Raw genomic sequence first — 57,671 nt, 5'->3', positions numbered from 1 at the left:
TTTTATAGCTGTATCTAAATTAGATATAGGGAACCCCAAATATACTGAAATATATTCATAAAAGGAAATATTCCATTGCTTTCCAGTAACAATGCCCATAAATAGAAAAACAAGAATCGCAACAATCAAAATGATTACCATTCTACGAACAAGTCTGGGATTAATTCTTTTAGTTTGTCTTCTTTTTCTATACAGGAAAATATATAACGTTATTAAAGCTATTATTACAAAAATTCCACCTCTAGAGCCCTGGCAAAAAGTAGAACATAAACTGGTTACAAAACACGAATAAAATAACAAACTGTTTTTTTTCTTGTCGATTATATTCTTTACAATAATGTATCCACAGACATATGCCTCCGCTTCTAATATTGCGCTCAACAATGTAGATATCGTGCCAACTCTCAAACCGATATTTCCAAACTTACTTACCTCTGCAAAAACACTCAATGCCCCTAGTATGCTTCCATTGTAATATGCATATTTTATGGTTAAGGAATACACTTCTCTAAGAATATAAATACACCCTAACAAATTAAAACCAAGCATTATGACCATATATCTTTTAGGTACAAAAATATTTTTTTCCCTTCTGGATGTATTGTTACCATAGGAACGTATTACTAACTTAATCCTCAAATTATATGTGAGCATTGCTCCCAAAAAAAATGCAAATACTCCTACACATATTACTGCAACCGTTTCCACTTCAATATTAATTCCGATAGAATAGACATTCGTCAACAAGTTTAAGGAAGCAATAATAAATACGATTGCAAGCACAACTGAAGGATTCAAAATATCTTTAAATACTAGATAAATTAAAAAAAACTCCATTATTAGGACAAAAACTAAAATGTAAATCATCAATCCCATATTTCAGTTCCTTCTAAAGGTTATTCTGTGATAGATTCTTCTCATTAACAGTTTCAACAATTCCCCTTTTTTTGCTTCAGTATTAACTACACAAACATTTCGTGTAGTTAAATGGTTCTTATTAATCCACACATTGAGCAGCCTTTCTGACAAAAATCCATATAATCGTTTTTGATAATCATTCAGCAAATTAATGTTAACATCTTTTTCTAATTGAAACAATATGTCAAAAAGCCATTCACAATATCTGTCAAATATATCTTTTTTGCAAAACATCATATTAAAAAGAACACTTCTATTATCAGAAAAAAATTCATTAAATGCATTTATGTACTCTGGATATTTTTGGCATATAATATCTTGTAATTTTTCAAAAATTTCAGGAGTACAACATTGGGTCAAAATTTCTTCTTTTGCGTTTTGTTTGAAATATTCAACATATGGTAAGACAATGTCAACTTTTTTAGCAATATCAAGTAAATACCTATATGAATATACGTCAGAAAAACTATTACTAAGATTTCTTTTTCCAAAATACCTTCTGTAATGAACCAACCCTTTATAATCATCGTCAGTATTCTTCCATATCCAATATAATCCTGTCAGTTCACAGAAATTGGGATTTTTATAAGAAATATTATCTCCTGTATTGTCCCTAATATAACCTAAGTCTTGCTTGCCTTCAGCACCAACCTGAAGTATCACATATCCATCTAAATTAGGATGATCAAATGTTTTATGCGCCGCTATATATATCACTTTACATTGCTCCTTTTCACTTATACATATTCAAGAAAGAATTAACTGTATCTTGGATACTAAATTTGTTTACTTTCAAATCAGTATAAGTATCTACTCTATTATACTTAGAATATTTTCTAATATACTCAACCCACCTATTTATATTGTTTTCTTCAATTGGTAAATACTCTACAGGACGAATCACCTTTGCTTCTCTCGTAATCTGATCAGAAAGCAATACCGGCAAACCAGCAGCTTGTGCTTCAACTCCTACTATCGGCAGTCCTTCAAAATGAGAAGGCAAGAGAAAAATATCCATCGCTTGAAAAAGCTCATTTACTTTTCCACTTGTCCCATAGAAAATAACATCGCCTTTCAGGCCATTTTTATTTACTAAATGTCGAACTTTCTCTTCGTCCGGGCCTTCTCCAACTAAAATCAATTTTGCATTTATGTTCAACTCACGAACACGTTTCATAACCTTAATCAAGTATGGATGATTTTTTTGATAAGCAAATCTTCCTACATGTCCCAAAAGCAATTCATTGTCAATTCCCAACTCTCTTCTGATTTTGGATCTTACCGCCGGATTATATCTAAATAAATCTAGATCAACTCCATTATTTATTATATCTATTTCATTCTTTCCGACATTAGAGAACATCCACTCAGCTGCCAAACTGGAACATGCCACAAATCTTGTTCCAAGATATTTTAAAAATCCCTTAGTTATTTTATGTAATATTCTCTTCAGGTCACGGTGATTTCCATCGACACCAGCTGCATGAGAATGTAAAATTATCTTCTTTGTACCAGCTCTCTTAGCTGCTAAACCCGGAGCTACCATTTTGTAAGCAACATCTGCATGAATATGAACATACTCATATTGTTCCCGATCCAAAAGATTTTTTAAATTCTTGTAGCATTCAATCTGTTTTCTCCATCGACTTCCTTCAAAGCCAATAAAAATCACATCTGACCCATATTTCTTCAGTTCGTCGATATTCGATGAGTTTTCGAATTTCTCAATTGCTCCAATATCAATTTTTATATTTCCTTTATTGTTAATAATCACATTCCTTACTAAAGAAAAAACACCTCCAGAATGCAAATCGTCAACATTAACCTCTAAAACTTTTTTTGTCATTTGTTTAGTATCCTCACAAAACGATTTTTTCTTCCAATTAAGTATGAATGTATCCCTGCTTTTCGTGCTCCAATGAAATCTGCTTTAATACTGTCTCCAATATGGAGTATCTTACGTGAATCCAGCTTTTTCTCTTCAATCACAATAGAAAACAATTTGCCAGATATCTTATTCACACCGTACTCGTTAGAAATATATATTTGTGAGTACCCCTTTATTTTGCATTTATCCAGCATACTTTTAATCACCGTCTGAGGCAGATACATATCAGAAATCAGTAAAATATCCTTTCTGTACTTGCTAGCATAATTAAGTACGTCAATCATATCTTTCTTTGGATAACATACTTCCATCTCTGTAGCAATTTCAGTGTCTTTTAACCTTTTTAGGAAAGGATTATATGTTTTGTCAAAGCACATATAAATTTCATCTAATGTAACTTCATGTGTTTCCTTAATACTTCGTGCCTTCTTCTCCGCATTTTTTCTATCATTCTTGAACATTTCTGCTTTATCATTACCAAGTATCTTTTGTCCTGTGATAAGGAAAACATCTGAAGGGTTATCTACGCTGCGCTCAATCAAAGTATCAAATATATCAAATGTAATAGTATTATTCTTTTTTATTAAATACTTCAATAAATATTTCATCATTTTCTCAACAAACAATATATTTTAAAGTATGGTAACGGTAACTTAAACACAGATTTCATAAATCCGGTTTTCCAAACACTATTACTTAAAGCATGAATTAACTCCTTAGGCTTATATCTAAACAATGACTTTTGCGAAATAAAATAAGCTTTTGTTCCGTCTGTGTTATAAAAGAACGAAAATAATTCTATCCCCCTCAAAGGAGGGTTCTTACCAAATTCCACCAAGGGCATTGCCCATTGCTTATCATCAATATAATTACCTATTTGGAGCATATTTTCTTTAACAAACACCAAGGCTCCCTCTTGCCACTTGCCAATGCAATCAATAAACTTTTGTTGATCCTCATATTCATATTTTGCAAGTACAGGAATAATTTTGTCTTCGTGTTCAACATATCCATATGTGGAACCTTCACAACTTTGAAACAGTTTCTCATATCCACCAAAGAAACATAGTAGGCTTTTTCGCAGATATAAATTAGTTTCATCATATATGTAGCCGGCTACAGTCCCCTTTATGGGAACATTCGGACAAATTCCGACATAAAACCCTTTTAACACTGTCTTTAAATTGTGTGCTTCAATGAATTGCTCCAAAAAATACTGCATGCTTCCATGCCAGCCAATATCAACAATTGCACATGTTCCATTCATCCCAATCTGCTCTATATATTTTAATAGAAGTTTATCCTGCTCTATGGAATTTATGTTTATATCATCTTTTAAAAAATCGTAGAGTTTAATTAACTCTTCGCTTGTTGCAAGTTTGTCGTATTCATAGTCCTGGAATAAATTCAATCCATATTTATTAGCAATTTCATTTCTTTGACATTCATCAAAGCCATAGTATTCCAAAAGCTTTCCTAGTGTTATGAATCTTTCCCATGTAAGATACTTAAGGCTATCTTTATATGAAGAGAATGTATGTAACAATGCCTGTCTAATACTTTTCCTGGAAAAATAAACATATTCACTATTTGACTTACTGTCAAATAAGTTATACGCCTTCTTCATCATATAGCCATCTCTGGAAAAGAAAAATATCTTATCACATCCGCTGTGATTAATCTCTTTATATAACCAATTAGTATAGCCATACAGAAATGGTCCAAAATACTCTAAGCCGAACATAAAGTACTTATCATTATTCTTATGTTTTGCAACAATTTCTACTATGGACTTCTTGATTTCGGAATTTACTTTATACATTAATTATCAAAAACTCCCTTCATACTATATTTCTAATTTACCCTTTACATCAAAAGCATCAATATAGCATATTTTTTTCAAATTCAGAAATCCAACATCTTTAATTAAAAACTTCCTTCATACTTTTGATTCAAAAACTTAGCCTTAAGGAAAGCTGTACCTTTCTTCCACCAATTGATTTTTTCCATATGTACACATGGAATTTCTTTGACTTCATTTTTTTTGATAATTCCACTAGTAATTTTTTGATCAAGCCATACATTAAAAATAATCTCTGAAATACGACCGTAAAACCTTCCTTGAAATGCACTAAGCTCTGTCATATCGATTCGCTTACCAAGTTCAAAAAGAATGTCAAACAGCCATGAACAATACTCGTCCATCAAGTTCTTCTCCATAATCATCATGTTAAACATGTAACCATATGTATGCTTGATTACTTTATCATACCTCTTCACATAAGCTGGATATTTCTCTACAATAATATTTCTTGTTTCATCTAACTGATTTGAGTAGTGTGTGTGTTTGTAATGACTGTAAAGAGACTCAATATAATACCTTCTTTTGTTTGGAACAAATACCTTGATTTTTCCCAAGTATGGCATTAATTCCTTATAAGTCAACACATCTTCAAAGTCAGCTTTATTCTTCAATGAAAAATGTCTTCTGTAATGTACAAGACCAATATAGTCTTCATTCAAGTTTTTCCACGCCCAATACAATCCAGTCAACTCACAAAATGATGAATTTAAAGCAGAAATATTATCTCCAGAATTGTCTTTTACATATCCCAAATCAAGAGGATTACCTGTATCATCTTTCTTTCCCTCTGCTCCAACGTGAAGTGGTATGTACATTGAGTCAGATGGCATTTGATATTTTTTATGAGTTGCAATAATAATCTTTGCCGTATAGTCCTTCATTACTTAAGCTCACTTTCCGCTATATGAAGAGCAGATGCGATAACAGCATCCATATCATAGTATTTATACTCTCCGAGACGACCACCAAAGATAATGTTTTTCTCTTTGTCTGCCAGTGCTCTATACTTTTTATAGAGCACACCATTCTTTTCATCGTTTACTGGATAGTAAGGTTCATCTCCAGGATTCCATTCGGAGCTATATTCACGGGAGATAATCGTCTTTGGCAAATCATTTCCGTATTCATCTTTACCGAATTCAAACCATTTATGTTCAATGATTCTAGTCCAAGGAGTCTCACAGTCTGTATAATTCACAGCTGCGTTACCTTGGAAGTTTGGTTTGTCAAGAATCTCATTTTCAAAGCGAACAGAGCGATACTCAAGATTTCCAAGAGAATAGTTGAAGTACGCATCAATGGCACCTGTGTAAACAACTTTTGTTGCCATGGCATCATATTCATGCTTTTTCTCCAGATAATCCTCGTTCAGTCTTACTTCGATGCCCTCTAGGATATTCTCAATCATCTTGGTATATCCACCAACCGGAATACCTTGATAAAGAGCATTGAAATAGTTGTTATCAAAAGTAAGACGAACCGGGAGTCGTTTAATGATAAAGGAAGGTAAATCTTTACAGTCACGTCCCCACTGCTTCTCAGTGTAGCCCTTAATCAACTTCTCATAGATATCTCTTCCTACCAACGAGATGGCCTGTTCTTCCAGATTATGTGGTTCACCCTTAATCTCTTTTCTCTGCTCTTCAATCTTTGCGGCAGCTTCTTCCGGTGTAACAACTCCCCACATTTTGTTAAAGGTATACATGTTGAAAGGCAGAGAGTAGAGTTCTCCTTTATAATTTGCAACCGGGGAATTGGTGAATCGGTTGAAGGTAGCGTATTGGGTAATGTAATCCCAAACCTTTTGGTTATTGGTATGGAAGATATGTGCTCCATATTTATGAACATTAATACCTTCCACTTTTTCTGTATATATATTCCCACCTACGTTATCTCGCTTGTCGATAACCAGGCATTTATATCCTTTATCTGTTGCCTCTCTGGCAAAAATGGATCCATATAAACCAGATCCTACTATTAAATAATCGTAATTTTCCATATCTTCAGTCCTCGTTTTCTTCTCTACTTCAATATCCATCAACCTCATTCCCCGCACAAAATCCTGTGTAGTGGATTTGTTGATAGGTATTGTGCTTGAGTGCTTTTTCCCCACTCTTTTATTTCTCATACCCCTTCGGGTTTTTACTCTGCCAATTCCATGTATCTCTGCACATATCTTCAAGGCTCTTTTCAGCTTTCCAGCCTAACAGCTTCCAGGCCTTATCAGCATTTGCATAAGATTCCGGTAAGTCACCAGGTCTTCTGTCACCATAGACATGTTTAATCTTGACACCTGTACTCTTCTCAAAACTCTCAACAATTTCTGTTACAGAGTATGGAGTACCAGTTCCCAGATTGATGATCTCAACACCCTTATGAGCTAATGCATATTCCACTGCTTTGACATGACCTTTTGCCAGATCAACAACATGGATATAATCTCTACGACATGTACCATCAGGTGTTGGATAATCATTTCCAAATATAGTTAACTGTTCTCTTCTGCCAACAGCTACCTGAGCTACATATGGCATCAGGTTATTTGGAATGCCCTGAGGATCTTCTCCAATCATTCCACTTTCATGAGCACCAATCGGATTAAAGTAGCGAAGCAGAACAAGAGAAAGGTTCTTATTTGCCACAGTAGCATCAGTGAGAATCTGCTCCATCATAGATTTGGTCCAACCATATGGATTGGTGCAGCTACCTTTCTTCATGTCCTCGTTATAAGGAACTGGATTTTCTTCACCGTACACAGTTGCGCTACTGCTGAAAATGATATTTTCCACTCCGGCTTCTTCCATGCACTCGAGAAGTGTTAGCGTTGTATCAATGTTATTTCTGTAGTAAAGAATAGGCTTTGCTACTGACTCACCAACAGCTTTCAATCCTGCAAAATGAATCACACAATCTATCTTGTTTTCATTAAAAATCGTTCTGATTATGGAGTGGTCTTTAACATCGCCTTCATAGAGCTTTACAGTCTTTCCTGTAATCTGCTCAACTCTTTTTATGCTTTCAGGACAGGAGTTGTAGAAGTTATCAACCACAACAACTTCATGCCCATTATATAAAAGTTCAACTGCAGTGTGAGAACCTATATACCCAGCTCCTCCAGCAAGTAAAACTGTCGCCATCTTTTTTCCTCTTTTCTTCCTCTACTTCAAAACCCATCAATCTCACATCCTACTATCCTTTAATACTTCTCCAGCTCCCTTCGGAGTGGTTTTATAGATTAGATGTTTGGTGGGTGATAGGTATTGTGCTTGAGTGGTTTTTTCTTATCAAAACTCTTCTGGATATAATCCTTCTTTAACCAATCTCTCAATACTCTCCCTAACAGCCGGACCATCTTCCTTATAGGTCATGCCGTACCAGGTATCATTGCTCTTAAGCACCTTCACATCTATTGCCTTCTTCTCAAGCAATTCTCCAATATAAGTTGGAATCAGGAATTCACCCTGACCGCCATTCTCAAAGAACTCTACAAAGCCTTTCTCAAGCAAATCCATGAACTCTGGTCTCAACCCCCACATATTCATGGAAACTAAACTTTCCATATCCAGTTCTGTGTCCTTGCCGATCCCCTTTGTTTCAACAACTTCCTTGAGCCAGCCATCTTCCTCAATACAGATGCCTCTGGTAACAGTACCGTTATCGGATAATGTATTCTTAAGAACGAATCCTGCCATGCAGCAGTCTCCACCGTTCTTCAAAAATTCAGCCAGCTTCACAAATCCTTCTTTTCCGTAGTAATCGTCAGCATTGATAACCACAAACGGTGAATTAATCGCCTTTCTAGCCGCCAATATTGCCTGTCCAGTGCCCCAAGGCTTAGTTCTATTTATTGTTTTTTCTTTGTACTTCTCAGGCACATCTTCTATTTCCTGAAATGCATATTCTATCTGAATTCCTTTGTTCTTCATTCTCTGACCAATAACTGCATCGAAATCCGCAAGGAGATCTTTTCTAATTACAAACACAACCTTGTTGAATCCGGCTTCCATCGCATCATAGATGGAATAATCCATAATGATATGTCCTCTAGCATCTACAGGCTCTAACTGTTTTATGCCGCCACCAAAGCGACTACCAATCCCGGCTGCCATAATTAACAATGTTAAATCCATTTCTTTCATATCCTCTCTGCCCATCTCTGGGCATTCTTCTTTTCTCTACTTTTCTTCTTTTCTCCCACATTTTTTAGATGTGGTTTTGTTTTCTTCTTTTCTTCTTCTCTTCCTCTACCCCATTCACCCAGTGTCCTATACCCTTATCTTTTCTCCCCTTTTAAACTTCCTATTTAAACCTATTCTTTCAGGGAGGGGTTTAGTGAAAATGGTTAGAAATAGTACATATAAGGTAGGGTGGAAAGAATGGTAAACCAACCAGTAATGTATGGCGAGCATACAAATATACAGTGTATAGCTGTCTTTAATGGTGCAGCGAGTGCTAAACCCTGCAGTATTGTGAGAATATCAAATCTACCAGACAAGTCTTCGCCAATGAAATGTAATCATTCCAACTGTCCTCGCTACCATAATGGGTATTTGCAAAACCATCTCTTCTATTGTTGTTAAAATCAGTTTTGGTATCCATTTCAAAAGGCTCCTCATATTTTTCTCTGTATCTATGTATGCTGCAAATATCGTCAGTCCGATTTGCACCAAAGCATATCCGACAAACGCCACCGAAAAAAAAGGAAACATATTCTTGTCTATCAGCAAAACCGTATAAATCACCCAAAATATCGGTCCAAGTAATTCAACCATAAGCTGATAGCACATTGTTACGAGTCCCAATAGTCCATAGCGTGGGTTGGCAATCAAATTATGGTGCTTGATGAGACAATCCATCAAGCCTCTTTGCCACCTGTCCCTTTGATGCAGTAATCTTTTGATGCTATGTGGCACTCCGGTATAACAGACAGCAGTTGGTTCATAAACAATCTGTTTCTTTGATTGCTGAAAGCCTTGCTTTTGCAATCGCAGAACTAGCTCCATATCTTCCCCAACAGTATCGATATCGTATCCATTCATTCCCAGAAGAGTGCTTTTGCGAAAGACCCCAAACGCCCCTGAAATCAGACACTGTGCGTTTAACCTGGCAAATATCCGCCTGGAAAGCTGAAATGCCTTCATATATTCACAGAACTGAATTGCTTCTAGCTGAGAAGAATCTTCTCTTTTGACGAGTAAGCGTCCACCGACAGCAACCACTTCATCATTACGGAAATGCTTTACCGCCTCAGAAAGAGCGTCTTCCTGTAAGACACAATCAGCATCAAGCACACAAATCAAATCATTTCTTGCATGCCTTATTCCTTCATTCAAGGCGTTTCCCTTTCCCTTTTTTCGGATATAAATCTCTCGCAGCAAAAAAACCGAATCCTGATAAAAGACATCTTTTTCAGCCACGTCTGTGCCCTGCGGAAGGTCTTGGATACCATTTCTGAGAATCAAAATCTCGCAATTCGGGCATTCCTGTCGCATAACAGATTCTATTGTTTCGTTTATGATTCTGAGTCCGGTTAAAGGAATCAGAATACTTACCGAAAAGCAGATTTATTTATCATCCTTATCTCCTCTGCTATAGTTTAACGACATTCCGGATCAAACAGTGGATAGGTTCTCCCCGTCCGCTATCATCATTTTCTCACACCGATCCATCCTTTCTAATCACCACCATTACCGTTTTCAGCAATATCTTCAAATCCAACCCAATATCCCAATTCTCAATATATTCTTTGTCTAACTTCACCACTTCCTCAAAATCCGTAATATCACTTCTTCCACTAACCTGCCACATTCCCGTAATCCCCGGCTTTATCGCCAACCGTGCCCTGTGATGTAATTCATAGAGATTCGTTTCTGATATTAACGGTGGCCTGGTTCCCACAATGGACATATCACCTTTCAGTACATTGAAGAACTGAGGAAATTCATCAATACTTGTACGCCTTATAAAATCACCAACCCCCGTCTTCCGAGTCCCATCCGGCAAAACTTTATTTCCAATAACCCGAGGATCGAAATCCAACTTAAACATTTTTCCATCCCCTAATTTGTTATCCTTCATCAACTCTGCTTTTCGTTCTTCTGCATCCATGTACATACTGCGGAATTTATACATCTTAAACTTCTTTCCGTTCTTTCCCACACGTTCCTGGGAAAAGAAGATTGGTCCCGGGGAGGCAATATAAATAGCCGGTGCTACAAAAATAAACAGGATGGCGGTAAAAATGCATCCTACCAGTCCTCCTGCTATATCCATCAATCTTTTTAAGCAAAGCTGGCGGGCTGACGCATAATTGATGCTTGTAGTCAGTACTGTATAATTGCCGATTTTTTCCACAAACTGCCGTTTTCCTGATTCACTATTAATCTTTGCCAGATTCAGGTGCACGGTCACACCAGTTTCCGAAAACTGTTCCAGCAATTTGTCCGGATAAGAAATTTCTTCTGGTGTAACCACCAATACCTCATCGATCCATTCCCGGCATACATATTCCGCAGCATTTTCTGCATTTGCTACAACCTGAATTCCTGCAATCTTCTGACCAGTCAAGTCACAATCAAGCAGAACTACTCCGGAGATCACATATCTGGAGTAATTCTGCTCCTGAACATTATGGATTACTTTTACAGCCATCTTCTCAGTGGTTACAATAAGCAGAGAATGGTTTCCGACTTCCTTTCTCCTGCTCTGCAAAAATCTTTTCCACAGGATTCTGATAATATAAGCCAACAGAGTATACAACACAAATGTCAGAATCATGACCAGTCTGGAATACATCTGCCCCTGCTGTATAAGGAACAGATAAAGAACAGACACAGCTCCCATCACAATGCTCTGGTAAGCAGTGATCAGAAACTCCCTGTAATATCCTCTCTTCAGCACATTTCTCAGAGTGCCAAGCAGAAAAAGGACTGCAAGGTCTGCCACTTCTATATAAATTGACATATTCCGATAAATCATGGTCTGATAGGGATTAAACCCATATCCACTTAATCCGTAAGCCAACACAAAAGCCAGCTGCAGACAAATCATATCCAACAGGATAAAATCCCAATGCTTCAGCCATCCATCCGTATCTTTTCTATACACGTTTTCATATTCTCCTTCTTGTTACGTTTTCTCCCTCTTTATGATTGTGTCTGGCACAGTCATTTAACTTTTAGAGATAATTTCCAGACCTACATAAAATGTCTGTGTACCCTTCCCTGCCGGGACTTCCAGCCTGACCAGTCTCTTGTGTCGGTCAATTTTCCTGATCAGGGCTTCCTTGCCTGCAGGGATCCCTGAGTAACATAGGTCTGCCCCTCACGGATATGCCCTTTTGACAGTGACATATGCTTTTCCTCTCCACTTACACGGTGTGATTCTGACAAATTCAAGAATACCCCGGCATTCCTGCTGCTATATGACTAGAATCCTGCGCCAAATCTCACTTATGTTAGACCTGATTACACTATAAAAGGCACCCCCGCAGGATTACATTTCCTGCAGGCATGCCTCTGTGTTTTTCTCTTTATTTTTTTCGATAATCTCCAGCCCTACCTTCATATCCACCGTCCTCCCGAACATATCCAGTGACAGCACCGCAATTCGCTTGTGTCTGTCAATTTTCCGGATGGCTCCTTCCATTCCCTGGAGGGGGCCGCTTATGATATGTACCTGGTCACCTTGGATGATTCCCTGGGAGAGCCGTACCAGCTGTTCTTTGTCTCCGCCCATGCGGATAAGCAGCTCCACTTCCTGGTCTGTAAGTGGGACGATGGTCTCTCCTGTGCCGATGATTCGGGTCATGCCTATGACATGTTTCAGGTTTTCCATGAGGGGTTCCAGATTTTCGGCAATTAAAAAGACATATCCGGGAAAGAGGATTCTTTCCTGAATATGCCATTGGCCTTGAAATCGTTTTTTCTGTTGATAGTAGGGGATAAAACAGCGCTCTAGAATGCGTCTGTCTATAGTCCGCTGACATTGGCAGCGGATATTTTCTTCGGTGCCTGTGCGCACCTGCATCACATACCACATAAACAGTTTTCCTCCATTTTGGGTATGCTTCGCCATTTCGTCTGCCAAAGGGCAAGCGAATCTTTTGTTCAAGATATGTCCATCCATACCTTTAAACGCGGCAAAGCGACGATTTAAAGAACATAGATTTCAGGATATGGACAGGAAGCTTTTCAGAACGATTCCTGTCACTTCATGTTGTATTATAATCATATTTGTATGATAATGCAACCTTTTGTGGAAAATTTGTGAACTTTTGCAGAATTCTGTATCATTATTGCCTGTGTTCACGTTCACTATTACTCCACAGTCACACTCTTAGCCAGGTTTCTCGGCTTGTCTACATCCAGGCCTTTGGCTACGCTGACGTAGTAGCCCAGGAGCTGTAAGGGAATCACTGCCAGTGAGGTGGCGAAGTGTTCGTCTGTCTTGGGGATGTATACGGTGAAGTCTGCGGTGTCTTCGATATTATAGTGGCCGAAGGTGGTCAGTCCCATAAGGTAGGCACCGCGGCTCTTGCATTCTACCATGTTGGAGATGGTTTTTTCATACAGGTGGTTCTGGGTCAGGATACCGATCACCAGGGTTCCCTCCTCAATGAGGGAGATGGTTCCGTGCTTCAGCTCTCCTGCTGCATAGGCCTCTGTATGTACATAGCTGACTTCCTTCATTTTCAGACTGCCCTCCATACTGATGGCATAGTCAATACCTCTGCCGATGAAAAAGGCATCCTTTGCATTGGCCTGTTTGGCTGCAAACCACTGGATCCGCTCTCTGTCATCCTCCAGGATCTTGCTGATCTTGTCCGGGATGGTCTGCAATTCTGTGATCAGTTCCTGATATTTTTCCTCGTCAAGCTCTCCTCTTACTTTACCGAACTGGATAGCCAGTGCATAGGCAGCGATCAGCTGGGTGCTGTAGGCCTTGGTGGTGGCTACGGAGATTTCCGGGCCTGCCAGAGTGTAGAATACGTTGTCTGCCTCTCTGGCGATGGAGGAACCTACTACATTGACAATTCCCAGGGTGCGCAGACCGTGTTTTTTGGATTCACGGAGTGCTGCCAGGCTGTCTGCAGTTTCTCCGGACTGGCTGACAATGATCACCAGACCGTTAGGATCCAGGATGGGATTTCTGTAGCGGAATTCAGATGCCAGATCCACACGTACCGGGATTCTGGCCAGGTCCTCGATCACATACTGAGCTGCCATTCCCACATGATAGGCAGAACCACAGGCTACAATATAAATCTGGCTGATCTTCTGGATGTCCTCTTCTGTAAGGCCCACCTCTGACAGATCGATAGCTCCGTCCTTTAATACGGAGTTCAGAGTATCCCGGACTGCCTTGGGCTGTTCGTGAATTTCCTTCATCATGAAATGCTCGAAGCCTGCCTTCTCTGCTGCCTCTGCATCCCACTCAATGGTCTTTTTCTCTTTCTGGATCTCATCTCCGTCCAGGTTGTAGAAGGTGATGTTACCTTTCTGTACACGGGCCATCTCCATGTTTCCGATATAATATACGTTTCTGGTGTATTTCAGGATAGCCGGCACATCGGAGGCGATGTAGGAGGCTCCCTCCTCTACACCCAGGATCATAGGGCTGTCCTTACGTGCCACATAGATTTCCCCAGGATAGTCCCTGAACATAATAGCCAGTGCGTAGGAGCCGCGGATGCGGACCATGGCGTGGTTGATGGCATCTACCGGTGTGCCCAGATATTTTTTGTAATAATAGTCTACCAGCTTGACTGCTACCTCTGTGTCTGTAGAGGAATAGAACTCATAGCCCTTGCGAATAAGCTTATCCTTCAGCTCCTGATAGTTCTCGATGATTCCGTTGTGGACAGCTACTACATTGCCATCATCACTCATATGGGGATGGGCGTTGATCTCAGAGGGTTCTCCATGGGTGGCCCATCTGGTATGTCCGATTCCACAGGTACCGGGTACGGATTCTCCATCGTTGGTTTTCTCTGCCAGAACCTTCAGTCTGCCCTTTGCTTTGATGATTTCTGTATTTTTGTCGCCGTCACGGACTGCTATTCCTGCTGAGTCATAGCCTCTGTACTCCAGTCTGGAGAGACCATGGAGCAGAATTGGCGCTGCCTGAGTGTTACCTGTATATCCTACAATTCCACACATTTTTTATTCCTCCCTGTCTAAATTGGAGCGTGTTTGTAAAATCATTCCCACAAATTGTGACGCACATCTTGTGGAAAGCATTTTTCAAACATACTCGAGTCAAACCTATCTCGTTATTCATATTCTAATTCTACACCGGATCAGATATTTACGATTTGTCCGATGGAAATATCGGAATTTATTCTATCACGTTGAAGTACAAATAGCAAGAAAAAAGCTCCGGAGTCCTTCAGGATTCCCGGAGCTTACCTGTTTCTTTGGCTTTTGCAAGCAGTTTTTTGTTCTTTTCATTCATTATTCCGAAGTCTGTAAGTGGACAGAGTACTGCCTCACACTCTCCCATGATCTGCAGGGCCTTTTCAAAGTTTTCATCAGAAATGATCTCAAAAGGCTTCTCTGCCACTACGGTTCCTGCCAGTGCGCTGGCCACCTGATAGTCTGCATCATTGGTATGGAGTACTCCTGCTGCAAAGGGGATTCCCAGACGCTGCAGTCTGCGGTATACGGGGATGCCGCTGCCATTTCCTCCAATGACAAATACCTGTGGTTTACCTGTAGGTGGTTCCATTTCCACACAGCCGAAGGAGGCATTGTAGCTTCCCTTGGTGATTCCGTAGAGTCTGCGGATATATTCAGAAGTGAAAATTTCTTCAGGTGTACCGTATTTTTCTATATATTCTCCGTGTACACAGATCACTTTGTCAGAAATTTTCTGAGCCAGATCCAGTTCATGGAGGGACATGATCACAGTAAGCTGGTTTTCCAGTACCATTTTTTTCAGGATGGTGAGAAGCTCCAGCTTGTGGCGGATGTCCAGGAAGGAAGTGGGCTCATCCAGTACGATAATCTCCGGCTCCTGGCAGATTGCCCTGGCCAGAAGGATCCTCTGACGCTGGCCGTCGCTGATGGCTGTGAAATTCCTGTCCTTCAGATCCCAGGCATGGACGGTCTCCATAGCTGCTCTGACCTTCTCTTTATCTGAGGCAGAAAGAATTCCCAGAGTACCTGTATAAGGATAACGTCCGGTTGCAACAATATCCTCGCAGGTCATAAGCTCCGGCCGCATGCGTTCCGTGAGAACTACAGCCAGCTTTCTGGATACCTCTTTGTTGGACATGCGGGCCATTTGCTGCTGTTCCAGATAGACAGTACCGCTGATGGTTGCCAGCTGTCTGGTAATGCTTTTGAGGATAGTAGATTTGCCGGCACCGTTAGGACCTATGAGTGTAAGGATTTCCCCTTTGTTCAGCTGGATATTGATCTCCCTGATCAGAGGCTTGCCCTCATAGCCTACAGTAAGCTGGTCTGTATGAAAAAAATAGGATTTATTTGTATTTTCCATAGTCTTATATCCTCTTCTGTCTGTGAATCATAATGTAAATAACCACCGGTGCGCCGAACACTGCGGTTACGGAGCTGATGCTGAGCTCTGTAGGTGCAAATACTGTTCTGGCGATCAGGTCACAGAACAGGCAGAATACTGCACCGCCCATAAAGCATGCAGGGATCACTAACAATGGTTTGGCTGTTTTTAACAGGCTTTTCACAATATGGGGCACTGCGATTCCCACAAAGGAAATAGGGCCTGCAAAAGCTGTGACACAGGCGGACAGCACACTGGATAAAAGGATCAGTCCGATGCGGAAAAGCTTGATATTTACTCCCATATTCTGGGCATAGACTTCCCCCAGCTGATAAGCGCTGATGGGCTTTGACATGAAAAATACGATGATCATGGCCAGGATCACTACTGCCGCCATAACTTTCACATTTCCCCAGGACATACCGGAGAAGCTTCCCAGTGACCAGTTATGGAGATTGACAATATTGGAGTCATCTGCAAAGGTGACCACAAAATCCGTGATGGCAGAACAGATGTATCCGATCATAACACCGCTGATGACCAGCATGGACATATTGTGGACCTTTTTTGCCACCAGCAGGACAAAACTCATGGAGATCATGGAGCCGATAAAGGCTGCAACGATCATGGCTGCGGATCCCATGGAAATGCCTCTGCTAAGGAAAAAGATCATAAGCATTGCCACTACCAGCTTGGCTCCTGAGGAGATTCCCAGTACAAAGGGGCCGGCTATGGGGTTATTGAAAAAGGTCTGCAGGAGAAATCCGGATACGGACAGGGCTCCTCCCAGGATGATGACAGCCAGGATCCTGGGCAGACGGATTTCCCATATAATATTGTAAGCGGTATCTGTTCCCTGATGCCTGAATATGATATTCAGGATCTCTCCCACTGACAGTGGGATGCTGCCGGCATTTACGTTCCATATGAAAAGGATCACCAGCAGCACTGCCAGGATAATAAAGGCAAAGCCGTACCGGGCTGTGCGTTTTCTGTCGTTCATAGGTTTCTTACTCCTGCAATTATTTAAGTTTATGCATATAGTTTAATTCATCCAGTGAATCATCCTCTGTGGTGAGAATGGTGTGAATGTCCTCAATCATGGTTCCCAGCCCTGTGGTTTCCTGGAAAAGGTTTTTGCCGGTACACCATACATTGCCATCTTTCACTGCTTTGAAATCTGCCAGCAGCTCGCTTTTTGCCAGCAGTTCACTGACAGAGGTCAGTTCTCCGTCAATGGTGCTGTTGTAGATAATATAATCTGCATCCTTTGCCTTGGCGTAAAATTCTTCCATCTGCATGTTCATAGTGGACAGGGCATTGTCACTTTCACCGGTATCAGGTACATAGGTGCCTCCGGCCAGATGGATCATCTCAGATACATAGTCATTGCTTTTACGCACATTGACTGCACCTGTGGAATTGATGTAAAAGAAAGCTACGGTTTTGCCGGTATCCTTGTCATCAGAGGACAGAACCTTGTCCAGCTTGTCGGTCTGTTCCTTGAATACCTTCTCTGCCACATCCTCCTTGCCCAGAAGGACTGCATAAAGCTTCATCCATTCTGTTCTGCCCAGAGGATGGGGCTCATAGCTGGAGCGCTCTACCATCACAGGGATGCCGAACTGTTCCAGCTTCTCCTGTACTTCCGGGTTGTGATGAATCATAGTGGACTCAATAGCCAGATCGCAGCCTTCGTTCAGGATCAGTTCGTAATCCGGGGCATTGTATTTGCCTGCGTAGATCATATGGCCGGCTTCCATGGCATCTTTGGCTTCCTGGATATACCAGCCATTTTCCTTGGTGCCTGAAAGACGGATATTGTCGATGCCGTCAATAGCCCGGAAAAGATCCATGGCTGAGGTTGCTACCAGATAAATATTGTCCAGTGGCTGCTGCAGTACTGTTATGTTTTTGTCCAGTCCCTCAGGGGCTTCTTTGCCCTCTGGTACCAGCAGGTACTGTCCCTCATCCACAATGGTGATCAGTGTATATCCGTCGTTATAATAGTCTACACTGAATTCCTGGGCATAGCTGAGCTCCATACTGTGGTCATAGGTCAGACCCGGGAGCTCTGCCGGGGTCTTGTCCTCTGCTGCAGCCTGTACGGTGAAGGTACAGGCACAGAGCAGAGTAATGGCTGTGAATAGGTATAGTAGATATTTTTTCATAATTATTCTGTATTTCTTGCTTTCGTTTATTCTTGATGATTTTTACTTTTCTGCTTTCTTATCTGCTTCCTTTAATGTAGAGGAATCAAAGTTCAGGGTATAGTCGATTTCATGAGGGGTGCTCATGGCTGTGGTATCGGCAGTTACTGCCAGCTCTGTATCGAAAGCACTTACCGGGATCTCGAAGGTGGAATTACCGTCCTTGTTTACAGGCTCGTATTTCTGGTTATCCACTATCATATAGTCATAGTTCGGGCTGCTCCATACGATGGTAGCTGTAGCCTTGTCGCCCTTGATGCTGATGGCTGCAGGAGAATCCACGGTGGCTCTGCCGGAACCGCCTGTGAGAGTTACCTCTGCAGTATAGTCTCCGTCCTCAACACCAAGATCTGCTATTTTCTTACCTGTATACTCTTTTTTGGAATCTTCGGCATCGCTGCTTTCTGCAGAGTCATCCTTTACAGGATCCTTGACGCTGACCTTGTGGTCATACCATTTTCCTTTTTCTCCAAGAATGGCAACGTCAAACTCCTCATCAATGGCAGGTACAGGGATATCGAAGCCGTATACTTCTTCTGTCATTCCGTCACTGTATTTTACAGTATCTGTGGTAGGATCAAGGATTTCGGCTCCGTCTTTGGCAGCATCTTCTGCAGTTCCAGCAAAGAGGTTGACGATCTTTTTGGATACCAGGCTCACATGGATTGTCATTTTGCCGTCTTTTACAGTAAGGGTTCCCTTTTTGTCATTGGCTTCATTTACATGGAACATACTGCTGTCTGTATCAAACTCAGCTGTGTAAACCCCATCCTCCAGAACTGCGGAGTCTGCAGTATCCTTGGCATCACTGTCTTTGGTATCTGCGTCTTTGACATCTGTCTCCTTGCTGTCCGCTGCTTCTGTGGTTTCTTTTGTTTCTGCCAGTACAGGGCTGGTACCGATCAAAGCTGCTGACATGGTCAGAGCAGATAAAAATAATACGAATGAACGTCTTTTCATAATAATGTCTTCCTTTCTGTTACCTGTCTGTTACATAAAATGTCTGGGTAAAATGTATCCGTCCCAGACTTTGCCTCAGACTTAATATCTACATAATACATCTGCCCGGAAACTATTGCAAGTATCCGGGCAGATTCTGTTGCCTGTACCGGTTATCCGTCAGGCCTGATTTTATTTAATTTGATTATTCAGCATCTGCTTCTTCTGTTGCTGTTTCATCTGCTGCTTCATTTTTTGATGCAGTTTCATCATCTGCTGCTTCAGCGTTCTCATCTGCAGCTGCATTATCTGTTGCTCCCAGGGAGTCGATTGCTGCTTTTGTATGAGCTACATACAGATCTTCTACTGCTGCAATTCTTCCAAGTCCTTCGATCTGGTAGTCAACACTGTCGAAATCTCCGGATGCTACAAACTGGCTCTTCCAGGAATCTTCATCATCGCCGGCCATATCGTTGTTTGCATGGTCACCTGCAACAACCATCAGAGGACGAAGGATTACATTCTTGAATCCTGCTTCTTTTACCTTTTCAATTACTTTATCGCATGCGGTATCTTCCGGTTCACCTTCAACAGTACCGATGAAAGCGTTTGTGAATCCAAGATCATCCATCTGTGTCTGCATCTGGTCGTAGGTTACATTTGCTGTATGGGAAGTACCATGTCCCATGAATACAAATGCTGTACCAGCATCTGCGGCTGCCTTCATATCATCGAATCCGGCTACCTTGCAGGCTTCATCTGTAATTGCCTGGGCAACTGCTTTCTTGTCATCGTTGATCACGGTAGCGTCATCGCCAACTTCACCAAGCATTGGCTCTGCGATTGCTACAGATTCAAATTTATCTTTGTATCCATCAATTGCTTCTGTCATTTCATCGTACTCAGCACCATGCATCAGATGAGTAGGCTGCACAACCAGGTTCTTAACACCGTTAGCTACTGCACGGTCCAGTGCCTGCTGCATGTTGTCGATTACTTCGTTATCTCTTGCCTGTACATGGTTGATGATGATCTGTGCTGTAAAAGCTCTTCTTACAGACCAGTCCGGATATGCTGCTGCCAGTGCATCCTCAATACCTTTGACATCTTCTGCACGGCTGTCGTTAAAGGATGTACCAAAGCTTACTACTAAAAGCTCGTTTTCACCGATTTCATCCTGGTTGCGAGGATCATCCTTGGAAGCATCTCCTGTGTCACGTCCGAAGTAGTCAGGATCTGCATTTTCACCTGTTACCAGTTCTTTCTGTGCATCTGTCAGCTTATCCCATGCTTCTTTGGCTGCCTTACAGTCATCATCTGTTGTGTCTGTTCTTTCCTGAACATAGATTTTATCGATCAGTGCGCCAACCTCATCAGCTGCCTTCTGGTCATCGGAAGAAGCATCAGCATCTGCGGAAGCATCATCTGTAGCTTCTGCAGCATCAGCTGCTGTATCATCTGTAGCTTCTGCGTCATCTGTAGCAGCTGCGTCATCGGCGGATTCTTCTGTAGCTGCGTCCTCAGCAAATGCAACTGTGCCGGTAGCTGCTGTCATAGAGCAAGTCATTGATACTGCTAACAATAAGGCTAACATAGATTTTCTTTTCATGGTGTTTATCCTCTTTTAATAATTAAATATTTCCGGACAGATGTATGCAAAGAAAAACAGCCGCATCTCTGCAGCTGTTACTTTTCTCATTATACACGGTTTGTATCGGATTTCGTAAATACCGGACATAACATAAACATCCGGCAGGATACGATAAGAACTATGTAAGTCATGAGAACAAAGGTACTGTAAACCGCAGACCCCAAATTCCACGCTAAGGCAGATCTCCTGACTTCGTTCATCGCTGCTTCTCCCTTCCCGGTAAACCAGTGGTTCTGAAAAACAGCTCCCTTACACAGTGACGGTATCGTTCCGGATTCTCACCGGATTCCCTTTTGCACATCCATTAGGATGTAACCTTAACGTTATAACTCTTGCACATATTCAATTCGGATACTCTTTTTTTACCACAAATTTTACAGATTGTCAAGAATAAGACGAAAATTACCAAAAATCGTTTCGTATTTTTCAGACATTTTCAACCCTGGTACAGTGGTTTGAAAAAGCAGGTTCGGTTTCCGGTGTGGCAGGCAGCTCCTACCTGGTCTACTTTTGCCAGGATGGTGTCGTTGTCGCAGTCCAGGGTAAGGGATTTCACATATTGGAGATGTCCAGAGGTCAGACCCTTGGTCCACAGTTCATTGCGGCTTCTGCTCCAGTAGGTCATTTTTCCTGTCTCCACAGTGGTATTGTAGGCCTCTTCATTCATATAAGCCAGCATTAGTACTTCACCAGTCTCATAGTCCTGTGCGATCACTGGTACCATTCCGTCGCTGTTCAGCTTGAAATCTGCCCAGGTAAAGGCCTTCTCCTCAGATTGTGCAGGATGGATTTTCTTATTCATATGTGCCTCCTTTATGCCAGACTTCCCTTTGTGGAAAGTACGTCTGTGATCCGTGGGTCATAGGAGGTAGCTGCGTCCAGTGCCTTGGCGAAGCTTTTGAACATGGCTTCTGCTACATGATGATTGTTGCCACCGCTTAAGACTTTGATGTGCAGGTTCATGCCGCAGGAATAGGAAACAGCGTAGAAAAACTCCTTCACCATTTCTGTAGACATATCTCCGATCCGGTCAGCGGTAAACTCTGCATCCCAGGCAAAATAGGGTCTGCCGGACAGGTCAATGGCGCAGAGCACCAGGGATTCATCCATAGGAAGGATGCAGCTTCCGTAGCGTTTTATGCCCTTTTTGTCACCGATTGCCTCTTTTAATGCTGTTCCCAGTACAATTCCGGTGTCCTCAATGGTGTGGTGGTCATCTACCTGCAGATCTCCCTTTACTTTTACGTTCAGGTCAAAAAGTCCGTGTCTGGTAAAGCCGTCCAGCATGTGGTCAAAAAATCCTACGCCTGTCTCAATATGAGAACATCCGGTTCCGTCCAGGCTGATCGTTAATTTCATCTGTGTTTCTTTTGTATTTCTCTCTACCGAAGCTTCTCTGGCCATTGTATGTCTCCTTCTGATTAGTTTTCTTCTTCCTCAAAACGTACTGCAATGGAGTTTGCATGTGCAGTCAGCTGTTCAGATGTTGCAAACTGGACAATATCCTTGTGGATGTCCCTCAGTGCAGCTTTGGAATAATAGACAATGCTGGATTTCTTGACAAAGTCATCTACAGAAAGGGCGGAGAAGAATTTGGCAGTTCCGTTGGTGGGAAGTACGTGGTTTGGTCCTGCAAAATAATCTCCCAGAGGTTCAGAGCTGTATTCTCCGATAAAAATAGCTCCTGCATTCTTAACCTTCATCATATCCTCAAAGGGGTTGGCTGTAACAATCTCCATATGCTCCGGTGCAATCTCATTGGCTGCCTCAATAGCCTCATCCATATCCTCTGCGATCAGTATGTAGCCGAAGTTATCCAGGGACTTCTGGATGATCTCTTTTCTGGAGAGAACTTCTACAAAGCCCTTTACCTCCTGGTCAACCTTGTCTGCAAATTCCCGGCTGGTAGTGATCAGGATGGCGCAGGCCAGCTCGTCATGCTCAGCCTGGGAAAGAAGGTCTGCTGCCACATAGCGTGGGTTGGCAGTTTCATCGGCCAATACCAGGATCTCACTTGGACCTGCAATAGAGTCAATGCTTACATAGCCATATACTGCTTTCTTTGCCAAAGCTACGAAAATATTTCCAGGGCCTACAATTTTGTCTACCTTTGGAATGCTTTCTGTACCATAAGCCAGAGCTCCCACTGCCTGGGCTCCGCCTACCTTGTAGATCTCATCTGCTCCGGCCTCTCTTGCTGCTACCAGTGTGGAAGCACATACTTTGCCGTCCTTTCCCGGAGGGGTGGTCATTACAATATGGGGTACTCCTGCAACCTTGGCAGGCACAATATTCATAAGTACAGAGGAAGGATAAACTGCCTTTCCGCCTGGAACATAAACACCTACGCGGTTTAAGGGAGTTACCTTCTGTCCCAGCATGGTTCCGTTTGTGGTACTTGTAAACCAGCTGTTCTGGATCTGTTTTTCATGGTAGGTACGGATATTTACCAGTGCCTTGCGGATCACATCCAGCAGTGCAGGATCAATGGTGTCATAAGCTTCCTTGATCTCTTCTTCTGTAACGCGGATGGTGTCCTTATTGATTTCTACCTTGTCAAACTGCTTTGTATAGGCGAAAAGGGCTTCGTCCCCTTCACTTTTTACCTTTGCCAGAATTTCTGCTACTGCAGATTCAAATTTTCCGTAATTATTAGGGCTTCTTTTCAGCAGATTTCCCAGAATATCTCTGGTAGATTCTTTGGTTAATGTTACTTTACGCATTTTTATTTTCCTCCTGCAGGACTTTACGCAAGTCGTGGATCAGCTTGCGGATTCTCTCATTTTCCATTTTCATGCTTACCTGGTTTACTACCATTCTGGCTGACAGAGGGCATACCTCCTCCAATACCTTCAGACCGTTTTCCCTGAGGGTGCTTCCTGTCTCTACAATGTCTACGATCACTTCGGACAGGCCTACGATAGGTGCCAGCTCAATAGAACCATTTAATTTGATAATGTCTACCGTCTGGTGCTTTTTATTATAGAAGTAATCCTTGGCAATGTTTGGGTATTTGGTTGCCACACGGATCAGCTGGTTATTCTCCAGTACTTCTCTGGCGCTTTCCGGACCGCAGACACACATTCTGCATTTGCCAAAGCCCAGATCCATAACCTCATACAGCTTGCGGCCTTCCTCCAGAAGGGTATCCTTTCCCACAATTCCGATGTCAGCTGCACCGTACTCTACATAGGTAGGTACATCCGGACCCTTAGCCAGGAAAAATTTCATTTTCAGTTCTTCGTTTACAAAGATCAGCTTACGGGTATCCTTGTCCCGGATCTCCTCACAGGTAATTCCGGCTTTTTCAAGTACATCCATTGTTTTATTGGCTAGTCTGCCCTTTGTAAGGGCAAATGTCAGGTATCTCATTTATCTGGCCTCCTTTTTCAAGCGTAATGCCACGCTGTGTCCCTCTGCACGGAGCTTCTGGGCTTTTGCAATGGCTTCGGTCCGGTCTGCCGGTCCATATTGGATCACTTCTGGTTTTTCTTCTTTTTCGGAAATGATCTTCTGGCTGGAAAGAGCCAGAAGCAGGTTGTCTACCTCAATGGCAAAGCCAATGGATGCGGCAGGTTTTCCAAAATGCTTCATCAGCCCGTTGTAACGTCCGCCTTTGATCATAGGTTCTCCGGTTCCATAGGTATAGGCCTGGAAAATAATACCTGTATAATACTGATACTTGCTCAGCATGCCGAAATCAAAGGAAACATATTTTTCGTATCCATAAATTTTTAGGATTTCATAAATCTCACGGAGTCTGGCTACTGCCTCCAGAGCCCTTGCATTGTTGGTCAGCTTTCTGGCTTTTTCCAGAACCTCTGTGGAACCAAACATCTGTGGGATCTCCACAAAAGCTTTTGCTATGCCTTCCTTTAATTTCTGTTCTTCTACAAACTCCTCCACACCAAAGGCATTTTTCTGGGAGATCAGGGAACGGAGACGTTCTTCAGCCTCTGCATTAAGCTCTGCCTCCTTCAGAAGGGATTTGAAATAATCCACCTGTCCCACACTGATCTGAAACTCAGTCAGACCTGCAGCCAACAGGCACTCCACTGTCATTGCCAGAAGCTCTGCATCTGCATCTGCAGATTCGTCACCAATACGCTCCACACCCATCTGGGTGGTTTCCTTTAATCTGCCTCTGTAGCTGGAATTATTAATAAAGGTATTGCCTGTATAGCACAAACTTACCGGCTCCTGGTCCGGTGAAAAGTAAGTGGCACAGGCTCTGGATACGGAAGGGGTAAAGTCCGGTCTCAGCACCAGGGTATTGCCCTCCCTGTCAAAAAATTTATACAGCTCTCTGGATGGAATAGTTCCCACCTCCCGGCTGAAAACTTCAAAATATTCAAAGGTGGGTGTCTCTATATCTTCGTAGCCATACTGATGGAAAACACGGTGGATCCTCTCCTGTACCTTCCTCTTCTGGCTGCATTCGCCATTGTAAATATCCCTTACACCCTCTGGTGTATGAAAAATACGCTCCATTGCGTGATCCTCCTTGTCTTCCATTCTACTTTAGTGTGCTACCATGCTACTACAATGATGCATAAACTAGATAAAATTATACTGGTTTATTCTGAAAATGTCAATCCTGTATTTTGTTATTATTATTGTTACTGTTTATTGTTACTGTGAACGGAGTGAACAGTAACATCAGTCTCTGTGATCCAGATCTTTCTGCAGACCCTCCAGATAGGGAACCAGAAATCCCCCTCTTTTTTCCAGATAATATTCCGGAGATAATTCTTCTCTGCGGAAGCTTTTCCTGCCCCCATCCTCCATCCTCTGCCAGAATACCATCAGATCCCGCAGGGGCAGATAATAGAAAAGATTTTCATGGCTGAAAAAGATAAGAAAAAAAGCCACCCCTCCCTGCTTCTCAAAGCTCTCCATGAACTCTACCTGATGAGAATGGATATTTGCCAGCGGAAAGGTATCCGTACAGCATTCTTTGGCATCAAAGCAGACAGGGATTCCCTGTACTGCTCCGATATAATCCACGGTACTGCGCTGTTCAAAATATGCCAGGGTGATGTGCCTGTTTTCCTTGTCCATGCGGACAGGGGTAATGGGAGTGGGGATTTTCTGAATCAGTGCCAGTCCCTTTTCCCTGTATTGTTCATTTGTACGGTTTACCAGCTCCTCCAGAGTGGAGCCGCGCAAGCCTCTGCTGTTCCAGGTTGCCAATGGTTTTTCCTCGTGATTTTATGTATTTTTTTCTGCAGGTTTCCCAAGAATCTTCAGGGAAGGATAATAACGGAAAAATGCCTTTCCCACAAGTTCATCCCAGGTTACATAGTTGCTGGTCTTCCAGAGCCGGGAATCCTTGGAATGATTCCGGTTGTCCCCCAGGACAAAATAGCTGTTCTCCGGCACCTGATATGGTCCGAAATCTCCCTTGGGTGTTTCCGGTACAAAGCTGTCATCCAGCGGTGTCCGGGAATCGTTAATATATACCTTTCCATCCAGGATCTGTACCTTCTCCCCGGGCAGACCGATCACTCTCTTGATGTAAAGCTTGCTTTCATCATCTGGATACTTAAAGATCACGATGTCAAATCTTTCCGGATCTCTGAATTTCTTTGTATAGTTATGTCCAAAGAAATCTATATTGATACCATAGGCCAGGCGGAAGCCAAAGATCCTGTCACCGGTCATAATGGTTTTCTCCATAGAAGGTGATGGAATTTTGGCATTGATCAGAACTATATTATTGACCACAGTTACGATCACCACTACCAGGATGATCATCCTGGCATACTCCCACACTAATTTCCAGATTTTCATAATAGCTCCCCTTTAAATGTTCCTCATTTAATATGCTTTCAAACAGCTGTGGTACTTTTGCCAAAAAGGTTTGTCCTGTCTGTGGTATTTCCAGCTTGTATGCATGGAGCAGCTGATTTCTGACTCCGAATTTTGTGTAAGCTCTGTTAAAATCTCTGTCCCCGTATTTGGCATCTCCCAAAAGGGGATGTCCGATACTTCCCAGGTGGGCACGGATTTGATGAGTCCTTCCTGTGATCAGTTCTACTTCCAGCAGGGTTACCCGTCCATTACTCCCCAAAGGACGGTACCCTGTCTCTATAGGCAGGGAATCCTCAAACTGTTTTTCTGACACTGTCACTTTATTTGTTTTTTGATTTTTATGCAGATAGCCTTTAATATGTTCCCCTTTTTCAAGTCTGCCCTTTACCAGGCAGAGATAATATTTATGGAGACTTCTGTCATGAAAAATCCCGGAAAGAAACTGAAGACCTGCCAGGCTTTTGCCTGCGCACACCAGCCCGCTGGTATTGCGGTCCAGCCTGTTGCACACAGATGGTCGGAAGGTCTTTAACTGTTCCTCAGTAAGCTCTCCCTTTTTCAGCAGATAGCCGGTCACATATTCTACCAGTGAAGGCTGTCCGTCATCTGCAGGCTGGGACAGCATACCAGCAGGTTTGTTGATGATAATAATGTCCTTGTCCTCATATACTACGTCCAGATGGCAATAGGCCCTGGGCACCTGGGTATTCCCTGCAAATTTCTCAAAGGTTTCATCACTGAGAAAAAATTTAACAGTATCCCCCTCCAGAAGCTTTTCATTTCCGGTAGCCTTTTTGCCGTTCAGGGTGATATTTTTCTTACGGAGCATTTTGTAAAAAAAGCTTTTGGGTGCTTCCTTCAGCACCTTTGCCAGATATTTGTCAAAGCGCTGTCCGGCTTCGTTTTCCTTTATAATTAATTCTTTCATATATATAACTTTCTTCTTATACAATTATAATCAATTCTATTATGCTGAATTATATGATGGAAGATCTTCCTGTTTCTGTTTTTTAGTTACTGTTCACTCCGTTCACAGTAACGTTTTTTACAGGCAAAGTGCAAGAATGGTCTGTCGGATCAGTTCATTTCTGTAAAGCTCAGGATATTTCTCATCAGGAGTAAATTTGATTCCCTCTTCCAGGGTATCCTTATGTGCATTCATAGAATCCAGTCTTTCCAGAAAAGGTCTGAGATCTGTGAAAATTTTTACAGTAGCCTTGTATCCGTTTTTACGAACAACCTTCTGACAGTTTTCCTCCATATAGGACGCATGGATCTTTGGGTCACTGCTGTAGGCAGCTACTGTATTTCCGCAGACTGCCAGTGCATCAATATAGGCACTTTTTTCATAAAAGGTCATATACATCTCATAGGCCATGTCCAGCTCTCCCTGGTGTTCCCGGATCTGTTCATAAAGCTTTCTGTCCATAGGTCTGCATTTCAGGATCATGATCAGCCCCACCAGAGATTTACAGGCAGGGAGACATCCCACTACCGTAACCACTGTCCAGATGGTCATTCTGGTTTTGAAATAGATCCATGATGTAAAAAAGATAAAAAGAGGTACAGCAAAAAGAATGGCTGTAATGATCAGCTTTCGCTTCTTTTCACTTTGAAAATATCCCAAATCTCCTTTTTTCACTTTCTTTTCTGAGGTATTCTGTCTGCTTTTGGTATTTTGAGTCATCTCCTGCCTCCCCTGGTTTTCTTTTTTTCTGCAGTGTTCTTTCTAGTGTTGGTTTGTGTTCTGACATTGGCTTGTTTCCCACCGATTCTGTTCTTTCTGTCTGCAGTCTTGGTTTTTCCGGAAGATCTGCGGTTTTTGTCAGAACGGCTTTCGGAAGATGTATTTTTACGGTGTTCCCGGATAGGACGTATCAGACATTTCGGTCCGTAGCCTACTAGATCCATTCTGCCTGCCATTTTCAATCCTTCCAGCACCAGTTCCCTGTTCTCAGGATTTTTGTACTGCATGAGAGCCCTCTGTATGGCTTTCTCATGAGGATTTCTGGGTACATAAACCTTCTCCCCTGTGAGAGGATGGATCCCTGTGTAATACATACAGGTAGAAAGGGTGGATGGGGTTGGATAAAAATCCTGTACCTGCTCCGGTGTAAATCCCAGGTCTCTCACATATTCTGCCAGCTTTACAGCTTCCTTCATGGTACAGCCCGGGTGGGAAGACATAAAATAGGGAACTGCATACTGCTGTTTTCCGGTCTTTTTATTGGCGGCATCATATTCATGAAGAAATTTCTCATAGACGCTGTGGCTGGGCTTTCCCATATATTTCAGCACCTGGTCGGAAACATGCTCCGGTGCCACTCTCAGCTGGCCGCTTACATGATGTTCTACCAGCTCTCTCAGGAAGGTCTTATCCCTGTCTGCCACTACATAATCAAAACGTACTCCGGAACGGATAAATACTTTCTTTACTCCGGAAAGCTTTCGCAGCTTACGGAGAAGTGAAACATAATCCGAATGATCCACAGTAAGGTTTTTGCAAGGTTCAGGGAAAAGACACTGTTTATTTTTGCACACGCCCTTTGTCAGCTGCTTCTGACAGGAGGTCTGGCGAAAATCTGCAGTAGGACCTCCCACATCATGGATATATCCCTTAAATTCCGGATCCTTTGTCATTCTCTCGGCTTCCCGGATCAGTGACTCATGGCTTCGGGTCTGGAGAATTCGTCCCTGATGAAAGGTAAGAGCACAGAAATTACAGCCTCCGAAGCATCCTCTGTTGCTTGTCAGGCTGAATTTAATCTCCTCCAGAGCAGGAATACCGCCCAGTTTTTCATACATAGGATGAATCCGCTCTGTGTAGGGAAGGGCATATACATCATCCATCTCTGCCTGGGTCAGAGGCTTTGCCGGAGGATTCTGCACAATATAGCCTCTGCTTCCATAAAATTCTGCCAGTGGTCTGGCTGTGAAAGGATCTGTATTCTCATACTGGACAGCAAAACTTTCTGCATAGGTTTTTTTATCCTCCTTCACTTCATCAAAGGAAGGAAGCAGAATAGGTTCATATACTCTGCCCAGATCCTTGCATTTAAAAACAGTTCCTGGAATATAGGTAATCTCCTCCACAGGAATTCCGCTTTCCAGGGAATCTGCGATCTCCACAATAGAGTGCTCTCCCATTCCATAGGAAATCAGATCAGCACCTGAATCCAGAAGTACGCTGTGTTTAACCTTGTTTTCCCAGTAATCATAGTGGGCAAGCCTGCGCAGGCTTGCTTCAATACCGCCCAGGATAATGGGCGTTTTTTTGTAGGTCTGACGGATCAGATTGCTGTAAACGATCACAGCACGATCCGGTCTCAGCCCCATTTTACCTCCAGGTGAGTAAGAATCCTTTTGTCTGTGCTTTTTGGATACCGTATAATGGTTCACCATGGAATCCATATTTCCGGCAGAAACCAGAAATCCCAGCCTGGGTTCCCCAAAGACCTGGATACTTTCCTTTTTTCTCCAGTCCGGCTGACTGATGATCCCTACCTTATATCCCCTGCTTTCCAGCAGCCGGCTGATAATTGCCGTACCGAAAGAAGGATGGTCCACGTAGGCATCCCCTGTCACATAGACAAAGTCTGCCTGTTCCCATCCTCTCTCTTTCATTTCTTTCCTTGTTACGGGTAAAAAATCCTGCATTTATATTTCCTCGTATGTATACTTATGATTTTATCTGATCTGCCCTGAGAACGGTTTATACATGATGATAAACTGCCTGTGCCCTGTAACCCTCAGAAATGATATCCAGCTGCCTGTGGAAACGCTCCAGCTGCTGCAGATCCTTGGTACGGAACACTCGCAGGAACTCATCCTGAATCTTCATGATTTCCCGCTTATTAGCAATCTTATACAAGTTCTCAATATTGATCAGAATATCCTTCACCAGATTGGACTGCAGCTGAGATGAATTCTGGGCATCCATAATCTCATTACGCACAGAAGACATCTCCCGGTCCAGGGCGTTGATAGCATCTGCAGCCTTGCTCAGACGCTCTGCCACATGCTCCGGCATATCCCCTTTATATTTATATTGCAGGGAATGCTCAATGGTAGCCCAGAAATTCATAGCCATTGTACGGATCTGAATCTCAGCCTGCAGCTTCTTTGGGCCCTTTACCGTATCAACGGTATAGTAAATGATCAGATGATAGCTCCGGTATCCACTCTGTTTAATATGCTTCAGATAATTCTTCTCACTCTTTATGGTCATATCGCTGCGCTTCTGGATCAGAGAGGCTACTGTCTCAATATCCTCCTCAAACTGACAGATAATACGCACACCGGCAATATCCTCAACTTCCTCTTCCATGCGTTCCATAGGAATCTGCTTACGCTGCATTTTCTCCAGAATACTGCTGACACTCTTCACCCTGCCCTCAACCTGCTCAATGGGACAGTAGATATCATTTTCCTTGCATTCATCAATAATATGGTTAAATTTCACTTCCAGCTCTCTCACAGCCAGCTCATAAGGGCATAAAATGCTTCTCCATAACTGTATTTCCATCTTAAATCGCTCCTTGCATTTCATACATTTTTTTATTATAACATAGAATTTCAAAAATATCTTCTGAATCTGAATAGTTTATAATTTTTTTCGAAAAGCCTTTGGTACCAGGTGGGGCATTCTGATATATACTATGCGTAGGAAGGTGTAAATAGAACTGTATTTTGAAAATGGGGACGCAGGAGAAACATAGGGTGGGGACTCGGTTTCCGGACGCTAAGTGATACTAGGTTTGGGAAAATCAGCTAAATACGTTCAAAATTGGGCCAAACTCGCTTCGCTCAAACAGTGTCCCAATTTTGAACAACGCCGATTTCCCCGAACTAAGTATCACTAAGCATCCTCCAAAATCGTCCCCCACCCTATGTTTCTCCTGCTGGCACTTCAAGACGGAAACTGAGCCAGAAGAGTTTCTGCGGTTCATGCGTCCCCATACCCGCAAAAAAAGCACCCTGCCATCACCAACATATGACAGCAGGATGCCCCTTACAATCAGTCTTTCAGTGCCTCCAGCACCTTTATCAGATAGTTCCATACTCTCCGTGTAGAAGAAATACCCAGCTTCTCCTCAGAAGTATGAATATCAATAATATCCGGTCCCAGGGATACACAGTCCAGTCCTTCCATCTTTTTATAGAAGAGTCCACACTCCAGCCCTGCATGGATTGCCACCACCTTCGGCTTCTCCCCATACATCTGCTCATAAACCTCTACCATTTTATCGCGGAGAGGAGAATCCTTACGGTACTCCCATGCAGGATATGCCCCCTTGATCTCATATTCTCCACCCAGAAATTCTGTCAGATATTCCAGTTTATCAGAGAGATTCTTTCCGGCAGCCTCCACAGAACTGCGGATACTGGAGCTTGCAGTTACTTCATCTTCAGAAGTAACCAAAATTCCTATATTAGAAGAAGTCTCCACCAGTCCGGAGATGGTTCCGCTCATCTTCTGAATACCAAAAGGAACATTCATCAGATAGAATACAACCTTTTCCCTGCTGGTGGGATGAAGAACTCTTGCCTCCTGTGCTCCTTCATCTGTAAGGAGTACTGTAATTCCTTCATCTGTTCCGGTATATTCTTCACGCCATGCTTTCTGGAGCTCTGCAGCAAAGGCCTTTACATTCTCCAGTTCCTTAGCATCTATCAGAAGCTTTGCTTCCGCTTCTCTTGTAATGGCATTATCCTTCTGTCCTCCCTGTACGGAGATTAGTTCATAATCTGTTGTTTTTCTCAGGCTATAGAGGAAAGTTCCCAGTAATTTATTGGCATTGGCACGGTTTTTGTCAATTTCTGCACCTGAGTGTCCACCCATAAGTCCGGTAATCTTTACCATAACTTCCTCACCCTTGGCATCAACTCTGGCAACCGGAATGTGACTGATTCCGGACATTCCGCCTGCGCAGCTGATCCACAGACTTCCTTCAGCTTCAGAATCCAGATTGATGAATCTGCGGCCCTTCAGCACACTACAGTCAAATCCCACTGCTCCCAGCAGGCCGATTTCTTCATCTACAGTGATAAATACTTCCAGAGGAGGATGAGCAATGGTATCACTGTCCAGAATTGCCAGTCCATATGCCACAGCAACACCGTCATCTCCACCCAGGGTAGTTCCGTTTGCAGAGATATAATCGCCCTCTACAGAAAGCTTAAGGCCATCCTTTGTAAAGTCATGGACTACATCCGGACGTTTTTCACAGACCATATCCATATGACCCTGGAGAATTACAGTAGGAGCATTCTCATATCCCGGGGTTCCGGGCTTGTAAATCACCACATTATTCATTTCATCCTGGATATACTTCAGTCCACGATCCTTTGCGAACTGTACCAGATAATCACTGATCTGTTTTGTGTTCCCTGAGCCATGGGGAATCTTGCAGATTTCTTCAAAATAATGAAATACGTTTTTAGGCTCACAGTTTTCTAATACTGCCATAATATTACCTCCAAATTTTCCTGATGTGAATTTTTTATTATTGTACAGCATATGTTTTACAAAAAAAGGTTTGCTTATGAGATCAATTCTACTTACCGCCGGAACCGGGCTCCTCCTTGTGTTTCTACTGCTTCATCCCGGAGAGGGGCTGGCTTCTGCCAGAGCAGGAATGACTTTGTGGCTGAACACTCTGCTTCCTACCCTTCTTCCCTTTATGATTCTGACAGGTGTACTGATCCATACAAAGGGAATCGAAAAAATCCTATCACCTCTGAAACCTGTATTCCGTTTCTTCCTGGGAACAGATGTCTACGGTGGCTATGTTTTTATCCTTGGAATGGTCTGCGGTTATCCAATGGCTGCCAGGCTTGCTTCTGATCTGTATGAGACCGGCAGGATCAGCAGAACAGAGGCACTCTATCTTACAACCTTTTGCAGTAGTGCAAGTCCTGTATTTATCATCACCTATCTGGGACATTTATGCCTGAATAACAGGATTCCTGTTCCTGTACTTTTTTTCATTTTGTTTTCCGGGAATATGGCTGCTATGGTTATTTTTCGGTTTGCAGTTTTCCGGAATCATAAAATTTTTCCTTCCAATGTCACAAAAAAAGCCAAGCCAGACACCTGTTATGAAAAAAAAGAGACATCCGAAGCCGACTCACCGGGAGTCATTCTTGATGTCTCTATTATGAACGGATTTGAAACAATTACCCGCCTGGGCGGTTATATTCTTCTGTTTTCTATTCTCACAGGATGTATCCGATATTACAGACCTTTTCCGGCCCTGATCCAATACATATTTCTGGGAATTACGGAAATCACCACAGGCCTCTCTCTGTTTGCTTCCGCTGATATCCCCTGGACTTTACGCTGTGTCCTGTCTGTCACAGCCACAGGTTTTGGCGGACTGTGCATTCTGGCTCAGACCAGAAGCATTCTCCATAAGGATCTGAGTCTGATCCCTTACCTTTCAGCAAAATGTATCAGTGGATTGCTTTCCGGAATTCTCATGCTCTGCTATCTGAATTAGTTCTCTCCCAGATCGTCTAACAGAACGTCATCATCCTTGTCACTGTCATCATGATAAGAACCTGTGATCGCTGCTGCCTGTGCGGTCTGCGGTGCCAGCTCCTGACGGTTGTGGTTTACAACTTCCAGACAGCTCTGCAGAGCATCGATAAAGGATTTATATTTTGCACCGGCATCCTCAAGTGTTGTGTTGAGTACGCTGCCGATATTTGCCATCATATCATCTGTATAAGTGATCGCACTGAGACGAATGCTGTTTGCATCCTGTGTAGCAGAATCCAGAATCTCCTGAGCCTGTTTGTTAGCTGCATTGATGGTATCATTTGCCTGGGCATATGCTTTCTGCATGATCTCATGCTGCGTTACAAGCTCCTGAGCCTTTGCCTGGGCATCTGCAATCAGTGCATCTGCTTTGCTCTGTGCGTCTTCAAGAATGGCATCCTTGTTATTGATGATCTTCTGATAACGTTTGATCTCATCAGGTGTTTTCAGGCGGAGTTCTCTCAAAAGCTCCTCAATTTCTTCTTTATTTACTACGATCTTGGTAGTGGATAATGGCTGGAATTTACAGCTGTCCACATATTCCTCAATCTCACCGATAATCTGTTCAATTCTGCTGCTCATTGTACTCTCTCCTTATTTTCTCTATTTGTCTGCAAGAAGCTTCTTCTTGACTGCATCTGTTATTTCCTTAGGTGCAAATTTACTCAGATCGCCATTAAAATATGCCACTTCCTTCATAATAGTAGAACTTAAATATGCATATTCCAGGCTGGTAGTCAGAAACACTGTGTCAACATCCGGAGCAAGTACACGATTGGTCTGAGCCATCTGAAGTTCATATTCAAAATCAGTTACCGCCCGAAGCCCACGGATGATCACCTGAGCATGGTTTTCTCTGGCGAAATTAACAGAAAGACCCTCAAATGCCTTTATTTCAACATTAGGGATATCTTTTGTCGCCTTTTCTAATATATTAACACGTTCTTCCACAGAAAACAACGGACTTTTTGAAGAATTATGCAAAACGCCCACGATTACTCTGTCAAAAGAGAGGGCTGCACGCTGGATTACATCCAGATGGCCGTAGGTGGCCGGATCAAAGCTGCCCGGATATACTGCTGTCTTCATGTATTTTACACTCACTTTCCTCCGCACAGAATGTATGAAAACCATACATCCTCCGGAGCATATTTACACACGCTCCAGAAATACATGCTTGTTTGTTTTATATTCTTTGGAACGAAGCTGCCTGTATCCAAGAGATTCCAGATAAGCAAAATCTGTGTGCAGATCTGCTTCCACAATAATAAGTGTATTCTCATCCACAACAGTACTATCACGCAGATATTCAAGTACCTGACGCTCAAGCTCCTGATTATAAGGGGGATCCATGAAAATAATATCAAAAGCGCCCTTACCCTCAAGAGAACGAAGTGCCTGCAGCACGTCCATGTTCAGCAGTTTACCATTTTCAGCAAGTTTTGTAAATGAAAGATTTTCCCTGATGCAGGAACAGGCTTTGGGATTTTTCTCCACAAACACTGCATAAGAGGCTCCCCGGCTCAATGCCTCAATGCCTATTCCGCCGCTTCCGGAAAATAAATCCAGAAACCGGCAGTCCAAAAGCTGGGGCTGTAAAATATTAAATAAGGTTTCCTTGATCCGGTCTGTGGTTGGTCTGGTATCCATTCCCGGAACTGTTTTTAAATTTAATCTTCTAGCTTTCCCTGCGATCACTCTCATTTCAGATTCAATCTCCAATCCAGGTCTCCACGGGCAAGTCCTAAAATAAGAAGCTCTGCTGTAGCAATGTTGGTAGCTACAGGAATATTATACTGGTCGCATCTTTTGACGATACTCATAATGTCCGGTTCTTTGGGGTCAATCATTACAGGATTGTAGAACAGGATTACCATGTCCAGATCCTGTCTCTCTACCATTTCCATAAACTGTTTATCTCCACCTATGCTGCCGGCTAGGAATTTATGCACATGAAGGCTTGTCGCTTCTTCAATTCTTCGACCAGTGGTACCGGTTGCATAGACTTCATGTTTGGCAAGTATATTTTTATACGCAATGCAAAAATCTTCGATCAGTACTTTTTTGCTGTTATGTGCGATTATACCTAAGTTCATAGTCTCTCCTCTCCGTTTCTTTTATTAATTTCTACATGCATTATAACAAATTACTAAATAGAGTTCAATTAAAACTTCAAAAATATACAAAATTCATGATTTATTAATAAATCAACGATTTTTATAGAGTTTTCCATAGAATTCCACCATATACGAAAACTTCCAGAGTATTATTTTTCCGTCGTCATATACTAACATCGTAACACTAAACAAGCAATAACAACCAAGGAGGAAATGAATATGTCAAACACAAAATCTTCTAACCAGGCAGCTGTACCGGAAGCAAAGGGTGCATTAGACCGTTTCAAATTCGAGGTTGCAAACGAACTGGGTGTACCGCTTACTGATGGCTACAACGGAAACCTCACTTCCAAACAGAACGGCAGTGTTGGCGGATATATGGTGAAGAAAATAGTATCAGAACAACCAGAAATCCCAACACAGAGGCTGTACATCCGGCTTTCATGCCAGGGGAGAAATGTTTAAATTCTATCTGATGCTGCCCTTTGCTGATCCTTGCACCCAGAAACATTCTGTTGGCTTTATTTGTCTCCTGTTTTTTGCCATCTACATACAAAGTCCAGCCATTGCTGTAGGGAATAGAAAATACTACTTCTTTATCTTCCTTCAGATTTATACTGCAGGTAATATTTCCTCCATCCACCTTTAGATCTTTCGGTGAATCTTCGCTTCTTTCTTGAGACAGTTCTGTAATCCCATCCATTGCCTGAGTGCAAATATCTATATTGTCTATCTTATATTTTCCTGGGACTGTGAACTCAAGAGTAATCTCATTTAAGGCGTCTTCATTATATAGAAGATTTGCTTCATAATTGCTTCTTCCGCTGCCAAAGTTGTTTTTGGAAGAAAGTAATTGCAGTTTCTGCTCTTCTGTTTCACCATTATGAGCATAGTATATCTCTATTTGTCCTGTGGTTATATCTTTTTGTTCCAGAATCGTTCTGTATTTTTCATTAATCCCCCGGTATTTAAGGTTAGAAAAAGTAACGTATGTTTCACAGTTTTTCTAACCTTAAAAATGAAAAATGCCGCATATATCAGGATGATTGCAACAATCAGCAGTTTTTTCTTTACAGACAAATGAAAGAATTCAGGAAACATTTTTACAAAAATATAGGCCAAAAGCATGGGAACTGCCCATGTCCATCTGTTTGTAGTATATGAGAAACCATTCATGATCCTGCCAAATATTGGAAAACATACCATAACTGTAAGTAATATCACACCCAGTTTAAATCCAATATGCAGATCCCATGTAGGAATTCTTAATCTGTGATGGATCAAAAGTTCTTTTATAATCTGGCGTAAATATTTTCCTCAGTATTCCAGCGTAATATAATGCTGTCGCAGGCCATCTCCGTCACGCACAAAAGATTTTCCGTTCTTCCAGAATATGAACAGAATGATCATAAAAATTCCCGTCATTGCCGCAGAGTAAGCTATATAGTATGAACTTTTTCTTTTTATTTTTTTCACTAAGGTCTCCTTTGTTCATGTTCTTTTCCAACGTTAACTCGTTTTTCTATCTTACTCTTGCAGTATTATATTGTCAATTGATATCAAAAATTTCTAGGATATTCGTAGCTTATCAAGTACAGTATCTGAACCCCTTGTCTGTCAGAATACGTGCAAAAATCAGTCCCAGCGGCAGTGCGGCAATAATAAGGATTGCAGATGCAAACCAGGATGCAGCTGCTGCAGGCGGGATATTTGCAAGATCCACCAGTTCCAGTCTTAGGGTATTGGCCACTGCTCCTATCTCGGCTGCTGCAAGTTCCAGTGCAGGCGGGGAATAGAGACCATGTGTTTTTTCAATATTATCAAGGAAAGTATGCAGCTGTTCTCCTGACATATGTTTTCCTTCTGATTCAAAGTTCTGGATGAAGTGTTCCAAACGGTTTAACTTTAATGTATTTACTCCGGTATTGGTCAGGCATAGTGACTGGGTAAAGCCCTTTTCTCCGTCATAGCATGTATATTCAATAGACATCAGACCAATATCTGCTGTACATGTAATGCCAAGTGCTTCTGCTAATGTGTTCATGCCAGGCAACATCCATATGATTTTTTTGATCACTTCCTGCGGCATTTTACTCACTTCCTTATTTTTAGGGCAGCAGACTGTCATTTCCTGCTTTTCGCAATGTCAACGTAAAAAAGGAGATTTTCTAATATCAATTTTGCATAGATGTAAGCTAAAAATTATATAAAAAAGACATTCCATCCTTCTGACAGGATAAAATGTCTTTTCTGTAACCTTTTTATGGTTTTTTAATTAAAAATCGACCTCTGCTCCATAATAAGTGCATGTAAGAAGTTTCTCCATATTTGCAGGATCAATTGCTCTTGGGTTAGAGCCTGTGCATGCATCACCAACTGCAAGTTCTGCAATTTTGGCAACTTTTTCTTTAAATTCTTCTTCCTGGATTCCAAAGTCTTTCAGTGTTTTTGGAATATTCAATCTTACATTAAACTCGTCAATCTTCTCGCAGAGACTATTGATCAGAGCCTGCTGGCAGGTTCCTTCCAGTCCCATTCTTCTTGCAATCTCAGCATAACGTTCTGCTGCTGCAGGATTTTTTGCATTGTATCTGATCACATAAGGAAGATAAATTGCATTTGCACATCCATGGGGAATATGTCCAGTGGAGAATGCTGCACCTGTCTTATGTGCCATAGAATGAACAATACCAAGCAGAGCATTGGAAAATGCCATTCCTGCCAGACACTGTGCATAGTGCATCTGCTCACGTGCTGCCATGTTCTTATTATAAGATGCCGGCAGATATGCCAGAACCATCTCAATGGCCTGCAGTGCAAGCGGATCTGTATATGGACAGTGGAGTGTAGAAACATATGCTTCAATTGCATGTGTTAATGCATCCATACCTGTATATGCTACCTGTTTTACCGGAAGTCCCTCAACCAGTTCCGGATCAACAATTGCTACATCCGGAGTGATATTAAAATCTGCCAGAGGATATTTAATTCCTGTATTATAGTCTGTGATTACTGAAAAAGCTGTAACTTCTGTAGCTGTTCCTGATGTAGATGGAATTGCTGCAAATTTTGCTTTTTGTCGTAATTCAGGAAAACCAAATGGTGTGATAAGATCTTCAAATTTTGTATTCGGATATTCATAGAATGCCCACATTGCCTTCGCTGCATCGATTGGGGATCCGCCGCCCATGGCTACAATCCAGTCCGGCTGGAATTCCTGCATTACTTTTGCGCCTTTCATAACAGTTTCTACTGATGGGTCAGGTTCCACACCTTCGATCAGCTGAACTTCCATTCCGCCTTCTTTTAAATAATTAATTGCTTTATCCAGAAATCCCTGACGTTTCATTGAGCCGCCGCCCACAACAAGAACTGCTTTCGTTCCTTTTAAATTCTTTAATTCTTCGAGGCATCCTTTTCCATGATAAATGTCTCTTGGTAATGTAAATCTTGCCATTGCTGTTATCTCCTTTATAAATTATGTCTGTTTACATGTTACTGCAGAAGGCGCTCATCTCTTCTGTTCGCTTGCATTATATCATTGTTAAATTTATAACGCAATAGTTTTTTATATCTTTTTGTATTTTGGTGTATTTTATTATTTATTCCTATATTATTTACTGTTTTTCTATATATATTTATTGTTTTTTATTATTTTACTTATATTTAATGTTATTAATTTAACATTATATGCCAGAAGATATTATAAGCTTCCTGCAAAACCAGACCCTCCGATAAAATTACAGTACCTTCATTTTTAAGAATCACTTGCTCTGCACTTCAGACGTACATCTCCACTATTGGTCTGGATCACCAGATTTCCTCCTGTTCCTTTTTGTGTGTAGGAAATATCGCAGTCGTCTTGGTCTTCCATCCTCTTACCGGTCAGCGCATCATCAACATTGATATCTCCCATATCAGTTTGCACTTTCAGATTATCGAAATCGCAATTTTTAAAGAATACATCTCCTGAATCTGTCTGAACAGTTCCATTTTCGATTTCGTATTCATTCAGCAGTATGTTGCTCATATCCGATTTAAACAATAAAAAAAGTCCCAGACTTATCATCTGAAACTCTTTTTGACTATTTTTCATTTACATAGCTTCTTTATCCGTTCCACCTCAGCCTTATAAACCGATTCTGTGTGAGAATCAAAAAGCACCCATTCTACCAGGTCAAATTTGTCCGGATGATCCTGCAAAAATTTATTTACAGTATTTACCGCTACCTTTGCTGCCAGTACGACCGGAAATCTGTATACTCCTGTTGATATGGAAGGGAATGCAATAGACCTGATTCCATTTTCACTTGCCAATTTCATGGAGTTAAAATAACAGCTTGAAAGAAGTTCTTCTTCCCTGTTTTTACCACCATTCCATATAGGTCCTACAGTATGGATCACATACTTACAGGGCAGATGATATGCCTTTGTAATCTTTGCTTCTCCAGTCTCACATCCGTGGAGTGTTCGGCATTCGGCAAGCAGCTTTGGACCAGCGGCTCTGTGAATTGCACCGTCTACGCCACCACCTCCGAGAAGCGAATTGTTTGCAGCATTTACGATTGCCTGTACGTCTGTTATTTTTGTTATGTCATTTTTTATTGTCTTTATCAAATACATTTTTCTTACCTGCTTTCTAACTGAAAAATCAGTATTTTTTCCCTTATGCATAATTGTATCATTTGGAAAAATGATTATCAAGGTAATATAAAAGCCATGCCTTTTTCTTTATTTTTTAGCCACCATAGGAAAAATAAACCAGATAACATCCTATTATCAGTCTGATAACATCATCTCCGGCGTTTTTTTCACTGCTATTTACAATCATTTTGTTTTCTTTTATCTGTAGTTTCATTGTATCTGCAAGCTTTTCAACCTGCTGTATGTGGTATTTTTTTTCATTTGAAAGGATAGAATCCTCATAAATTTTCAATTCTCCGGTTTTATCGTATTCCATTTTCAGATGTAGCTCAGGGAGTTCTCCGGATTTAAGGATAATTTCACTGTATGTCATAGATTGGTTTATTTTTGTGATTCCCTGTTTTACTGTGGAGATGATCCATTCATCTAAGGCAGGTCCTTTATACATAGTAGGACCATATTGCAGATGTAATTGTGCCGACTTGCTGATGCATGCGTTTCTGGTTCGACCATTGAAACGCTTGTAAACATTGCTGCCCTCAGCTGGATAATATTTCTTCAGTATTTTCTCTTCGGCTTTTGTCCATGGATTATTGTTTTTTGTACTTAAACCAAGAGTCATTGCTCTGTATCTGCATGCCTGAGGAGATCTTTCAGGAATAAGCCTATGCACATATCCGGCTCCTTTTTCTTCATAATATCGGGTAATGATATCGTCTTCTTCCTGAGTCCACGGAATTCTGTTATTGTCTGATCTGACGTTTAAATACTTTGCTCTGGACTGACAGGCGCTCAGTGTTCTTCCCTCTAATCTCTCTGCCACTTTTCCCCCTTCAGCTTTATAATATGTTTTTATAATTTCATCCTCTTCTGCAGTCCATTTTTTTCTTCCCTGCATACGGAGACCTAATTTGGCGGCTCTTTTATTACATGCCTCTTTGGTTCTTTCATGCAGTCTTTTTTGAATTTCAGACCCTTCTGTTGAATAATACTTCTTTAGAATTTCATCTTCTCTGCTGCTCCATTTTCTGTTTGCACTGGAATAAACAAGTCCTAATGAAGCTGCTCTTCCTCTGCAGGATTCCGCAGATCTTTGATTCAAACGGCAACGTACATTACTGCCCTCTTCTGCATAATATTCTCTGAGTATTTCATCTTCTGCCTTTGTCCATAATCTGATATACTTACGGTCATCCTGTATAATAGCAGAAGAAATGCTTTTGGATATTTTCAGCTTTGATGCCTGAATCCTGCAGCTTTTAGCAGTTCTTCCAGGCAGTCTTTTAAAGACGGCATCACCTTCTGTGGGATAATATTTTTTTAATATATCAATTTCTTCAGCTGTCCATCTTTTTTTAGTATTCGCCATATCTTACACCTGCTACATTATTTACATAATAATTCCTGAATGCATAACATACTCATACCCAGTCTCCGTAATATAAGTTTTTTCCTGTCCCAGTGCCGGAATGACAGAATCAGAGCTATGCAGACTTCCGCTTTTAAATACGATCAACACCTCTGCTTTCTTTTCATTTATGGGAGTGATTTCTATCTTATGAATGGTATTTTCAATCATAGATCTGGTTATATCCTTGGTTTTTACGTAAGAATATTCTTTTGTATAATCTAATATCTTATCCATCTGATCCAGTAATTCTGCTTTAGATAAGGGCTTTGTATTTTTCAGTTGTTCCAGATCCTCCTTTTTTTTCGCAATCTGCTGTGTAAAAGCCTGGTTTCTGCTGAGAAATTCTGCATCTGAAATATAGCCGCCCATATTGTAATCCAACAACTTATCTCTCTTCTGTTCCAGTGCTGTTATTTCATGTTGCAGGCTGTGTATTTTTTCTTCTGTTCCTTCTGATTTGTTAAGCTCTTTCTCATAAAGCTCCAGATATTTGTGCAGTATATTTTTATTGCTTTGAGCCATATCATTATAAACATCCGATATCATTTTAAGTAGGAGCTCCTCTTTTATCGGTTTGGATTTACAGGAAATTGCCCCATGTTTTATACGATGACTGCATACCCATGTCTTTGCATCTTTTTCACGGACAGTTCTGACTTTCAGCCAATATGCAGCCCCATCTTCGGTACAATGGATAAGCCCTGTAAAAAGGTTGTTCTGCTTATAGGAAGTTTTTTTCGATTTAATATTTTTACTTCTTTCTTCCAAAATCCTGTTGGCATTTTCCCACAGTTTTTCATCTACGATTGCCGGGACATGGGTGCCATCGTCTTTATACATTATCCATTCATTTTCAGGCAGAAACTTCTGCTTCTTAGTAAAAAGGTCAACTATTTTTACTTTTCCGCCAACATAATATCCCTTATATTTAGGGTTTCGGATAATATTGGCAATCACATGGCTGTTAATTCTTCCTCCTTTGTAATTTCTGTAACCGCATTCCCATAAAAATTGTTCCAGCGAATGGGTAGACCAGTTTCCCAGGGCATATTTTTCAAAAATAAGCTGAACCATTTTTGCTTCTTCAGGATTTAAAAACAATTTCCCATTTCGTTTGTCCCATCCGTAAATATGGGAATTGCCAAGAACCACACCATTCTGTATGGATCTGGCATGACCAAAACGTACTCGGCTTGAAAGTTTTCTGCTTTCTTCCTGTGCAATACCAGACATGATTGACAGTCTGAGTTCAGAATCCTCATCCAATGTATTGATGTTGTCGTTCTGAAACCATACGGCTGTTCCGCAGTCCAGCAGTTCTCTTGTATATCGTATACTATCTAATACATTTCGGGCAAAACGGGTAATCTCTTTGGTAATGATGAGGTCAATTTTTCCATCCTTTGCATCCTGGAGCATTCTCTGAAATTCTTCTCTGTGGGTTACAGTAATGCCGGAGATTCCTTCATCTATATAACCATCTATAAATTTCCAATTTTTCACCCCCGAAATTAACTGCTCAAAAAAAGTCCACTGATGCTCAATAGAGGTTTTCTGTTCCTCCTTGTCCGTACTGACACGCGCATAATACGCAACCTTCAGTTCCAGATCAAAGATGCTTTTCTGCCGTAATTTCAGTTCCTCGCGGGTTGCATAGATGTCCATTTTGTTCCTTTCCAAGTCAATCGGATATTCGTAATTGAAGCAGGGGACTTACTTGATTCGGTTAACTGATTCGTTCATGGTATTGGTATGAACTGTTTATCTGTTCTTCCCTCTTCATGGCTGCAGTGTCAGATGCAATCAAAGAAAAGATGTCCTTCTGAATACTGCTGTGCAGTTTTTCGGAAATCTGTCCATTATCCAGCATTTTGTCATTAATCATTGTCAGGACAACCTGTTCCAAAGTCATAAGACTACCTCCTTTCCTATATGCTATCCTTTACAATTTTGAATGGAACTATTCAAAATTTATAATCTGCATTCCCGCAAATAGCGAAGCGGATGATTTTATCCCCTTGACTTATTTTTGAGTATTCACAAACAATTCTGGAGTGATACCAATATACAGAGAAACTATTATTAAATAATATTATACAAAGAAGGCGTAAATCCGAATATGAATTTACGCCTTCTTTTTTCTGCTCGAGTCAAGCGGATGAAATATCACAGCCAAACCTTTTGGCAATGAATGGGGGTATTACTGGAATATTAATGAATTATAATTATGCAGAGGTGACTCCACCTGTCCAAACCACTTAGAAGGAGCTTTGTAGTTAACAGGTTTCCTGGTTGTATGATATGATAGGGAAATCTGGTCGCAAGATGTAAGGTTAACTGTGGAGCCATTTTTGATTTTCTTGTTTGTATATTTTCCATTTTTAGAAGAAAGCATATCTATGGAATCTAATACATACCCTGGAGCCATTTTTACATATATTTTTTTCTTGCCCTTCATTGGTTTTTCCTTAACATACATATATCCATTAAAATAAGATGCATAATTTTTGGATCCAACCGTAAGTTTAGAAAACGGAGATTTTTTCTCAGCTACTTTAATCTTACAGGACAGCTTATACTGCTTTCCATTCTGGGTTACCCGGAATGAAATTGTGGAAGAAGCTCCGGCAAGATCAGTCTCATCAAAAGGCATAAGAGTAGAAGAAAGTTCCAGAGCATTTAAACCTTCTCTTTTGGTTGCCTTAATTTTTTTGTTGGAAGATTTGATATTTGTGATTTTGGCATTAGAACTCAGGTTTCTAATGAAGATATAGCATTCCGGAATATCCAAAATAGTTTTTGCTCCACCATTTTCGTTAGGTCCTCCAAAAGCCCCCACTACACGTACTGTTTGTTTGGCTGCACAGGTGGGTACCTTTGCTTTTGTGGCAGCCTGTACCTCAACAACTGAGTTTATTGGTGTGGGAATCCCTGTTGGACAAAAGCCTGCAATAACCAGAGAGGCAACCAGTATCTTTGCAAAACGTTTCATTTTCTTCTTCATGTTCATGATGAAAATCCTCCTTTGCATTCATCTGATTTTGCTTTCGGTTCTACGAAAACATTATATATTGATATAATTAGAATACTACTCATTTTCGGACTTTTCAATGGCCGCTTAGAAATTTCTTAAAAAAATAAAAACCTGCTAAAAAGTTTTTAACTTTTCTTAGCAGGTTTTTGTTTTACTAATCCGTCAGAATATTTTGCAAGGTATTGATCAATTCCTCTATAACAATTGGTTTGGATAAGAATCCATTCATACCACATGTCAGTGCTTTCCTTCTGTCTTCGTCAAAAGCATTGGCAGTCATGGCAAGGATTGTAATTCCCGCCAGTGAAGGATCATCCAGTGAACGGATCTGCTCAGTAGCCTCATATCCATTCATTACAGGCATCTGCACATCCATAAGCACCAGATCATAATCACCTGGTGTTGAATTCTTAACTTTCTCCACAGCCTCTGCTCCATCTTCCGCTGTATCAACCCGAAAACCATATTCACTAAGGAGCGCTACTGCAATTTCACTGTTCAGTTCATTATCTTCCACAAGCAGTATGCGCCTGCCTCTGAAATCTGAACTTGCTGCCGGAAGAATATTATCCTCTGCCTCAGCCTGCTTCTGGCCGATAGCAGCCATCAGAGTCTCTCTGATATCTGACATAAACATAGGTTTGGCACAGAACGCAGTTACCCCTGCTGCCCTGGCTTCCACTTCAATATCTGACCAGTCATAAGCAGTCAGGATAATGATCGGCGTATCGTCACCAAGACTACGGATCTGACGGGTAACTTCAATGCCGTTCATATCCGGCAGACGCCAGTCAATGATATAAGCATGGAATGCATCACCCATTTCCATAGACTGTCGTGCGCGGAGAACAGCCTCCTTACCGGAAAGTGTCCATTCCGAACGCATTCCAACCTTTACAAGCATCTTAGTCACACTGTCACAGGTATTGAAATCATCGTCTACTACCAATGCCTTCAGGCCTTCCAGCTCTGCGATTTTCTCTATACGGTGATTCTCAGGCTGGATCCGCAATGGCAGGCGGATAATAAATTCAGTACCTTTTCCCTGTTCTGTCTGAACTTCAATGGTTCCACCCATCATATCCACGATGTTCTTGGTAATAGCCATGCCCAGCCCTGTACCCTGAGTCCTGCTTACAGTGGAAGTCCGCTCTCTCTCAAAAGGAGAAAAGATCTTCTGTACAAATTTCTGACTCATGCCGATTCCGTTATCCTTTACCCGGATTTCGTACAGTTCACAGCCTCTCTGTGTACCCGGATACTCTCTCAGCCGGACAGAAACGGTTCCGCCTGCAGGAGTAAACTTGATCGCATTGGACAAAAGATTCAGCAGCACCTGATTCAGCCTGGTCTTGTCACAATAAACATCCTCATTGGTAACATCCATGACATCCATGTAAAGCTCCAGCTGTTTCGCATGGATCTGTCCGCTGATAATGGTTTTCAGATCATGAAGAACCTCTGACAGACTGACTTCCGTTTCTTCCAGATGAATCTTTCCACTCTCAATACGGCTCATATCCAGGATATCATTGATCAGTGAGAGCAGATGATTACTGGAGGAAAGAATCTTACCCAGATAATCCCGAACCCTTTCTTTATCATCAATGTTGCTTACAGCCAGTGTGGTAAAACCAATGATCGCATTCATTGGTGTACGGATATCGTGAGACATATTGGAAAGAAAGGTGCTCTTTGCCTTGTTTGCAGTCTCCGCAGCGCGAACCGCCTCAGAAAGGGCCTGATTCATTTTTCTGTCAGAGGTACGATCTGACAGAACCAGGATATATTTCTTTTTCCCGTTTACCTCGCTGCCCATTGCAACGTTATGAAACCAGCGGTGTTCTCCTGTTTTCTGATGAACATATTCAAAATCCCATTCCTGCTGCTCATGAACCTGGATTTCTTCCAGATAATTCTTCTCCGGATTTTCAACATCCCCGGAATGCAGTTTCCCAAGGACACAAATATCTTTACGGATCTGTTCTACTGTAATACCCAGCAGTTTTTCCACATTGGGACTGACGTAATCTACTTTATACGTTTTAGCATCCAGCAACAGGAAAACGTCATCCACATTCATTGAAAGCTTTTGAAACAGTTCGTCCTTATACAGGATCTCCGTATCCTTTCTCTTCAGGTTTACCCTGTTTTTTTGGAGAATAAATCCAATAAAAAGACCGGCAATACACAATGCTACGGCACTCACAAGCATTATAGTACTGCGCTGCAGAGCATTCATACTGGCATTGACGATATCAGCCTGGACAAGTCCCAGAAAGATCCAGTCCTGAGGTTTGGATTTCTCATAGACCAGATAGTAATCCTCTCCATCCAGATTTATCAGCATTGCATCTGTATGTCCTTCCTTAAACTCTTCTGAAAGCTTAAGGATCTCTTTTTCAGACAGAGTAGAATGTTCTCTCAGAATCCCAAAGAAATTATACACCTCTCCCCATGCCTCAGAAGAATGATCCACAACAACACGGCCATCCGGATGAACCACATAACTCTGGGCATTTCCATTGAAAGCAGAAATATTCAGCACATTTATGATATCAGAGTTTTCATAGGCAATGGCAATAGCATCATATTCAAAGCCCTGATAACTTCCATGAGGCCTGGGAGTAGCAAAAACAAGGAGCTGGGATTTTCCGGGAACCGTTGCATTGGTTATCACATCATTTCCCTGCCGGATCTCATCTTCAATATTTTCCTGCAATCCCAGATACCCGGTTTCACCTGTTGTCATCTTATAGTTCCCGTCCGCTGACAGGAAATAAAAATCTAAAAAGCCTGCATCTTCCTGTGCTTTCTCTATATACTCACGAATTTCACTTTCATCGGAAGTGTTCTGCAGATATTCCCCCCATATATGGAGATAAGTCAGATTCTTATTTGTCAGCTCACTTAGCATATTATCAGACAGATGAAAAATTTCTGTCAGGTGAGAAACACTTTCCTCATAAACAGTCTTCGATACAAACCCCAAATATCGGAAAACAGTCAAAAGGATTCCAACGAATAGGGCAATAAAAATTGCCGTATTCCATCGTTTTCTCGCAACCCGTTTCTTTCTGTTTGTATTATGATTCTTAACATCCATTCTTCTCACCTCAGAGTAATGTAGTCTTCAGGCTCTGCAAGAATGGCATTACCATCTGAAACATATGTTGTCCAGGTATCTTCCACAGAGGTATCCCCTCCATCAAATACAATATTTTCCTCTGCCGGATAAGCTTCCATATATTGTGGTGCTGCAAGACAGGTCACAGTAAAAGTATCCTTGTCCTGAATCTGTTTTCCATTCTTTGAAACTTTACTCAATGTATAACCATTATCCGTTTCCTTGATTTCTACAGAAATACCACTGAACACAGGCAGAGAGCCGCGGTTAAAGGGGATAAAGCCTCCCTGGTAGCCTTCTACGAAGTTTCTGACCATTTCCTTCAGTTCTGCCCCACTTATTTCGCTGCTGTAAGCGGAAAGCTCGTTTGGCATGATCATGTTGCCCGCCATTTTTTCTGTATAACCGGCCTTCAGTACATTTCCCGTAAAGCTGTTTCCTGTTGCAATCAGCACATCCGTCCCATAAATACCGCGCAAAGTGTTTGCCATAACAGAATAGGCTTCATTGCCTCCGCTGGTATGGAAACGATTGGAATAAGTTTTCTTTGAATCCAGCACAATATCCTCAGAAGTGGATTTTTCTTCAAGAAGCTGGGAATTAAATGACTGATAAGCCTGCTCTGCATTATATTCTCCTGAGATCATCTTGGACACCACATCTCTGGAAACGGAGAAAAAGTCATTTGACGCAATACGGATATACATATGGTTTTCTTCAATCACAGGTTTCACATCCTTCAGATATTCCGTAAGCTGGAAATCCACATCCTGGCTGTAGCTTAACAGATCCTGCCCATCATAAATAATCCGGTTCTGCGCATCCTCTGAAAGCATTGTGTTCAGTACCTTCATTGCTTTCTGCCGGCGTGTTTCATCCTTTGTCAGGTCACGGTTTAAAGCTATCTGGAAATATGGTGTAGTCATCAGCCACTTTTCGCCGTTCTGCTGAAAGAATGGCAGGAATGTTGTGTTAATGCCCTGATCCTGGAACATTTTTACACCGAAAGAACTGCCGAAATACATGGCAAGCTTGCCACTTTGGTACATCTCAACCACATCATCATAATTCATATCCAGATCATCCCGGCTCAGCCCTGTATCCTGAATAAACTGCTCCATACGTTCAAAAGCCTCCGGCCAGACGGTACTGTCCAGACCTTCTCTCTTTGTATTGTCCGGGTCACTGTAGATAGTACGCCACTTACGTCCATCCACAGAAGACAGCTCTGATGCAGACAGACCCTGCAGTGTTTCCATACAGGTATAATCATAGTAATAGTCTGCAGTAAACCCACGGATACCCACCTCATCAAATGCCTGGCAGGCAGAAACGAAGCTTTCATAATCCGTTGGAAGAGGAATATCATACTTTTCAAAAAGATCTTTGTTCACTACAAAGCCATGGGCATCTGCACACACAGGAAGCCAGTTTACACTGCCATCCTGATTTTTGAAATTGTTAAGGTAGGTATCATAGACAGCACCTGCAGCATTGGTTGTGGAAAGATCCATCAGACTGTCCTTCAGGGGGCTTGCATCATGGAGGGAAAACCGGCAGCAAGTTATAATATCCGGCAATCCACCGTTTTCGTTCAGAAAACGATAGAAATCCAGATCATTATTGCCTACTACAAATTCAATGTTGATATCCGGAAGCTGTTCCTGGATGTATGATGCGTATTTTTCATACAGATTTGTGGTCCATAGATACACTGTGATAGTTTCCGCGTCTTCTTTTTCCGTACTTTTCCTGCCGCAGCCAGACAGAAGTGACATGACTGTCACCATCACCAAAAGTACAGAAACTAACTTGTTCCATTTTTTCTTTTTCATTATCACTTCTCCCTCTGATTGCGTTTTACTAACTCATTGATCACTTTTACTAATAATTTCCCATCAACAGGCTTGGCAATATGTTCATCCATTCCTGCTGTTCTTTTCTATTGTCCCTCAAATTTAACCGAATCAGGTAAGTCCCCTGCGGAGATTTCAAATATCCGCTTGAAGCAAAAAAAAATTCCATGTAAAAAATTTTTACAGGAACTTTTTCCATAATGCCCATTTAACATTTTACCTTTTATTATTACTGAGGCATGATGCAACCGGCTGGCATGGCCAGATTTCAGTCTGACTTTAGCTCCTTCTGGCTTTGCGTCCCGGCTTTTCAACCGGCTTGCTAATAAATATGCCATAAAAAATCTTTTTTTATTATAGCACTCATACTATATCATGTCTATAAGAAAATATGTTACTGTTCACAGCAACACGCTTCGCGATGCACAGAATTTATGCTAATCGCATAAATTCGCGCAGTATGTCTCGGGTTTTCTGTGACCTTCGCTCACAAAAAACACCTCGCGGGATATTGCCAGTGAACAGTAACGAAAATATACCTCTTAACATACAAATCCAGCTTCCCATCAAAACTTAAGAGAAATTTACCGGAATGAAACTCCTTCATCAACCGGCCATGATTTTCTAAGTGCACCATAGGAGATCAGAAAATTCGCAAGCCAGCCGGCCGGTACAGCAAGCCAGACAAATGCAATTCCATAACGCGGTGCAAAGATCAAAGCCACTGATAGACGGATTGAAAGGTTTACCATATTGGCAATAAGAAATGGCCGCATGATTCCAAGTCCACGAAGGACTCCATCTGTTGCCATCTTAATACCCATAAAAATAAAGAAATAACCCAGCCATTTCATATAATCCCCGGATACCTGATATGCCAGAGCAGTTCCATCTTTTCCCAGGAATAAGGAAGAAATTGGAGTGTGCAGTGTTTCAATGACTATGAAAGCAAGGACTGCGAAACACAGATCCAACACCAGTGCAGCGCGATATCCTTTTTTGATACGTTCTATTTTCTTTGCCCCAAGATTCTGGGATACATAGGGCGAAACCGCATTACCAATGGATACAAATATCAGTGAAAAAACATTCTCTACTCTCATGGTTGCCGCATAACCTGCCAGCGCCTGTGTACCGAAGGGATTTACAACTGCCTGTACGATCATCATACCAATTGACACTGTGGATTGCTGAAGAACCGATGGTACTGCAATACGAAGCATGGAATGTAACTCCTGCCTGTCAAACCAGTGAAATCGGCTTTTATATCGACGCATCCGGTTAAAGAAAATCAAAAGGGAAAACACTGCGGAAATCCCCTGCGCAATGAGAGTTGCAAGTGCGGCACCGAACACACCCAGCCCTAAACCTGCCACCATCCAAAGATCCATAACAATATTCAAAACAGAAGAAAATATCAAAAGACCCAGCGGGATCTTAGATTCGCCGATGGAGTTGAACATCGTTGAAAGGATATTGTACATAAACAGAAAGGGAAATCCAACAAAATAAACACGCAGATACAGTACTGCTTCATCCAGTATGTCAGCAGGTGTTTGTAATAAACTCATCATAAAATGAGAAAAGCCAAAGCCAAAAACCCCCAGAAGTATACTCAGAATCAGAAAACTGATCAACGATGTTGACACAATTGTTTTCATTTTGCTATAATTCTGGGCTCCAAAATAGCGGCTCACAAGTACACCTGCTCCTACACCTGCACCCAATGCTACACAGATGAATACATTGGTCAAAGCAGCACAGGCTCCAACTGCCGCAAGTGCCGAGGACCCCACAAACTGACCAACAATAATGGAATCAGCCATATTATATACTTGTTGAAAGAAGCTGCCCAGAATCATAGGCATTGCAAAAACAGTCAGTGCTTTAAGAGGGGCATCTGTGATTAAATATTCATCTTTTGACATTCTCCTTTTCCTCCATAAATTCCTGCTTTTTATCCGAAATCACGATCGTATTTACAAAATGTAAGTTTTAGATTTCGTTACGAAACAATTATATGCAGTTACAGTAAATAAGTCAAGCAGCTGTTTACTTTTAGTAATATAAATGATATGATATTTAAGAAAATCTGCTACCAGACGGACATTATTTTATATTATTTTACAGGAGGGAACTTATGTATCTGGACGGTTTAGATGAAATGGATCAGAAAATTATCCGGCTGCTTATAGAAAATGCACGCATCTCCTACTCTGATATTGGTGAAGAAACCGGTATTTCCAGAGTGGCAGTAAAAGTCCGTATCCAGGCTTTGGAGAAAAGAGGCGTAATCGAAGAATATACAACAATTATTAATCCGCAAAAAATCAGTGGGGCTGTATCATGCTACTTTGAAATTGAAACAAAACCGGAGTACCTGTCGCAGGTAACAGATATATTGTACAAAAATGATACAGTCACTCAGATTTACCGTGTCACAGGAAGAGACAAGCTTCATGTACATGCAGTTGCTTCATCAGGTGATGAAATGGAATACTTTCTGCATAATGTCATTGATACATTGCCCGGAATTATCAGCTGCAGCTGCAACACAATCTTATCACGCATTAAAGATATTAAGGGATTACGGCTATAGAAGTCTTTATTCTCTTTTCCGTCGCTTTTTAACCAAATCAAGTAAGTCCCCTGCTTCAATTGCGAAAAGCAATAAGCAGTGGGTGGGGACTTTTGTATCAGGAGGATTTTAATAATGTACACACATAAGGTTCAATACTACGAAACAGACAAAATGGGAATTACCCATCATTCCAATTATATACGATGGATGGAAGAGGCCAGAATTGACTTTTTGGAAAAATCCGGATTTTCCTATGATAAGCTGGAAAAGGACGGAATAATTTCACCGGTAATATCGGTCGAATGCTCTTACAAAAAAACTACTACCTTTTCTGATGAAATCAGTATTGAAGTAACAGCACTTGCGTTTAATGGTATAAAGCTGAAGCTAGGATATATAATGAAAAATGCAGAAGGCGTGACGGTATGTGAGGCTTCCTCCTGTCACTGTTTCCTGAATACAGACGGCTATCCCGTCCGCCTGAAAAAAGAATTTCCAGAATTTTATTCTACGTTAGCTTCATTAGTTTAATAGCCACTTTTTCGAGTAAAAGCCGGACGATCATTCGTCCGGCTTTGTCTTATTATTTCACTATATGATGACATGCCACAGCATGCTCTTTTTCTATTATCCGAAGCTCCGGCAGCTGTTTTCTGCATATTGGCTTTTGATTTTTCTACCTATAGAGGAAGGAGAATTCTTGCTATATATTATGTTATATATCATTCATTTTTTCAACAATAACTTTACATCTCTTTTTATAGAATGCAATGCCGTAAAGAGTAATATCTGAACGACCGTCATTTCTCAAATATTCGTAGTATCTTCTGTCTTTGATCTGTTTGATCGCTTTTTCACATGCTTTTTCCAATCCAGCTGCTTCTTTTGAATATTTAAGCTCAATTACGATACCGGCATCTGGATCTTCCGGCTCAACAAGGATATCTACAAAGCCTTCTCCGGCTTCTACATTTGACCGGACCACCCAGTCAGAATTTCCTGTTAACAAGCCAACCAAAAGAGTGTGATAGGAATTTTCTTTTTCTGTCTCCTGCGCCTTTGTGTCGAAGACACTGATCGAATTACTCAGAGTCCAGTTGAGATAGTGTTCTATCTCCTTTGTTTTCCCTTCTTTCATGGAATTCCAGAAATCTGTTAAACGATCTGTATTGCATCCAATGTTGTCTTTAAACCACTCCTGTATCTGAAAACGAAAAACCTCCCGGACTTCCTTGTTTGGGATAACCAATTTATAATCTCCTTGTTCTGTCATTCCCACCTGAGTCAGATATCCGGTTGTAAACAGTACGCTCCAGATATTGTCAATGCTGTTATCTATCTCGTCATATGTTAATTCCAAACGAACAAACTTTTCGATGGGTTCACCTGCTAGCAAACGTTCGATTTCGTCTCGGGTTGTACGGTTCGCTATGGATACGAAACGTTTTACAAGCGCATTACCACTGCTGTTGATCCAATAACATTGCGGCAGTTCCCCCGGGTTTTCACAAAGCAGATCCACGTGGTTGATCACATCCCAGGGACAGTAGATGTCAGCATCTCCAAAGCGATATCCATTATACCATTCCTTTATTTCCGATAAATGTGATTCCAGATGGTAATCTTTTAGCAGTTTTTCAACTTCAGCTTCCGTGAATCCAAATTGTTCATCAAAGCGCACGTCCGTAATGGAGAGAATCTTGAAATTGTTAAGACCGGTAAATATACTTTCCTTTGAAACCCGCAGGCATCCGGTCAAAACTGAAAACTGTAAAAATTCATTAGTTTTTAAAGCATCACCGAATAATGACCGGATAAGCGAAACCATTTCTCTGTAATAGCCGTTCTGGTATGCTTTATCGAGGGGAACATCATACTCATCTATCAGTATAATGACCTTTTGACCATAATGTCGAAATAATAACTCAGATAATGTCTGTAACGAGGACTCCAGTATGTCTTCATCCATAGAATATTTTCCATTGTCCATTCGGATCAGGGCAAGGTATCTTTCTTTTTCGTTTTCTGTCAGACTATCACTGTCTTGTAAAAAACGAAACCTCTCTGCTTCCCGTGCGATCAAATTGATAAGTTTTTGTGTTGCTTTTTCAAAGGAAAGACCATCTACACCCTTTAGGGTGAGGAAGATAACCGGAAACTGTCCGAAATATTTATCACATAGATCTTCTCTCAGCATGATATTCAGACCATCAAATAATGACTGGTCAGCACCAATTTCAAAGAAGCGGTGAAGCATGCTCATATTTAAGGTTTTTCCGAAACGTCGCGGCCTGGTAAAAAGATTTACCTTTCCCCAGTTGTCAAGGAGCTGTTCGATCAGTTTTGTTTTATCTACATAATAGAATCCGGCACAGCGGATCTCTCGAAAATCTTCTATGCCAACTGGTAATTTCAACGTCATACAATCACACTCCTTTCCGAAATTGTGCATAATCTACGTTGTGCGTGTATTGATTGTACCATTTTAAGAAATGATTATCAAGGTGTTATATTTACCTGTTCAGCACCGGAGAAACTACAGGTTTTCCATCTCTATCCAGCAACGGAGTTATTCCGCCCGCATATCCTGATGCAATATCCAGGCAAATGCTTTTGCTGTTCTCATATCCGGCTCCCGGTAATGATTACCCGAATTCCATTCCAATGTACAATCTACGCCGCATTTCTTAAGCCAATCATACCCGCTCCGGATGCAGTTTCCGACCTGTGCCATAACCGGATTTCTCGTCTTTTCCTCTTTGTCACCCAGACTCAGATAAACAGTTTTGCTCTTAATTTCATGTTCCCTCATATAATCAATAAATCCAGGAAACCAGACGGACGGAGATACCGCAGCAATTCCTGTAAACACATCTGTTTGGTATGCTGCCCATAAGGAAAACAGTCCTGCTAAAGAATAACCGCCAATATAATATTTCTTCTTATCTGAACAAAGCATCAATATTTTCTCCAGCGTTTTAACTGCGCCTCCACCAAAACAGGCATCCTTAAATACAGCCGGTGCCTTCCACGGCGAAAGCTCCTCGTTCCAGTCATCAATTTCCACTGCAATGTATTTGAATAACTGCGCGTCGCATTCTCGTTACTTTCAGTGATGAGTTAGACGCGCAAATTTTTTTACTAAACAACAGAACAAATGTTTACATAAACCAATACATATGGTATAATATTTATATGGAAAAAGATATATTTAATATAGATAAAAACAAACTTTCATATGGTAGGGGATATGTCTATTCCTTGCAGTATCATCTTGTCTGGTGTACAAAATACAGAAAAAAGGTTTTAAAAAACGGAATCGATACAGAATGCAAAGAAATGTTACAGAATCTTGCAGAAGAATATAAATTTCAGATCCTGGCAATGGAGGTGATGCCGGATCATATCCATCTGCTTGTGGACTGTAAACCTCAGTTTTATATTTCAGATATGATCAAGATCATGAAAGGAAATCTTGCACGCCAGATGTTTCTTGCGTATCCGGAGTTAAAAAAGGAACTGTGGGGTGGGCATCTGTGGAATCCGTCTTACTGTGCCATAACGGTCAGTGACAGGAGCAGAGACCAGGTGCTTGCCTACATCGAAGGACAAAAGGAAAAAGAAAAGAAAAAAGCCTGACAGAAGAAATGATTTGTTGGAGGAAAAGAGATGCAGACCGTATCCAGCTATGGCGTAGAATTACGAAAACAGAATATCCCAGTCCGCCAGACACTGGAAATCTACCGGTCTGCGGTCTGTTACCTGACAGAAATATATGAGCAGGTGTGGGAAGAACTGGCAGAGATACCGGATGCCAAAAGGCGGTTTAATGCTGCAGAGCATCTGGTGCATACTACAAAAAAGAATCCTGCACGCTTTGATTTTGATCTTCGCTTTCCGAAGATGCCGTCCTACCTGAGGCGAGCCACAATCCAGCATGCATTGGGAAGTGTATCTTCTTACGAAACACGGATGGATCTGTGGGAAAAGTCAGGAGAAAAAGCAGGGAAACCCAGACTGGCGTATGAGAATCATGCCATGCCTGTTTTTTATCGTGATGTCATGTACAGAGAGGAAAAAGAAGGAAAAGACGAAGCATACCTGAAACTGTATGATGGTCATGACTGGAAATGGTTTTGTGTGCGTTTAAATCACACAGATATGGAATATCTGCGCAGAAACTGGTCGGGGAAAAAGGCATCAGCCCCGACACTGGAGAAAAGGCACCATAAATATTTCCTGCGTTTTTCTTATACGGAAGAAGTGACACTTACGAAGACATCGGTAAAAGAACAGATCATCTGTAGTGTGGACTTGGGAATCAATACCGATGCGGTCTGTACCATTATGCGGGCAGACGGAACTGTCCTGGGGAGAAAATTTATCAATCATCCCAGTGAAAAAGACCGGATGTACCGCACACTGGGCCGAATCCGAAGATTCCAGAGGGAACACAGCTCTGCGCAGTCACGGGGAAGATGGGCATATACGAAACGCCTGAACATAGAGCTGGGAAGAAAAATTGCAGGTGCGATCGTAAAAAATACAGAA

54 protein-coding genes, 3 pseudogenes and 2 riboswitches (2 of these 59 cut by a window edge) are annotated in these 57,671 nt (G+C 41.5%); of the genes and pseudogenes, 6 read left to right on the top strand and 51 right to left on the bottom strand.

Annotation, left to right across the window (positions count from 1 at the left end):
• The 30 genes and pseudogenes from ACTNC6_RS07850 to ACTNC6_RS07705 form a co-directional block, all read right to left on the bottom strand.
• On the bottom strand, window positions 1-876 hold the 5' portion of the coding sequence (locus ACTNC6_RS07850; protein WP_441043781.1) for an O-antigen polymerase. The gene continues 426 nt to the left of window position 1, outside the view; 876 of the gene's 1,302 nt are visible here — the first part of the coding sequence; it begins with the start codon at window positions 874-876; its stop codon lies off the left edge, out of view.
• A gap of 3 nt (window positions 877-879) precedes the next feature.
• Window positions 880-1,635, bottom strand: coding sequence for a DUF4422 domain-containing protein (locus ACTNC6_RS07845; RefSeq protein ID WP_441043780.1), 756 nt, complete (start codon window positions 1,633-1,635; stop codon window positions 880-882).
• 16 nt (window positions 1,636-1,651) lie between these two features.
• On the bottom strand, window positions 1,652-2,764 hold the full coding sequence (locus ACTNC6_RS07840) for a glycosyltransferase (RefSeq protein ID WP_441043779.1): 1,113 nt from the start codon (window positions 2,762-2,764) through the stop codon (window positions 1,652-1,654).
• Window positions 2,761-3,414: an HAD hydrolase-like protein gene (locus ACTNC6_RS07835; RefSeq protein WP_441043778.1), complete on the bottom strand. Its 654-nt coding sequence runs from the start codon at window positions 3,412-3,414 to the stop codon at window positions 2,761-2,763. Before ACTNC6_RS07835 ends, ACTNC6_RS07840 begins: the two co-directional genes overlap by 4 nt.
• Window positions 3,414-4,628, bottom strand: coding sequence for a hypothetical protein (locus tag ACTNC6_RS07830; protein WP_441043777.1), 1,215 nt, complete (start codon window positions 4,626-4,628; stop codon window positions 3,414-3,416). Before ACTNC6_RS07830 ends, ACTNC6_RS07835 begins: the two co-directional genes overlap by 1 nt.
• A 104-nt stretch (window positions 4,629-4,732) precedes the next feature.
• The gene (locus ACTNC6_RS07825) at window positions 4,733-5,551 is read right to left on the bottom strand and encodes a DUF4422 domain-containing protein (protein WP_441043776.1); all 819 of its coding nucleotides are present in this window, start codon (window positions 5,549-5,551) and stop codon (window positions 4,733-4,735) included.
• Window positions 5,551-6,669, bottom strand: coding sequence for a UDP-galactopyranose mutase (gene glf, locus ACTNC6_RS07820; RefSeq protein WP_441043775.1), 1,119 nt, complete (start codon window positions 6,667-6,669; stop codon window positions 5,551-5,553). The genes ACTNC6_RS07825 and glf overlap by 1 nt, the downstream gene beginning before the upstream one ends.
• A gap of 118 nt (window positions 6,670-6,787) precedes the next feature.
• Entirely contained in the window at window positions 6,788-7,807 is a 1,020-nt protein-coding gene (gene galE / locus ACTNC6_RS07815; protein ID WP_441043774.1) for a UDP-glucose 4-epimerase GalE, read from the bottom strand.
• Window positions 7,808-7,954: 147 nt separating this feature from the next.
• Entirely contained in the window at window positions 7,955-8,800 is an 846-nt protein-coding gene (locus tag ACTNC6_RS07810; RefSeq protein WP_441043792.1) for a nucleotidyltransferase family protein, read from the bottom strand.
• A 354-nt stretch (window positions 8,801-9,154) separates the two neighbouring features.
• Complete coding sequence (locus tag ACTNC6_RS07805) at window positions 9,155-10,186, bottom strand: glycosyltransferase (protein ID WP_441043791.1); 1,032 nt, start codon at window positions 10,184-10,186, stop codon at window positions 9,155-9,157.
• A gap of 139 nt (window positions 10,187-10,325) precedes the next feature.
• Window positions 10,326-11,777 carry a sugar transferase gene (locus ACTNC6_RS07800; protein WP_441043773.1) on the bottom strand — a complete coding sequence of 484 codons (1,452 nt, stop codon included), beginning with the start codon at window positions 11,775-11,777 and terminating at the stop codon, window positions 10,326-10,328.
• 387 nt (window positions 11,778-12,164) lie between these two features.
• Entirely contained in the window at window positions 12,165-12,698 is a 534-nt protein-coding gene (loaP, locus tag ACTNC6_RS07795; protein WP_441043790.1) for an antiterminator LoaP, read from the bottom strand.
• 290 nt (window positions 12,699-12,988) lie between these two features.
• On the bottom strand, window positions 12,989-14,830 hold the full coding sequence (glmS, locus tag ACTNC6_RS07790; protein WP_441043772.1) for a glutamine--fructose-6-phosphate transaminase (isomerizing): 1,842 nt from the start codon (window positions 14,828-14,830) through the stop codon (window positions 12,989-12,991).
• A gap of 229 nt (window positions 14,831-15,059) precedes the next feature.
• On the bottom strand, window positions 15,060-16,172 hold the full coding sequence (locus ACTNC6_RS07785) for an ABC transporter ATP-binding protein (RefSeq protein WP_441043771.1): 1,113 nt from the start codon (window positions 16,170-16,172) through the stop codon (window positions 15,060-15,062).
• A 4-nt stretch (window positions 16,173-16,176) separates the two neighbouring features.
• A complete protein-coding gene (locus ACTNC6_RS07780; RefSeq protein WP_441036676.1) occupies window positions 16,177-17,196 on the bottom strand; it encodes a FecCD family ABC transporter permease in 1,020 nt (339 codons plus the stop codon).
• 19 nt (window positions 17,197-17,215) lie between these two features.
• Window positions 17,216-18,364 (bottom strand): ABC transporter substrate-binding protein, encoded by a 1,149-nt coding sequence (locus tag ACTNC6_RS07775; RefSeq protein WP_441036675.1) that lies wholly within the window; start codon window positions 18,362-18,364, stop codon window positions 17,216-17,218.
• 42 nt (window positions 18,365-18,406) lie between these two features.
• The gene (locus tag ACTNC6_RS07770; protein WP_441043770.1) at window positions 18,407-19,363 is read right to left on the bottom strand and encodes a hypothetical protein; all 957 of its coding nucleotides are present in this window, start codon (window positions 19,361-19,363) and stop codon (window positions 18,407-18,409) included.
• 184 nt (window positions 19,364-19,547) lie between these two features.
• Window positions 19,548-20,951: a sirohydrochlorin cobaltochelatase gene (locus tag ACTNC6_RS07765; RefSeq protein ID WP_441043769.1), complete on the bottom strand. Its 1,404-nt coding sequence runs from the start codon at window positions 20,949-20,951 to the stop codon at window positions 19,548-19,550.
• Window positions 20,952-21,152: 201 nt separating this feature from the next.
• Window positions 21,153-21,328, bottom strand: a riboswitch (cobalamin riboswitch).
• Window positions 21,329-21,429: 101 nt separating this feature from the next.
• Window positions 21,430-21,750: pseudogene (gene hisI, locus ACTNC6_RS07760) on the bottom strand (phosphoribosyl-AMP cyclohydrolase); the annotation flags it as partial.
• A 56-nt stretch (window positions 21,751-21,806) separates the two neighbouring features.
• On the bottom strand, window positions 21,807-22,397 hold the full coding sequence (hisB, locus tag ACTNC6_RS07755; protein ID WP_441043768.1) for an imidazoleglycerol-phosphate dehydratase HisB: 591 nt from the start codon (window positions 22,395-22,397) through the stop codon (window positions 21,807-21,809).
• 17 nt (window positions 22,398-22,414) lie between these two features.
• A complete protein-coding gene (hisD, locus tag ACTNC6_RS07750; RefSeq protein ID WP_441043767.1) occupies window positions 22,415-23,716 on the bottom strand; it encodes a histidinol dehydrogenase in 1,302 nt (433 codons plus the stop codon).
• Window positions 23,709-24,365 (bottom strand): ATP phosphoribosyltransferase, encoded by a 657-nt coding sequence (gene hisG / locus ACTNC6_RS07745; RefSeq protein WP_019161778.1) that lies wholly within the window; start codon window positions 24,363-24,365, stop codon window positions 23,709-23,711. Before hisG ends, hisD begins: the two co-directional genes overlap by 8 nt.
• Window positions 24,366-25,484: an ATP phosphoribosyltransferase regulatory subunit gene (gene hisZ, locus ACTNC6_RS07740; protein WP_441043766.1), complete on the bottom strand. Its 1,119-nt coding sequence runs from the start codon at window positions 25,482-25,484 to the stop codon at window positions 24,366-24,368.
• Between the two features lie 168 nt (window positions 25,485-25,652).
• On the bottom strand, window positions 25,653-26,186 hold the full coding sequence (locus ACTNC6_RS07735; RefSeq protein ID WP_173742359.1) for a Holliday junction resolvase RecU: 534 nt from the start codon (window positions 26,184-26,186) through the stop codon (window positions 25,653-25,655).
• Between the two features lie 18 nt (window positions 26,187-26,204).
• Window positions 26,205-26,786, bottom strand: coding sequence for a signal peptidase I (gene lepB, locus ACTNC6_RS07730; RefSeq protein ID WP_441036670.1), 582 nt, complete (start codon window positions 26,784-26,786; stop codon window positions 26,205-26,207).
• The gene (locus ACTNC6_RS07725; protein WP_441043765.1) at window positions 26,710-27,735 is read right to left on the bottom strand and encodes an RluA family pseudouridine synthase; all 1,026 of its coding nucleotides are present in this window, start codon (window positions 27,733-27,735) and stop codon (window positions 26,710-26,712) included. The genes lepB and ACTNC6_RS07725 overlap by 77 nt, the downstream gene beginning before the upstream one ends.
• A gap of 117 nt (window positions 27,736-27,852) precedes the next feature.
• Entirely contained in the window at window positions 27,853-28,494 is a 642-nt protein-coding gene (locus ACTNC6_RS07720) for a hypothetical protein (protein WP_441036668.1), read from the bottom strand.
• Window positions 28,491-30,464 (bottom strand): YgiQ family radical SAM protein, encoded by a 1,974-nt coding sequence (locus ACTNC6_RS07715; protein WP_441043764.1) that lies wholly within the window; start codon window positions 30,462-30,464, stop codon window positions 28,491-28,493. Before ACTNC6_RS07715 ends, ACTNC6_RS07720 begins: the two co-directional genes overlap by 4 nt.
• Before the next feature lie 55 nt (window positions 30,465-30,519).
• The gene (locus ACTNC6_RS07710; RefSeq protein ID WP_019161785.1) at window positions 30,520-31,332 is read right to left on the bottom strand and encodes a GTP pyrophosphokinase; all 813 of its coding nucleotides are present in this window, start codon (window positions 31,330-31,332) and stop codon (window positions 30,520-30,522) included.
• A gap of 492 nt (window positions 31,333-31,824) precedes the next feature.
• Entirely contained in the window at window positions 31,825-33,276 is a 1,452-nt protein-coding gene (locus ACTNC6_RS07705) for an aminoacyl-histidine dipeptidase (protein ID WP_441043763.1), read from the bottom strand.
• Window positions 33,277-33,352: 76 nt separating this feature from the next.
• On the opposite strand from ACTNC6_RS07705, the gene ACTNC6_RS07700 reads away from it, so the two are divergent.
• Window positions 33,353-34,309, top strand: a complete 957-nt coding sequence (locus ACTNC6_RS07700; protein ID WP_441036665.1) for a nucleoside recognition domain-containing protein — start codon at window positions 33,353-33,355, stop codon at window positions 34,307-34,309.
• Here ACTNC6_RS07700 and ACTNC6_RS07695 read toward each other — a convergent pair.
• The 4 genes from ACTNC6_RS07695 to ACTNC6_RS07680 all read right to left on the bottom strand — a co-directional run bounded on the left by ACTNC6_RS07695 (window position 34,306) and on the right by ACTNC6_RS07680 (window position 36,446).
• The gene (locus ACTNC6_RS07695; protein ID WP_019161789.1) at window positions 34,306-34,932 is read right to left on the bottom strand and encodes a vacuolar family H+-ATPase subunit H; all 627 of its coding nucleotides are present in this window, start codon (window positions 34,930-34,932) and stop codon (window positions 34,306-34,308) included. The genes ACTNC6_RS07700 and ACTNC6_RS07695 overlap by 4 nt on opposite strands.
• A 21-nt stretch (window positions 34,933-34,953) precedes the next feature.
• A complete protein-coding gene (gene coaD, locus ACTNC6_RS07690) occupies window positions 34,954-35,439 on the bottom strand; it encodes a pantetheine-phosphate adenylyltransferase (protein WP_026076975.1) in 486 nt (161 codons plus the stop codon).
• A 63-nt stretch (window positions 35,440-35,502) separates the two neighbouring features.
• Window positions 35,503-36,054, bottom strand: coding sequence for a 16S rRNA (guanine(966)-N(2))-methyltransferase RsmD (gene rsmD, locus ACTNC6_RS07685; protein ID WP_026076976.1), 552 nt, complete (start codon window positions 36,052-36,054; stop codon window positions 35,503-35,505).
• A complete protein-coding gene (locus ACTNC6_RS07680; RefSeq protein ID WP_019161792.1) occupies window positions 36,051-36,446 on the bottom strand; it encodes a methylglyoxal synthase in 396 nt (131 codons plus the stop codon). The genes rsmD and ACTNC6_RS07680 overlap by 4 nt, the downstream gene beginning before the upstream one ends.
• Window positions 36,447-36,686: 240 nt before the next feature.
• Here ACTNC6_RS07680 and ACTNC6_RS07675 point away from each other — a divergent pair, with 240 nt between their 5' ends.
• Complete coding sequence (locus tag ACTNC6_RS07675) at window positions 36,687-36,932, top strand: small, acid-soluble spore protein, alpha/beta type (RefSeq protein WP_441043762.1); 246 nt, start codon at window positions 36,687-36,689, stop codon at window positions 36,930-36,932.
• Between the two features lie 22 nt (window positions 36,933-36,954).
• Here the strand turns inward: ACTNC6_RS07675 and ACTNC6_RS07670 are convergent.
• The 14 genes and pseudogenes from ACTNC6_RS07670 to ACTNC6_RS07605 form a co-directional block, all read right to left on the bottom strand.
• Window positions 36,955-37,326: pseudogene (locus ACTNC6_RS07670) on the bottom strand (YfhO family protein); the annotation flags it as partial.
• 56 nt (window positions 37,327-37,382) lie between these two features.
• Window positions 37,383-37,691, bottom strand: coding sequence for a hypothetical protein (locus ACTNC6_RS07665; protein WP_441043761.1), 309 nt, complete (start codon window positions 37,689-37,691; stop codon window positions 37,383-37,385).
• A gap of 93 nt (window positions 37,692-37,784) precedes the next feature.
• Entirely contained in the window at window positions 37,785-37,943 is a 159-nt protein-coding gene (locus ACTNC6_RS07660) for a hypothetical protein (RefSeq protein ID WP_441043760.1), read from the bottom strand.
• Window positions 37,944-38,055: 112 nt separating this feature from the next.
• Window positions 38,056-38,511 (bottom strand): annotated as a pseudogene (locus tag ACTNC6_RS07655) (threonine/serine exporter family protein); the annotation flags it as partial.
• 231 nt (window positions 38,512-38,742) lie between these two features.
• The gene (locus tag ACTNC6_RS07650; protein ID WP_441036662.1) at window positions 38,743-39,924 is read right to left on the bottom strand and encodes an iron-containing alcohol dehydrogenase; all 1,182 of its coding nucleotides are present in this window, start codon (window positions 39,922-39,924) and stop codon (window positions 38,743-38,745) included.
• Window positions 39,925-40,224: 300 nt separating this feature from the next.
• A complete protein-coding gene (locus ACTNC6_RS07645) occupies window positions 40,225-40,563 on the bottom strand; it encodes a DUF4097 family beta strand repeat-containing protein (RefSeq protein WP_441043759.1) in 339 nt (112 codons plus the stop codon).
• Window positions 40,560-41,090, bottom strand: a complete 531-nt coding sequence (locus ACTNC6_RS07640; RefSeq protein WP_441043758.1) for an O-acetyl-ADP-ribose deacetylase — start codon at window positions 41,088-41,090, stop codon at window positions 40,560-40,562. Before ACTNC6_RS07640 ends, ACTNC6_RS07645 begins: the two co-directional genes overlap by 4 nt.
• A gap of 115 nt (window positions 41,091-41,205) precedes the next feature.
• Complete coding sequence (locus ACTNC6_RS07635) at window positions 41,206-42,480, bottom strand: SANT/Myb-like DNA-binding domain-containing protein (protein WP_441043757.1); 1,275 nt, start codon at window positions 42,478-42,480, stop codon at window positions 41,206-41,208.
• A gap of 21 nt (window positions 42,481-42,501) precedes the next feature.
• The gene (locus ACTNC6_RS07630) at window positions 42,502-44,187 is read right to left on the bottom strand and encodes a recombinase family protein (RefSeq protein WP_441043756.1); all 1,686 of its coding nucleotides are present in this window, start codon (window positions 44,185-44,187) and stop codon (window positions 42,502-42,504) included.
• Window positions 44,188-44,248: 61 nt separating this feature from the next.
• Complete coding sequence (locus ACTNC6_RS07625) at window positions 44,249-44,434, bottom strand: hypothetical protein (RefSeq protein WP_441036657.1); 186 nt, start codon at window positions 44,432-44,434, stop codon at window positions 44,249-44,251.
• 288 nt (window positions 44,435-44,722) lie between these two features.
• Window positions 44,723-45,532 (bottom strand): hypothetical protein, encoded by an 810-nt coding sequence (locus tag ACTNC6_RS07620; protein WP_441036656.1) that lies wholly within the window; start codon window positions 45,530-45,532, stop codon window positions 44,723-44,725.
• 178 nt (window positions 45,533-45,710) lie between these two features.
• Window positions 45,711-48,662 (bottom strand): response regulator, encoded by a 2,952-nt coding sequence (locus ACTNC6_RS07615; RefSeq protein ID WP_441043755.1) that lies wholly within the window; start codon window positions 48,660-48,662, stop codon window positions 45,711-45,713.
• 5 nt (window positions 48,663-48,667) lie between these two features.
• Entirely contained in the window at window positions 48,668-50,518 is a 1,851-nt protein-coding gene (locus ACTNC6_RS07610; RefSeq protein ID WP_441043753.1) for an extracellular solute-binding protein, read from the bottom strand.
• 261 nt (window positions 50,519-50,779) lie between these two features.
• Window positions 50,780-50,873: riboswitch (cyclic di-GMP riboswitch) on the bottom strand.
• Between the two features lie 250 nt (window positions 50,874-51,123).
• Window positions 51,124-52,467: an MATE family efflux transporter gene (locus ACTNC6_RS07605; RefSeq protein WP_441036653.1), complete on the bottom strand. Its 1,344-nt coding sequence runs from the start codon at window positions 52,465-52,467 to the stop codon at window positions 51,124-51,126.
• Window positions 52,468-52,679: 212 nt separating this feature from the next.
• On the opposite strand from ACTNC6_RS07605, the gene ACTNC6_RS07600 reads away from it, so the two are divergent.
• Window positions 52,680-53,138: an Lrp/AsnC family transcriptional regulator gene (locus tag ACTNC6_RS07600; protein WP_441043751.1), complete on the top strand. Its 459-nt coding sequence runs from the start codon at window positions 52,680-52,682 to the stop codon at window positions 53,136-53,138.
• 114 nt (window positions 53,139-53,252) lie between these two features.
• Window positions 53,253-53,651: an acyl-CoA thioesterase gene (locus ACTNC6_RS07595; protein WP_441043749.1), complete on the top strand. Its 399-nt coding sequence runs from the start codon at window positions 53,253-53,255 to the stop codon at window positions 53,649-53,651.
• Between the two features lie 184 nt (window positions 53,652-53,835).
• Here ACTNC6_RS07595 and ACTNC6_RS07590 read toward each other — a convergent pair whose 3' ends face one another.
• The 3 genes from ACTNC6_RS07590 to ACTNC6_RS07580 all read right to left on the bottom strand — a co-directional run bounded on the left by ACTNC6_RS07590 (window position 53,836) and on the right by ACTNC6_RS07580 (window position 56,187).
• A complete protein-coding gene (locus ACTNC6_RS07590) occupies window positions 53,836-55,542 on the bottom strand; it encodes an AAA family ATPase (protein ID WP_441043747.1) in 1,707 nt (568 codons plus the stop codon).
• Window positions 55,543-55,633: 91 nt separating this feature from the next.
• The gene (locus tag ACTNC6_RS07585; protein ID WP_441043789.1) at window positions 55,634-55,693 is read right to left on the bottom strand and encodes a hypothetical protein; all 60 of its coding nucleotides are present in this window, start codon (window positions 55,691-55,693) and stop codon (window positions 55,634-55,636) included.
• Window positions 55,690-56,187 carry an esterase gene (locus ACTNC6_RS07580; protein ID WP_441043745.1) on the bottom strand — a complete coding sequence of 166 codons (498 nt, stop codon included), beginning with the start codon at window positions 56,185-56,187 and terminating at the stop codon, window positions 55,690-55,692. The genes ACTNC6_RS07585 and ACTNC6_RS07580 overlap by 4 nt, the downstream gene beginning before the upstream one ends.
• Window positions 56,188-56,315: 128 nt before the next feature.
• Between ACTNC6_RS07580 and tnpA the strand changes: the two genes are divergently transcribed.
• Both tnpA and ACTNC6_RS07570 read left to right on the top strand, forming a co-directional pair.
• The gene (gene tnpA, locus ACTNC6_RS07575) at window positions 56,316-56,759 is read left to right on the top strand and encodes an IS200/IS605 family transposase (RefSeq protein ID WP_020993527.1); all 444 of its coding nucleotides are present in this window, start codon (window positions 56,316-56,318) and stop codon (window positions 56,757-56,759) included.
• Window positions 56,760-56,789: 30 nt separating this feature from the next.
• A protein-coding gene (locus tag ACTNC6_RS07570) for an IS200/IS605 family accessory protein TnpB-related protein (RefSeq protein WP_441043743.1) crosses the window boundary here: on the top strand, window positions 56,790-57,671 show its 5' portion. 447 nt of this gene lie beyond the right edge of the window; the window shows 882 of its 1,329 coding nt (coding positions 1-882); its start codon is at window positions 56,790-56,792; its stop codon lies off the right edge, out of view.

Source organism: Blautia sp. HCP3S3_C4, assembly GCF_052064095.1.
GTDB lineage: Bacteria > Bacillota > Clostridia > Lachnospirales > Lachnospiraceae > Blautia_A.
Note: the sequence above shows the minus strand (reverse complement) of the source record. Positions and strands in the feature narration are given on the sequence as shown.

Excerpts from the sequence above, each read along its gene's own strand:
- hisG (WP_019161778.1), bottom strand. The coding sequence starts at position 24,365 with ATGAGATACCTGACATTTGCCCTTACAAAGGGCAGACTAGCCAATAAA.
- ACTNC6_RS07810 (WP_441043792.1), bottom strand. The coding sequence starts at position 8,800 with ATGGATTTAACATTGTTAATTATGGCAGCCGGGATTGGTAGTCGCTTT.
- ACTNC6_RS07650 (WP_441036662.1), bottom strand. The coding sequence starts at position 39,924 with ATGGCAAGATTTACATTACCAAGAGACATTTATCATGGAAAAGGATGC.
- glmS (WP_441043772.1), bottom strand. The coding sequence starts at position 14,830 with ATGTGTGGAATTGTAGGATATACAGGTAACACTCAGGCAGCGCCAATT.
- loaP (WP_441043790.1), bottom strand. The coding sequence starts at position 12,698 with ATGCAGGTGCGCACAGGCACCGAAGAAAATATCCGCTGCCAATGTCAG.
- ACTNC6_RS07595 (WP_441043749.1), top strand. The coding sequence starts at position 53,253 with ATGTACACACATAAGGTTCAATACTACGAAACAGACAAAATGGGAATT.
- tnpA (WP_020993527.1), top strand. The coding sequence starts at position 56,316 with ATGGAAAAAGATATATTTAATATAGATAAAAACAAACTTTCATATGGT.
- ACTNC6_RS07710 (WP_019161785.1), bottom strand. The coding sequence starts at position 31,332 with ATGGAAATACAGTTATGGAGAAGCATTTTATGCCCTTATGAGCTGGCT.
- hisB (WP_441043768.1), bottom strand. The coding sequence starts at position 22,397 with ATGGCCAGAGAAGCTTCGGTAGAGAGAAATACAAAAGAAACACAGATG.
- ACTNC6_RS07695 (WP_019161789.1), bottom strand. The coding sequence starts at position 34,932 with ATGAGCAGCAGAATTGAACAGATTATCGGTGAGATTGAGGAATATGTG.
- hisZ (WP_441043766.1), bottom strand. The coding sequence starts at position 25,484 with ATGGAGCGTATTTTTCATACACCAGAGGGTGTAAGGGATATTTACAAT.
- ACTNC6_RS07840 (WP_441043779.1), bottom strand. The coding sequence starts at position 2,764 with ATGACAAAAAAAGTTTTAGAGGTTAATGTTGACGATTTGCATTCTGGA.
- ACTNC6_RS07770 (WP_441043770.1), bottom strand. The coding sequence starts at position 19,363 with ATGAAAAGACGTTCATTCGTATTATTTTTATCTGCTCTGACCATGTCA.
- lepB (WP_441036670.1), bottom strand. The coding sequence starts at position 26,786 with ATGAAAATCTGGAAATTAGTGTGGGAGTATGCCAGGATGATCATCCTG.
- ACTNC6_RS07780 (WP_441036676.1), bottom strand. The coding sequence starts at position 17,196 with ATGAACGACAGAAAACGCACAGCCCGGTACGGCTTTGCCTTTATTATC.
- ACTNC6_RS07645 (WP_441043759.1), bottom strand. The coding sequence starts at position 40,563 with ATGAAAAATAGTCAAAAAGAGTTTCAGATGATAAGTCTGGGACTTTTT.
- glf (WP_441043775.1), bottom strand. The coding sequence starts at position 6,669 with ATGGAAAATTACGATTATTTAATAGTAGGATCTGGTTTATATGGATCC.
- ACTNC6_RS07720 (WP_441036668.1), bottom strand. The coding sequence starts at position 28,494 with ATGACTCAAAATACCAAAAGCAGACAGAATACCTCAGAAAAGAAAGTG.
- ACTNC6_RS07830 (WP_441043777.1), bottom strand. The coding sequence starts at position 4,628 with ATGTATAAAGTAAATTCCGAAATCAAGAAGTCCATAGTAGAAATTGTT.
- ACTNC6_RS07765 (WP_441043769.1), bottom strand. The coding sequence starts at position 20,951 with ATGAAAAGAAAATCTATGTTAGCCTTATTGTTAGCAGTATCAATGACT.
- ACTNC6_RS07605 (WP_441036653.1), bottom strand. The coding sequence starts at position 52,467 with ATGTCAAAAGATGAATATTTAATCACAGATGCCCCTCTTAAAGCACTG.
- ACTNC6_RS07725 (WP_441043765.1), bottom strand. The coding sequence starts at position 27,735 with ATGAAAGAATTAATTATAAAGGAAAACGAAGCCGGACAGCGCTTTGAC.
- rsmD (WP_026076976.1), bottom strand. The coding sequence starts at position 36,054 with ATGAGAGTGATCGCAGGGAAAGCTAGAAGATTAAATTTAAAAACAGTT.
- ACTNC6_RS07835 (WP_441043778.1), bottom strand. The coding sequence starts at position 3,414 with ATGAAATATTTATTGAAGTATTTAATAAAAAAGAATAATACTATTACA.
- ACTNC6_RS07705 (WP_441043763.1), bottom strand. The coding sequence starts at position 33,276 with ATGGCAGTATTAGAAAACTGTGAGCCTAAAAACGTATTTCATTATTTT.
- ACTNC6_RS07715 (WP_441043764.1), bottom strand. The coding sequence starts at position 30,464 with ATGCAGGATTTTTTACCCGTAACAAGGAAAGAAATGAAAGAGAGAGGA.
- ACTNC6_RS07630 (WP_441043756.1), bottom strand. The coding sequence starts at position 44,187 with ATGGACATCTATGCAACCCGCGAGGAACTGAAATTACGGCAGAAAAGC.
- ACTNC6_RS07625 (WP_441036657.1), bottom strand. The coding sequence starts at position 44,434 with ATGACTTTGGAACAGGTTGTCCTGACAATGATTAATGACAAAATGCTG.
- ACTNC6_RS07675 (WP_441043762.1), top strand. The coding sequence starts at position 36,687 with ATGTCAAACACAAAATCTTCTAACCAGGCAGCTGTACCGGAAGCAAAG.
- galE (WP_441043774.1), bottom strand. The coding sequence starts at position 7,807 with ATGGCGACAGTTTTACTTGCTGGAGGAGCTGGGTATATAGGTTCTCAC.
- ACTNC6_RS07635 (WP_441043757.1), bottom strand. The coding sequence starts at position 42,480 with ATGGCGAATACTAAAAAAAGATGGACAGCTGAAGAAATTGATATATTA.
- hisD (WP_441043767.1), bottom strand. The coding sequence starts at position 23,716 with ATGCGTAAAGTAACATTAACCAAAGAATCTACCAGAGATATTCTGGGA.
- ACTNC6_RS07640 (WP_441043758.1), bottom strand. The coding sequence starts at position 41,090 with ATGTATTTGATAAAGACAATAAAAAATGACATAACAAAAATAACAGAC.
- coaD (WP_026076975.1), bottom strand. The coding sequence starts at position 35,439 with ATGAAGACAGCAGTATATCCGGGCAGCTTTGATCCGGCCACCTACGGC.
- ACTNC6_RS07700 (WP_441036665.1), top strand. The coding sequence starts at position 33,353 with ATGAGATCAATTCTACTTACCGCCGGAACCGGGCTCCTCCTTGTGTTT.
- ACTNC6_RS07615 (WP_441043755.1), bottom strand. The coding sequence starts at position 48,662 with ATGGATGTTAAGAATCATAATACAAACAGAAAGAAACGGGTTGCGAGA.
- ACTNC6_RS07590 (WP_441043747.1), bottom strand. The coding sequence starts at position 55,542 with ATGACGTTGAAATTACCAGTTGGCATAGAAGATTTTCGAGAGATCCGC.
- ACTNC6_RS07610 (WP_441043753.1), bottom strand. The coding sequence starts at position 50,518 with ATGAAAAAGAAAAAATGGAACAAGTTAGTTTCTGTACTTTTGGTGATG.
- ACTNC6_RS07680 (WP_019161792.1), bottom strand. The coding sequence starts at position 36,446 with ATGAACTTAGGTATAATCGCACATAACAGCAAAAAAGTACTGATCGAA.
- ACTNC6_RS07600 (WP_441043751.1), top strand. The coding sequence starts at position 52,680 with ATGTATCTGGACGGTTTAGATGAAATGGATCAGAAAATTATCCGGCTG.
- ACTNC6_RS07775 (WP_441036675.1), bottom strand. The coding sequence starts at position 18,364 with ATGAAAAAATATCTACTATACCTATTCACAGCCATTACTCTGCTCTGT.
- ACTNC6_RS07825 (WP_441043776.1), bottom strand. The coding sequence starts at position 5,551 with ATGAAGGACTATACGGCAAAGATTATTATTGCAACTCATAAAAAATAT.
- ACTNC6_RS07785 (WP_441043771.1), bottom strand. The coding sequence starts at position 16,172 with ATGGAAAATACAAATAAATCCTATTTTTTTCATACAGACCAGCTTACT.
- ACTNC6_RS07620 (WP_441036656.1), bottom strand. The coding sequence starts at position 45,532 with ATGAACATGAAGAAGAAAATGAAACGTTTTGCAAAGATACTGGTTGCC.